This window comes from Nioella ostreopsis (assembly GCF_004000255.1).
Classification (GTDB): Bacteria; Pseudomonadota; Alphaproteobacteria; order Rhodobacterales; family Rhodobacteraceae; genus Nioella; species Nioella ostreopsis.
On the sequence record NZ_RCIQ01000012.1, the window covers coordinates 55,136 to 109,778 of the forward strand.

At 60.7% G+C, this 54,643-nt stretch carries 61 protein-coding genes (2 of these 61 cut by a window edge); 38 read left to right on the plus strand and 23 right to left on the minus strand.

Going from position 1 to position 54,643, the window contains the following annotated elements:
* The 6 genes from EP237_RS13335 to EP237_RS23520 form a co-directional block, all read left to right on the plus strand.
* A protein-coding gene (locus EP237_RS13335) for a DsbA family protein (protein ID WP_127561395.1) crosses the window boundary here: on the plus strand, positions 1-323 show its 3' portion. Its footprint begins 415 nt before the window's first position; only the last 323 of its 738 coding nucleotides appear in the window; its start codon lies beyond the left edge, outside the window; the stop codon is at positions 321-323.
* A gap of 114 nt (positions 324-437) precedes the next feature.
* A complete protein-coding gene (locus EP237_RS13340; protein WP_127561396.1) occupies positions 438-1,025 on the plus strand; it encodes a L,D-transpeptidase in 588 nt (195 codons plus the stop codon).
* A gap of 182 nt (positions 1,026-1,207) precedes the next feature.
* Complete coding sequence (locus EP237_RS23140) at positions 1,208-1,354, plus strand: hypothetical protein (RefSeq protein WP_164744707.1); 147 nt, start codon at positions 1,208-1,210, stop codon at positions 1,352-1,354.
* A 20-nt stretch (positions 1,355-1,374) separates the two neighbouring features.
* Entirely contained in the window at positions 1,375-3,129 is a 1,755-nt protein-coding gene (locus tag EP237_RS13345; RefSeq protein WP_240661632.1) for an NAD-dependent epimerase/dehydratase family protein, read from the plus strand.
* Entirely contained in the window at positions 3,036-3,548 is a 513-nt protein-coding gene (locus tag EP237_RS23515) for a vitamin K epoxide reductase family protein (protein WP_240661633.1), read from the plus strand. The genes EP237_RS13345 and EP237_RS23515 overlap by 94 nt, the downstream gene beginning before the upstream one ends.
* Before the next feature lie 84 nt (positions 3,549-3,632).
* The gene (locus EP237_RS23520) at positions 3,633-3,929 is read left to right on the plus strand and encodes an SPW repeat domain-containing protein (protein ID WP_240661634.1); all 297 of its coding nucleotides are present in this window, start codon (positions 3,633-3,635) and stop codon (positions 3,927-3,929) included.
* Positions 3,930-3,947: 18 nt separating this feature from the next.
* Here the strand turns inward: EP237_RS23520 and EP237_RS13350 are convergent, their stop codons facing one another.
* Both EP237_RS13350 and EP237_RS13355 read right to left on the minus strand, forming a co-directional pair.
* A complete protein-coding gene (locus EP237_RS13350; RefSeq protein WP_240661635.1) occupies positions 3,948-4,979 on the minus strand; it encodes a nucleotidyltransferase family protein in 1,032 nt (343 codons plus the stop codon).
* Positions 4,980-5,137: 158 nt separating this feature from the next.
* Complete coding sequence (locus EP237_RS13355; RefSeq protein WP_127561398.1) at positions 5,138-6,205, minus strand: hypothetical protein; 1,068 nt, start codon at positions 6,203-6,205, stop codon at positions 5,138-5,140.
* A gap of 226 nt (positions 6,206-6,431) precedes the next feature.
* Between EP237_RS13355 and EP237_RS13360 the strand changes: the two genes are divergently transcribed.
* A complete protein-coding gene (locus EP237_RS13360) occupies positions 6,432-7,316 on the plus strand; it encodes a recombinase family protein (protein WP_127561399.1) in 885 nt (294 codons plus the stop codon).
* A 78-nt stretch (positions 7,317-7,394) separates the two neighbouring features.
* On the opposite strand, the gene EP237_RS13365 is transcribed toward EP237_RS13360, so the two are convergent.
* The gene (locus EP237_RS13365) at positions 7,395-7,790 is read right to left on the minus strand and encodes a PIN domain-containing protein (protein ID WP_127561400.1); all 396 of its coding nucleotides are present in this window, start codon (positions 7,788-7,790) and stop codon (positions 7,395-7,397) included.
* Positions 7,780-8,007 (minus strand): AbrB/MazE/SpoVT family DNA-binding domain-containing protein, encoded by a 228-nt coding sequence (locus tag EP237_RS13370; protein ID WP_009503866.1) that lies wholly within the window; start codon positions 8,005-8,007, stop codon positions 7,780-7,782. Before EP237_RS13370 ends, EP237_RS13365 begins: the two co-directional genes overlap by 11 nt.
* A 209-nt stretch (positions 8,008-8,216) precedes the next feature.
* On the opposite strand from EP237_RS13370, the gene repA reads away from it, so the two are divergent.
* The 9 genes from repA to EP237_RS13410 all read left to right on the plus strand — a co-directional run bounded on the left by repA (position 8,217) and on the right by EP237_RS13410 (position 18,479).
* Complete coding sequence (gene repA, locus EP237_RS13375; protein ID WP_009503867.1) at positions 8,217-9,410, plus strand: plasmid partitioning protein RepA; 1,194 nt, start codon at positions 8,217-8,219, stop codon at positions 9,408-9,410.
* Positions 9,394-10,326: a plasmid partitioning protein RepB gene (repB, locus tag EP237_RS13380; RefSeq protein WP_127561401.1), complete on the plus strand. Its 933-nt coding sequence runs from the start codon at positions 9,394-9,396 to the stop codon at positions 10,324-10,326. The genes repA and repB overlap by 17 nt, the downstream gene beginning before the upstream one ends.
* Before the next feature lie 213 nt (positions 10,327-10,539).
* Positions 10,540-11,751, plus strand: coding sequence for a plasmid replication protein RepC (gene repC / locus EP237_RS13385; RefSeq protein WP_127561480.1), 1,212 nt, complete (start codon positions 10,540-10,542; stop codon positions 11,749-11,751).
* Between the two features lie 169 nt (positions 11,752-11,920).
* Entirely contained in the window at positions 11,921-14,098 is a 2,178-nt protein-coding gene (locus tag EP237_RS13390; protein WP_127561402.1) for a ParB/RepB/Spo0J family partition protein, read from the plus strand.
* A 99-nt stretch (positions 14,099-14,197) separates the two neighbouring features.
* Positions 14,198-14,671: a hypothetical protein gene (locus EP237_RS13395; protein WP_127561403.1), complete on the plus strand. Its 474-nt coding sequence runs from the start codon at positions 14,198-14,200 to the stop codon at positions 14,669-14,671.
* 387 nt (positions 14,672-15,058) lie between these two features.
* Entirely contained in the window at positions 15,059-15,223 is a 165-nt protein-coding gene (locus EP237_RS23145; RefSeq protein ID WP_007803240.1) for a hypothetical protein, read from the plus strand.
* A gap of 280 nt (positions 15,224-15,503) precedes the next feature.
* Positions 15,504-16,454, plus strand: coding sequence for an ABC-three component system protein (locus tag EP237_RS13400; protein ID WP_127561404.1), 951 nt, complete (start codon positions 15,504-15,506; stop codon positions 16,452-16,454).
* Complete coding sequence (locus EP237_RS23785; RefSeq protein WP_127561405.1) at positions 16,447-16,686, plus strand: ABC-three component system middle component 8; 240 nt, start codon at positions 16,447-16,449, stop codon at positions 16,684-16,686. The genes EP237_RS13400 and EP237_RS23785 overlap by 8 nt, the downstream gene beginning before the upstream one ends.
* A complete protein-coding gene (locus tag EP237_RS13410) occupies positions 16,683-18,479 on the plus strand; it encodes a DUF2326 domain-containing protein (RefSeq protein WP_127561406.1) in 1,797 nt (598 codons plus the stop codon). Before EP237_RS23785 ends, EP237_RS13410 begins: the two co-directional genes overlap by 4 nt.
* 121 nt (positions 18,480-18,600) lie before the next feature.
* Here EP237_RS13410 and EP237_RS13415 read toward each other — a convergent pair whose 3' ends face one another.
* A complete protein-coding gene (locus tag EP237_RS13415; protein WP_127561407.1) occupies positions 18,601-18,921 on the minus strand; it encodes an H-NS histone family protein in 321 nt (106 codons plus the stop codon).
* 426 nt (positions 18,922-19,347) lie between these two features.
* On the opposite strand from EP237_RS13415, the gene EP237_RS13420 reads away from it, so the two are divergent.
* The gene (locus EP237_RS13420) at positions 19,348-19,752 is read left to right on the plus strand and encodes a single-stranded DNA-binding protein (protein ID WP_127561408.1); all 405 of its coding nucleotides are present in this window, start codon (positions 19,348-19,350) and stop codon (positions 19,750-19,752) included.
* 114 nt (positions 19,753-19,866) lie between these two features.
* Here the strand turns inward: EP237_RS13420 and EP237_RS13425 are convergent, their stop codons facing one another.
* The 3 genes from EP237_RS13425 to EP237_RS13435 are packed head-to-tail and all read right to left on the minus strand — an operon-like array spanning position 19,867 to position 21,464.
* Positions 19,867-20,421, minus strand: coding sequence for a luciferase domain-containing protein (locus EP237_RS13425; protein WP_127561409.1), 555 nt, complete (start codon positions 20,419-20,421; stop codon positions 19,867-19,869).
* Between the two features lie 43 nt (positions 20,422-20,464).
* A complete protein-coding gene (locus EP237_RS13430) occupies positions 20,465-20,959 on the minus strand; it encodes a nuclear transport factor 2 family protein (protein ID WP_206052296.1) in 495 nt (164 codons plus the stop codon).
* A gap of 25 nt (positions 20,960-20,984) precedes the next feature.
* The gene (locus EP237_RS13435; protein WP_127561410.1) at positions 20,985-21,464 is read right to left on the minus strand and encodes an ester cyclase; all 480 of its coding nucleotides are present in this window, start codon (positions 21,462-21,464) and stop codon (positions 20,985-20,987) included.
* A 150-nt stretch (positions 21,465-21,614) separates the two neighbouring features.
* On the opposite strand from EP237_RS13435, the gene EP237_RS13440 reads away from it, so the two are divergent.
* From EP237_RS13440 to EP237_RS13450, 3 genes are all read left to right on the plus strand, one after another.
* Positions 21,615-22,478, plus strand: coding sequence for a LysR family transcriptional regulator (locus tag EP237_RS13440; protein ID WP_240661636.1), 864 nt, complete (start codon positions 21,615-21,617; stop codon positions 22,476-22,478).
* Between the two features lie 153 nt (positions 22,479-22,631).
* Positions 22,632-23,831 (plus strand): DUF932 domain-containing protein, encoded by a 1,200-nt coding sequence (locus tag EP237_RS13445; protein ID WP_127561412.1) that lies wholly within the window; start codon positions 22,632-22,634, stop codon positions 23,829-23,831.
* Between the two features lie 124 nt (positions 23,832-23,955).
* Positions 23,956-24,396, plus strand: coding sequence for a JAB domain-containing protein (locus tag EP237_RS13450; protein WP_127561413.1), 441 nt, complete (start codon positions 23,956-23,958; stop codon positions 24,394-24,396).
* Between the two features lie 8 nt (positions 24,397-24,404).
* Here the strand turns inward: EP237_RS13450 and EP237_RS13455 are convergent, their stop codons facing one another.
* A complete protein-coding gene (locus tag EP237_RS13455) occupies positions 24,405-25,358 on the minus strand; it encodes an IS481 family transposase (protein ID WP_127561414.1) in 954 nt (317 codons plus the stop codon).
* 184 nt (positions 25,359-25,542) lie between these two features.
* Between EP237_RS13455 and EP237_RS13460 the strand changes: the two genes are divergently transcribed.
* The 7 genes from EP237_RS13460 (at position 25,543) to EP237_RS13490 (ending at position 29,026) form a co-directional block, all read left to right on the plus strand.
* Positions 25,543-26,061 carry a DNA repair protein RadC gene (locus EP237_RS13460; protein WP_127561415.1) on the plus strand — a complete coding sequence of 173 codons (519 nt, stop codon included), beginning with the start codon at positions 25,543-25,545 and terminating at the stop codon, positions 26,059-26,061.
* 102 nt (positions 26,062-26,163) lie between these two features.
* The gene (locus EP237_RS13465) at positions 26,164-26,655 is read left to right on the plus strand and encodes a DUF6878 family protein (RefSeq protein WP_127561416.1); all 492 of its coding nucleotides are present in this window, start codon (positions 26,164-26,166) and stop codon (positions 26,653-26,655) included.
* Positions 26,656-26,665: 10 nt separating this feature from the next.
* Positions 26,666-27,043 carry a DUF6915 family protein gene (locus EP237_RS13470; protein WP_127561417.1) on the plus strand — a complete coding sequence of 126 codons (378 nt, stop codon included), beginning with the start codon at positions 26,666-26,668 and terminating at the stop codon, positions 27,041-27,043.
* 1 nt (position 27,044) lies between these two features.
* The gene (locus EP237_RS13475; protein ID WP_127561418.1) at positions 27,045-27,242 is read left to right on the plus strand and encodes a hypothetical protein; all 198 of its coding nucleotides are present in this window, start codon (positions 27,045-27,047) and stop codon (positions 27,240-27,242) included.
* Between the two features lie 76 nt (positions 27,243-27,318).
* A complete protein-coding gene (locus EP237_RS13480; RefSeq protein WP_127561419.1) occupies positions 27,319-27,738 on the plus strand; it encodes a hypothetical protein in 420 nt (139 codons plus the stop codon).
* Entirely contained in the window at positions 27,731-28,375 is a 645-nt protein-coding gene (locus EP237_RS13485) for an antitoxin of toxin-antitoxin stability system (protein WP_127561420.1), read from the plus strand. The genes EP237_RS13480 and EP237_RS13485 overlap by 8 nt, the downstream gene beginning before the upstream one ends.
* Positions 28,376-28,432: 57 nt before the next feature.
* Positions 28,433-29,026, plus strand: a complete 594-nt coding sequence (locus tag EP237_RS13490; protein WP_127561421.1) for a DUF6088 family protein — start codon at positions 28,433-28,435, stop codon at positions 29,024-29,026.
* Between the two features lie 116 nt (positions 29,027-29,142).
* Here the strand turns inward: EP237_RS13490 and EP237_RS13495 are convergent, their stop codons facing one another.
* The 3 genes from EP237_RS13495 to EP237_RS13505 form a co-directional block, all read right to left on the minus strand.
* The gene (locus tag EP237_RS13495) at positions 29,143-30,060 is read right to left on the minus strand and encodes a nucleotidyl transferase AbiEii/AbiGii toxin family protein (RefSeq protein ID WP_127561422.1); all 918 of its coding nucleotides are present in this window, start codon (positions 30,058-30,060) and stop codon (positions 29,143-29,145) included.
* Entirely contained in the window at positions 30,050-30,871 is an 822-nt protein-coding gene (locus EP237_RS13500; RefSeq protein ID WP_127561423.1) for a type IV toxin-antitoxin system AbiEi family antitoxin, read from the minus strand. Before EP237_RS13500 ends, EP237_RS13495 begins: the two co-directional genes overlap by 11 nt.
* Positions 30,872-31,235: 364 nt before the next feature.
* Entirely contained in the window at positions 31,236-31,532 is a 297-nt protein-coding gene (locus tag EP237_RS13505; RefSeq protein WP_111369415.1) for a hypothetical protein, read from the minus strand.
* Positions 31,533-31,708: 176 nt separating this feature from the next.
* On the opposite strand from EP237_RS13505, the gene EP237_RS13510 reads away from it, so the two are divergent.
* The 6 genes from EP237_RS13510 (at position 31,709) to EP237_RS13535 (ending at position 41,600) form a co-directional block, all read left to right on the plus strand.
* Complete coding sequence (locus EP237_RS13510; protein WP_127561424.1) at positions 31,709-36,088, plus strand: bifunctional class I SAM-dependent methyltransferase/DEAD/DEAH box helicase; 4,380 nt, start codon at positions 31,709-31,711, stop codon at positions 36,086-36,088.
* A gap of 3 nt (positions 36,089-36,091) precedes the next feature.
* The gene (locus EP237_RS13515) at positions 36,092-37,123 is read left to right on the plus strand and encodes a DUF7146 domain-containing protein (protein ID WP_127561425.1); all 1,032 of its coding nucleotides are present in this window, start codon (positions 36,092-36,094) and stop codon (positions 37,121-37,123) included.
* A gap of 368 nt (positions 37,124-37,491) precedes the next feature.
* Positions 37,492-38,424: a DUF2493 domain-containing protein gene (locus EP237_RS13520; RefSeq protein ID WP_127561426.1), complete on the plus strand. Its 933-nt coding sequence runs from the start codon at positions 37,492-37,494 to the stop codon at positions 38,422-38,424.
* Between the two features lie 84 nt (positions 38,425-38,508).
* Complete coding sequence (locus tag EP237_RS13525) at positions 38,509-38,781, plus strand: WGR domain-containing protein (RefSeq protein ID WP_127561427.1); 273 nt, start codon at positions 38,509-38,511, stop codon at positions 38,779-38,781.
* 19 nt (positions 38,782-38,800) lie between these two features.
* Positions 38,801-39,019, plus strand: coding sequence for a hypothetical protein (locus tag EP237_RS13530; protein WP_127561428.1), 219 nt, complete (start codon positions 38,801-38,803; stop codon positions 39,017-39,019).
* 220 nt (positions 39,020-39,239) lie between these two features.
* Complete coding sequence (locus EP237_RS13535) at positions 39,240-41,600, plus strand: heavy metal translocating P-type ATPase (RefSeq protein ID WP_127561429.1); 2,361 nt, start codon at positions 39,240-39,242, stop codon at positions 41,598-41,600.
* Between the two features lie 157 nt (positions 41,601-41,757).
* Here the strand turns inward: EP237_RS13535 and phnE are convergent, their stop codons facing one another.
* Genes phnE through EP237_RS13555 form a run of 4 tightly spaced genes read right to left on the minus strand, consistent with a single transcriptional unit; the run spans position 41,758 to position 46,053 of the window.
* Positions 41,758-42,519, minus strand: coding sequence for a phosphonate ABC transporter, permease protein PhnE (gene phnE / locus EP237_RS13540; protein ID WP_127561430.1), 762 nt, complete (start codon positions 42,517-42,519; stop codon positions 41,758-41,760).
* Entirely contained in the window at positions 42,516-43,298 is a 783-nt protein-coding gene (locus EP237_RS13545) for a phosphonate ABC transporter ATP-binding protein (protein ID WP_127561431.1), read from the minus strand. The genes phnE and EP237_RS13545 overlap by 4 nt, the downstream gene beginning before the upstream one ends.
* Positions 43,295-44,173 carry a phosphate/phosphite/phosphonate ABC transporter substrate-binding protein gene (locus tag EP237_RS13550; protein WP_127561432.1) on the minus strand — a complete coding sequence of 293 codons (879 nt, stop codon included), beginning with the start codon at positions 44,171-44,173 and terminating at the stop codon, positions 43,295-43,297. The genes EP237_RS13545 and EP237_RS13550 overlap by 4 nt, the downstream gene beginning before the upstream one ends.
* Positions 44,173-46,053 carry a cytochrome c peroxidase gene (locus tag EP237_RS13555; RefSeq protein WP_127561433.1) on the minus strand — a complete coding sequence of 627 codons (1,881 nt, stop codon included), beginning with the start codon at positions 46,051-46,053 and terminating at the stop codon, positions 44,173-44,175. The genes EP237_RS13550 and EP237_RS13555 overlap by 1 nt, the downstream gene beginning before the upstream one ends.
* Before the next feature lie 91 nt (positions 46,054-46,144).
* Here EP237_RS13555 and mntR point away from each other — a divergent pair, with 91 nt between their 5' ends.
* Entirely contained in the window at positions 46,145-46,606 is a 462-nt protein-coding gene (gene mntR, locus EP237_RS13560) for a manganese-binding transcriptional regulator MntR (RefSeq protein WP_127561434.1), read from the plus strand.
* Positions 46,607-47,058: 452 nt separating this feature from the next.
* Positions 47,059-47,730, plus strand: coding sequence for a L,D-transpeptidase (locus EP237_RS13565; protein ID WP_127561435.1), 672 nt, complete (start codon positions 47,059-47,061; stop codon positions 47,728-47,730).
* 552 nt (positions 47,731-48,282) lie between these two features.
* Here EP237_RS13565 and EP237_RS13575 read toward each other — a convergent pair.
* From EP237_RS13575 to EP237_RS13605, 7 genes are read right to left on the minus strand one after another with little or no spacing between them, the layout of a single operon-like run.
* Positions 48,283-48,738 carry a DUF411 domain-containing protein gene (locus tag EP237_RS13575; RefSeq protein WP_127561436.1) on the minus strand — a complete coding sequence of 152 codons (456 nt, stop codon included), beginning with the start codon at positions 48,736-48,738 and terminating at the stop codon, positions 48,283-48,285.
* Between the two features lie 3 nt (positions 48,739-48,741).
* Positions 48,742-50,121, minus strand: coding sequence for a M23 family metallopeptidase (locus tag EP237_RS13580; protein WP_127561437.1), 1,380 nt, complete (start codon positions 50,119-50,121; stop codon positions 48,742-48,744).
* Entirely contained in the window at positions 50,118-50,744 is a 627-nt protein-coding gene (locus EP237_RS13585; protein WP_127561438.1) for an SCO family protein, read from the minus strand. Before EP237_RS13585 ends, EP237_RS13580 begins: the two co-directional genes overlap by 4 nt.
* Positions 50,744-51,208, minus strand: coding sequence for a copper chaperone PCu(A)C (locus EP237_RS13590; protein WP_127561439.1), 465 nt, complete (start codon positions 51,206-51,208; stop codon positions 50,744-50,746). Before EP237_RS13590 ends, EP237_RS13585 begins: the two co-directional genes overlap by 1 nt.
* A gap of 27 nt (positions 51,209-51,235) precedes the next feature.
* Complete coding sequence (locus EP237_RS13595; RefSeq protein WP_127561440.1) at positions 51,236-51,892, minus strand: DsbA family protein; 657 nt, start codon at positions 51,890-51,892, stop codon at positions 51,236-51,238.
* A complete protein-coding gene (locus EP237_RS13600; RefSeq protein WP_476703634.1) occupies positions 51,889-52,281 on the minus strand; it encodes a disulfide bond formation protein B in 393 nt (130 codons plus the stop codon). Before EP237_RS13600 ends, EP237_RS13595 begins: the two co-directional genes overlap by 4 nt.
* 32 nt (positions 52,282-52,313) lie before the next feature.
* Positions 52,314-52,850, minus strand: coding sequence for an SCO family protein (locus tag EP237_RS13605; RefSeq protein ID WP_206052302.1), 537 nt, complete (start codon positions 52,848-52,850; stop codon positions 52,314-52,316).
* A 240-nt stretch (positions 52,851-53,090) separates the two neighbouring features.
* Between EP237_RS13605 and EP237_RS13610 the strand changes: the two genes are divergently transcribed.
* From EP237_RS13610 to EP237_RS13620, 3 genes are all read left to right on the plus strand, one after another.
* Positions 53,091-53,519, plus strand: coding sequence for a MerR family transcriptional regulator (locus tag EP237_RS13610; RefSeq protein ID WP_127561441.1), 429 nt, complete (start codon positions 53,091-53,093; stop codon positions 53,517-53,519).
* A 166-nt stretch (positions 53,520-53,685) separates the two neighbouring features.
* Entirely contained in the window at positions 53,686-54,456 is a 771-nt protein-coding gene (locus tag EP237_RS13615) for a transglutaminase-like domain-containing protein (RefSeq protein ID WP_127561442.1), read from the plus strand.
* Positions 54,446-54,643 carry the 5' portion of a cation diffusion facilitator family transporter gene (locus tag EP237_RS13620; RefSeq protein WP_127561443.1) on the plus strand. It continues 720 nt past the right edge of the window, so 198 of the gene's 918 nt are visible here — the first part of the coding sequence; its start codon is at positions 54,446-54,448; its stop codon lies beyond the right edge, outside the window. The genes EP237_RS13615 and EP237_RS13620 overlap by 11 nt, the downstream gene beginning before the upstream one ends.

The window sequence follows — 54,643 nt, forward strand, 5'->3', positions numbered from 1 at the left end:
CCGCCCGTGCCGCGCTCGCTGCACGTCAACAAGGGTTTTACGAGGAGTTCCACTGGGCCCTGATGGGTATGAATGGCCGGGCCGAGGAACGCTCGGTCCTGAGGATCGCGGAGGAGGTCGGTCTGGATATCGACCAGCTGCGCGCTGACATGGAAGCCCCCGAAGTCGCGGAGCATATCGAAACCTCGATTAGGCTCGCCGATCTTCTGGGAATTACGGGAACGCCAACATTCATTCTGGGTGACAATCTGGTTCCGGGTGCAGTGGAGCAGGAGGTTCTTCAGCGACTGGTTGACGAGGTGCGTGAGGAGCAAGCGCAATAGGCGTTGGTCGCGACGACAAGACCAGAATGGCCATGTGAAAGGAAGAGAAGCGAAACGGGGGTTGTTTTTGCAGTTGGCGTTGATGTCGCAACAATTGATGGAAAGGAAAGCATTATGACTTCAGATATGGCCCGCCGGGCCTTCATCGCTGGCATCGGCACAACCGCGGTCCTCGGCGCATCCGGCAGCTTGGCGCATCCCGTCATTTTGCCTGAACGCTTCCTGCCGCAACTCGTCAATACCTATCGGGCCGATTGGCTGGCTGGCGATATTCACGTCACGCCGGACGATTTTTACCTCTATTTCATGTTGGATCGCGGATTGGCCATCCGCTACGGTGTAGGCGTCGGACGCGCAAACCTTTACGAGCCGGGCACTTTTACGGTTGCACGCAAGGCGGAATGGCCGTGGTGGCGGCCGACGGATGCCATGATCCGGCGCAATCCCGAACGCTATGCCCAGTTTGCAGGCGGCGTCCCTGGTGGGCCCAACAACCCGCTCGGTGCGCGGGCGCTTTATCTCTACGATGCTGATGGACGCGACACTTACCTGCGGATCCATGGTACCAATGCGCCTGACACCATAGGCAGCGCCGTATCGAACGGCTGTGCCCGCCTAACCAATGAGCATGTCATAGACCTCTATCCCCGTGTAGACATCGGCGCGCAGGTCCACCTCCATCCCAAGGTGAATACCGCCTGATCCGGCGACCTTCTTAATGCGCGGTCGTTGGCCAACGGCGAAGACGTGATCCAGACCGTCAAGACGTAGCAGTACTGCTCATCGAAGGAGGTCCGTGGCGATCGGTTTGAATCCCAAACGCGGCTTCCGCCCGTCCGGCGCTCGAAATCGGAACCAGATGCCAACGCAATAGTTGAGAACCCATGGAAATCGAACAAGGGACGGGATTCATGGTTGATGGTGTAATGATGACTGGCGGCATGATGCTCGGCGTGGGAGTCGTCTGGCTATTGATCATAGTGGCTCTGGTTCTCGCGATCGCGGCGCTGGTGAAATGCCTGCGCACATAGCCTGAAGCCGGAGCAGCACCATGTCGGATGACAACAAACCTGTCGTCATTGTCACAGGGTCGAGCGGGTATCTCGGGTCCGCCGTAGTGCGACGGTTGCACGGAACCTACCGCGTCGTCGGACTTGACCGGTATGCGCCGCCGCATCCGCCGCACCAGGCAGAATGCGTCTGTTTCGATATCACCGATCAGGCAAGCGTCGATACCGCGCTTGATCGCGTTCGGCTGGCCTATGGCGACAGGATCGCCGCCTGCATTCACCTCGCGGGCTATTTCGATCTCAGCGGCGAGGATAATCCGGCCTATGATGCCGTCACGGTCGAGGGCTCACGACGGCTGCTGAAGGGGCTTCAGGCGTTCGAGCTGGAACAATTCGTCTTCGCCTCCACCATGCTGGCCCATGCGCCGACCGAGCCGGGGGAACCGATAGACGAGGATCATCCTCTCGAACCCAAGTTTCCCTACCGCGCATCGAAGGTGCGCACGGAAAAGGTGCTGCGCGAGGAACGGGGCGAGGAGAAACTTGTGCTGATGCGCCCCGCCGGTATCTATGACGTCACCGGAAAATCGGCGTTCCTGGCCCACCAGATCGCCCGCATTCATGAACGACGCTTCAACGGCAAGGTCTATCCGGGCGATCTGTCGCGCGGCCAGGCGTTTCTGCCTCTGGATGATTTCCTCGACGCGGTGGCCCGCATCGTTGACCGGCGCGCCAAACTGCCGGACGTCTTTCCCGTGCTTCTGGGTGAAACCGACCCGATCCCGTTCGGAGACTTGCAGCGGCTGATTGGGCGCGAGCTGCATGGCGAGGACTGGATCACCTGGAACGTGCCGCCGCAACTGGCCAAGCTCGGTGCCTGGACGGAAAATGAGGTCTTCGGCAAGGATGCCTTCATCCAGGCCTGGATGGTCGATATCTCCAGCGACCACTATGAGCTCGCCCTGTCGGCGGCGAAAAAGCACCTGAACTGGACGCCCGAACACAGCCTGCGCGACGACATGCCGGGCATCCTTCAGAGCCTGAAGGACGATCCCTACGGATGGTATGAGGCGAACGGATTGAACGCGGCGCGGGTCTCGGCGGCCAAGGTCGAGACCGCCGCGGCGGAAGAGGCTGCCGAGGAGGCGCCGACCGAGGCAGAAGCGGACACCGCCAGGCGCGAGCATGATCAACACATGCGGCAGATGCATTTCTCTATGCTCTGGGTGCATTGGCTGGTCATGGCGCTCGGCCTGTGGCTGGCCACCGCACCATCGGTTTTCGGCACTTTCGACCAGACCGAATTCAGCGCGGCGGTCCTTCGCGTGACGGAGGTTCGCGGGCTCTGGACCGCAGCGACCCGCAGCTGGCTGACCGCGTGGAACGATGTCTTCACCGGGCTTGCCATCATGGTCTTTGCCGCCCTGTCGCTGCGCCCCGGCAATGGTTGGGCGCAATGGGCAAATGCCGCGCTTGGCGTCTGGCTGATGGCCGCGCCTCTGGTGTTCTGGACGCCGGATGCGGCCGTCTATGCCAATGACACGCTGATCGGCGCGCTGGTGGTCGCCCTGACGATCCTGATCCCGATGATGCCGGGCATGTCACGCGAGGGGATGATGGACGATAGCGACATCCCGCCCGGCTGGACATATTGCCCCTCCACCTATGTCCAGCGCCTGCCGATCATCATGCGCTCGGTGTCGTGGGCTTCATCCTGTCGCGCATCCTGTCGGCCTATCAGCTCGGCCATGTCGATGCCGTGTGGGAGTCGCTCTTTTCCTCACCCTCGGCGCTGAACGGCACCGAATACATCATCACCTCGGAGGTCTCGAAAGCCTGGCCCATTGCCGATGGCGGCCTGGGTGCCATGAGCTACATGTTCGAGATATTGATGGGCGTGATGGGCAGCCGCCTGCGCTGGCGCACGATGCCCTGGATGGTGGCGCTGTTCGGGATCGTGGTCGGGCCGCTCGGCGTGGTCAGCATCTACTTCGTTATCATCCAGCCGATCACCATCGGCACCTATTGCACGATCTGCCTGCTGGCGGCGCTGGCCATGCTGATCATGATCCCGTTCTCGCTCGATGAGATTGTCGCGATGGTGCAGTTCATGGTCTGGAACACGCGCCGGGGCAGACCGTTCTGGCGCGCGTTCTTCCGCGGCGATGCGCTGCCCGGTGGCACGACGGGGGGCGAGATGAGCTTCGACGCGTGACCGATACAGGTCTTCCGGCAGAGCATACGCGGCGTCACCGTTCCATGGACGCTCGGGCTGAGCGCCGGGATCGGTGCCTTCCTGATGCTGTCGCGCGCGATCTTCGGCAACGAAGCGGCAATGGCCAACAGCGATCACCTGCTCGGTGCCCTGGTCCTGACCACAGCGGTCATCGCCTGGGCAGAGGTCGCGCGGCCCCTGCGGTTCCTCAACATCCTCTTCGGCCTCTGGCTCATCGTCGCGCCCTGGGTCCTGGACGGCGGCACGGTCGCGGGCAGCCTTGTCTGCATCCTCGCCGGGATCGCTCTCATCGCGCTCAGCCTGCCGCGCGGCAAGCGCAGCAAGGAACATTATAGAAGTTGGGACAGGTTCATTGTTTGATCCGATGCGCAGGAGCGGTCATCGCCCTGACGACGACGCGCCCAGGCTCTCGAGAATGGTCCTGGTCTCCGGCAGGCGCTTCAGCGAATGGTCCATGTGCTCGCGCCAGCGCGGTCCGACCTCCCGCGCGGTGGTATAGGCCCGGGCCAGATCGTCGGGGCGGTCCTCGGCCATCGCCTCGATCAGGAAACCCGCCTGCTCCCGGTCCTTCGCGGATTTGAAGCTGCCTGCCCCGTCACGCCGCCGATCGGCGATGATCAGCTTGTGAATCGCATAGCGCTCGGGGCGCGGGATCTGGACGAGAATCCCGGCGCGGTAGAGGGCTGCCGCATAGATCGGCTCGGCAATCAGGAAGTTGAGGTAGTTGAGCGCCTGCGCGCCGACGCCAAGCGCGGGCAGGTTGCGGATCGTCTCCTCGCCGAAGGCCGGTGTCAGGAACTCGACCAACTGGCCACTGCCGCCCTGCGCCCATCGCCAGGTCCGGCCCTTGTCGAGTCCGGGGACCGGATCGAATTTCAGCGCCGAGAAGGTCTCGGCCAGACCCGGATCGACCTGATCCTGCAAGGCAAGGCTGAGCTTCTCGAACTGTGCGATGTCGATATCGCCGGTATTGGCCATGCCGCCCAGGGGCAGGCGGATGCCAAGCTCGCCCTCGTAGAGCCGGAACGCATTCGTCCCCACAATGGTGCCGCCCAGGCGGAAGGTGCCGGCCGTGGCCATCGCAGAGAGGATGGAGCCGGTCGCCCGGTCGGTGGGCGTCATGCCTTCCGCGCGCAAGAGCCGGACCAGCCGCGACCGCTCGGCCTGCCGGTCCTTGGCGGTCGCGCGCAGCTCCTCGATGCGCTCGATGCGCGCGCGGGTCTCCTCGCTGTCTTCGCCGATATAGATGAATCGCATCTCGGTGCCGACACGCCGCGCCGCGTACCAGTAGCCCTTGTCCCCCCGCTCTTTCAGTGTCGGTTTACCCTCCACACCGGACAAGGCGTCATCCTTCAGAAGCCGCACCAGATCAGTATAGGCGCTCATGGCGATGCTGCTGAGAGGGGTCATGCCTATCATTTCCATCTTTTGCTTGGCACCTATATACCTATCAAAAAATAAAATTGCTAGGCAAGCTGGAATTCACGTAATACGGGGGCATGAGACCCGCGCCACAAGAACACTCGGAAACCGGGCAACAGGAACCGAACTGCGCTGATTACAGAGGTCTAATCCCTGATCCGCCACATTCGGAATCGTCCGTTCCCTGTCACCTCGCGGATCAGACACTGTTGCTCCATCCAGGCCAGGTTCCTCTGAACGGCCGCGCGACTGACGCCGGTCAAGGTTTCCGCCATTGGGGTCGACAGCAAAGGCCACTCCGTCAACACCGAACGGAGAGCGGCCGGAGTGCGACCAGAGAGCTGGGACATTGCGCCTTCTGCCCGGACGCCCCATGCCTCGATGTTATCCAGATGACGCATCGCCGTCAGAATTGCGCTGTTCATCCCATCCAACCAGCGGGCCAAGCGTTCGGGTGGCAAGCCCGAGGCACGCAGCCCCCCTGCCCCACCCATAGCGAGCGGTGCAAAGATGGCACCGCTTCCATCGCTGGCCGCGATCCTGGCAGCTGTGACGGCGGCTTCGATCTGGTCGCCGTGTTGTCCGAGGCCCGCCATGTTCCAGAGATGATAGCCCATGCAAGCCCGCGTGATAGGATGGAGATCGGTCGCCTCTGCCATTACGTCCAGCCATCCGCCCGCGCGATCCTCGAAACGCTCGGCACTCTCCTCAATGTTCTCGGGATCGCGGCGATCCAGGAAGGCGGCTAAGTCGACCTCTGGGCCTGGACCGCCGGTCAAGCGCCGAACAGCCCATCCAATCCGGGCCAGGGCATTTGGGTCATCCTGTGCACCTGACAATCGCATGGACATCCAGAGTGCCAGACGATCAGAGCTCACCCGCTCACCCGCAAACCAGCTAAGGTCTGCCGCCTCTATCAAAGACAGTCTGTGCCGCCAGCCCTGCGGGCCGCGTAGCAACCGGTCATCCAGCGCACCCAAGCGTCCGGCCACCTTTGCTAGCCGCGCAGCGTGATCCCCCTCTGCCTTTGCCCAACCGTGGATGACAGACGTTTCGGGCGGTTCCGCACGTGGCCCGGGAGGCAGGTCATCCGGTTCTTCCTCGAGCGGCCCAGGCAGAAACCAGAGGTCTTCTTCGTGAGCCTCCTCATCCCCCTCGATAGTGATGAGGGGGTCATCGAAATCATCATCAAAATGAGATGCTTTCTGCTTCATGTGTGCAAAATACAAATATTATGCACATTACCCAAGCGCTTTTTTGGCCATGACCCATGCTCTTTATTTAGGAGGCGCGCGCGACTTCAGCCGGAACCTCTCACATCGCGCTCAGCGCAAGGAAACCAAGGGAATTCACACGAACAGGGCCACAGAGATCGCCCTTGCATCTGTTTACAAACGGTCGTTTATTAGCGATGTATGAAACTGCAAAAAGACTGTTTTGATGCCCCTGATCGGTTATGCCCGCGTATCGACCGAAGATCAGACCCCCCTGCCCCAGTCGCAGGCCCTGAAATCCGCGGGTTGCGCCGAGATCCATGAAGAACAGGCCTCGGGCGGCAATCGTGCGCGACCGGTGCTTGCGCGGGTGTTGGAACGCATCGGCAAAGGCGACACGCTGGTCGTCGTGCGGATCGACCGCCTCGCGCGATCCCTCTCGCATCTCCTGGAGGTGATCGAGCGGCTGGAGGCGAAGGGAGCCTTCTTCCGCTCGCTGACCGATCCGATCGATACGTCCTCGCCTCAGGGCAAGTTCACCCTGCAGGTCCTCGGCGCCGCGGCCGAGTTCGAGCGCGCCCTGATCCGCGAACGCACCAAGGCCGGCCTGGCCAGCGCACGGACCAAAGGCCGGGTTGGCGGCAATCCGGGCCTGCGCGCGCGGGATCCGGCGGCGCTGCGCAAGGTGAGGCTAGCCCGGCAGGACGGCTACATGGAACGGCTGAACGAGACAGCGCAGGACTGGGTTCCCCATGTCCGCCGCCTGCGCCCCGACTTGGCTTGGGAAGACGTAGTCCGAGTCGTCAACGGCCCCCTGCCCCGCGAGCGCCAGTGGACGCAAAGCCGTCTTCTGCGCGCGGTCAACGCCTATGTCCGCGACGGCTTTCTGCCCGAGACTGTGCTCGCCCGGGCTGGCCGCCGCGAGACCGACGACCGCCTGCCCGCCATCGTCGCCGCCATCAAGGGCGCGGACCCCGACATCACGCTTCAGGCGATTTGCACCCGGCTGGAGGCGATGCGCGAGCGCACGCCCCGTGGGCGGACAAGCTGGCAACCCTCCTCGGTGAAGATGCTGCTGGAACGGGCTGAGAGACTGGGGCTGCTTGAGTAGTCGAGCTACCTTGCAAATCCTCCACGACATGGAAGGATTACAAGGTTGTGGTCAGTTCCACGCTCAGTAGCTGTCCGGTCATGTAAAGGGGTTGACGATGCAAAGCTGGCCTTCGACTAGCAGGCCATCTTGCATGTCCTCGCTCCACAGCGTGGTACACCCCGCAACCAAAGCGCTGGCCACGATCATCGCGTCGTAGATCGAGAAGCCGTAGCGTTCAGCCAAAGCGCGGCCGACGTCATGGGTCTGAAGGGTCAGGTCTTCGACGGGACACAAGGCGCGCATGCCTTCGAGAAAGGTCGCTGCTTCCTCCCAACTGAGGCCAGCTTTGCGGCGGCAGTTCACCAGTGACTCGTTTAGAACCTGAACGCTGATCCGGGGCCCCTGCCCCAGGATGACCTCGGCGCGATCGGCCTTCGGGCCGTCGTCGAGCAGGTAAAGAACGACATTCGTGTCCGCGAACTCAGCGCTCATGCGCGTCGTCGCGGCTCAGACGTTCTGCTGCGGACAACTTGCCCCGGAAGCGGCGCAGGCCGGTCAGCACCTCATCCGCACGAGCAAGGCGACGGACTCTGACCCGACCGTCGTCCTTGACCAGGTCGATCTGATCACCCTCCTTGAGACCAAGCTCTCGGACGAGCTCCGCGGGCAAACGGACGGCCAGCGAGTTACCCCATTTTGCGACCTGCATCTTGAACTCCCATGTGGATATACGTCTTGTAATGTATATCCGAAAGGTTCCTAAGACAAGCCTGCCCCCGAACCCGAGCTACTCTTGTGTATGACGCACCGAATGACACCAAATCTAGAAAGAGCTTGCACGAATCTGATAGCTCGGGCAATAGTCTCGATAAATAACGAGCGATCACATAAAAAACGCGCCCACGAATCGAGGCAGAGATGAGCGAAGCTGAGCAGGACCTGGACATTGCCATCGGGCACTACGCAGAGCTTCTTGCGTCCAATCTTCATGCGCAACGTGCTGCCCACTTCCCTCCCGACGCCAAAAAAGTCATGCGCAGCCTGACCAGCGGCGAGGCGGCCGAGTTGCTTGGCGTCGATCATACCTACCTTCGCAAGCTTCATCGAGAAGGAAAGATCGCTGACGTCGAAACCACTGCGGGCAGCCACCGGCGATATACCCTCGATGATATCTGGGAGATTCGTCACGCCCTTGAGGCAAACGCGAAGAAGCCTGGAACCTACGTTCCGGGGCGTCGGGCCGGTGACGAGCTTCAGATTGTCTCTGTTGTGAATTTCAAAGGCGGCAGCGGGAAAACGACAACATCCGCTCACCTTGCACAGCGCTTGGCTCTCAAGGGATATCGTGTCCTTGCGATCGATCTGGATCCCCAGGCATCCCTTTCCGCGCTTCATGGCATCCAGCCTGAGCTGGACCTGATGGAGGGTGGCACGCTGTACGATGCGGTTCGCTACGATGAACCGGTCCCGATCTCGGACGTGATCCGCAAGACCTACATCCGTGGTCTTGACCTGATTCCCGGGAACCTCGAGCTCATGGAATTCGAACATGAGACGCCGGCAGCCATCCAGCGCGGCGGTGCCCGGGCGTTCTTTGCCCGTGTGCGTGACGCGCTGGACAGTGTCGAAGCGGACTATGACGTTGTCGTCATCGACTGTCCGCCGCAGCTTGGCTTCTTGACCATGTCCGCCCTTTCAGCATCTTCTGGGGTGCTTGTTACCGTTCACCCGCAAATGCTCGATCTGATGTCCATGTCGCAGTTTCTGCGAATGACCGCTGATCTGCTTGGCGTCATCCGGGATGCTGGCGCAAACCTTCGCTTCGACTGGCTGCGCTTTCTGCCGACCCGCTATAAGGTGGGTGATGCCCCGCAAACCGAGGTCATTGCCTTCATCCGGGGTCTGTTCGGCAGGTCAGTGCTGACCAACCACATGGTTGAGTCGACTGCGATCTCTGATGCAGGGCTGACGAAGCAGACGCTCTACGAGGCCGACAAGAAGGACTTCACGCGTCAGACTTTCGATCGTGCAATCGAATCCATGAACGCCGTCAACGACGAGATCGCGGCGATCATCCAGAACACGTGGGGACGCAATGGCAAGAAAGCCTAAACTGGGACTGCCACTGCAGACCCTGCGCAACGCGCCCGACGCTCTTGAGGGGCGCAGGCTGCGTGGCGGCGTTTTCGAAATCGAGCCTGACCAAATCGAAACCACAGGTCGGCTCGATGACCGGCTGCAGATCGAGACTGAAGGCCTCAAGGCGTCAATTTCCAAGAACGGACAGCGAGTACCAATCCTCGTCCGGCCGCTTGAGGGTGATCGCTACAGCCTGATCTATGGCCGTCGTCGACTGGAAGCTTGTAGAGAACTTGGGATCAAGGTCCGCGCCATTGTCACAGAGATGGAGGGCGATCAGGCACTTCGTGATCAGCTGTTGGAGAACCAGGAGCGGCGGGATCTAAGCTTCATCGAACGAGCGCTTGTTGCCGCAGCCTTGCTCGACGGTGACCATCTGAGCGCATCCGAACGCACCAACAAGGGTGTCGCCGAGGTTCTCAATCTGACCGAGGCAGGAGTGTCGCAGCTGTTAAGCGTGGTCCGCACCGTTGGGGAGGACCTGGTCCTCGCCATCGGTGCCGCTCCGGGCATTGGTCGGCCCAGGTGGGAAGAGCTCAAGAAGTTGCTGGGGGCTACGGATGCCGATCGCGAACTGCTTGCAGCTTTGGCGGGTGAGGCCAAGACATCCTACCAAGGCGGTATTGACGAGAAATCCGATCATGCATTTTTGGCCGTCCTCTCTGCTGCAGGGAAGCCCGAACAGACCACATCCTCGTCTCGCCCTCGCGGGCGGCCCAGCACGGTGATTCCGGGGGTCGGTGCCGCCACTGTCACGACCGGACGTCGTGGAAAGCAACTCAAGCTCGAGTTGAAGGCCGAGGAGAGCGATTTTGTCAGCTGGCTCGAGGGCAACGCCCCGCAGCTGATCGCCGAGCTTCACGAGCGCTGGAAGCGTTCGGAAGACTGAGGAAGAGCAACAACCAAAAAGGAGGCACGAGACAGGCAGAAAAGAAAAAGGCCCCGAGAAGCAAGCTTCACGAGACCTTTCTTAGGTTTCGCACGGGACCAGCCCGCTACAAAACTTCAGTTTTCGCACCTCTGAATGTAGCGATCTGGCCCCTTTCCCGCAAGCGCAAAGCGATTCGCGGGCCAGGGAAATTTTGCCTTCGTGAATGACATCATGGATTACACACCGATTTCGCCGTTTATGCGGCCGATATCGTACGCCCATCTGCGCGTCGTCGAGCGTCCTGAGGCGTCTGTTCCCGGCAAGCCCGTCAACAAGTGGGAGCTCCTCCGCGAGCTGTCCAAGGCACAGGCCGCCTTTCGGGTTTCCGAGCGCGATCTGACCGTTCTTCAGGGGCTTCTCAGCTTCTTTCCGGATGATGCGCTTGGCGGGAACACCGAAATGGTCGTCTTCCCATCCAACAAGGCGATCTGCGAGCGGCTGAACGGGATGCCTTGCTCGACGATGCGTCGTCACCTCGCCCGGTTGGTAGAGGCAGGCTTGCTCATGCGGCGCGATAGCCCAAATGGGAAGCGGTATGTGCGCAAGCGTGGTGAAGATCGCGTGGCCTTCGGCTTTGACCTCTCCCCGCTCTATTGCCGGGCAGAGGAGATTGCACGGGCCGCAGAGGCCGTGCGTGAGGCCGAGGACCGTGTGCGGCGACTGAGGGAGGTGGTGAGCCTCATGCGTCGCGACCTGGCCGCTCTGGCGGAGTTCGGCGAGGACATCCAGCCCGGGCTTGGCCTATGGGACCAGCTCCGCTACACGGCCGCTCTCACGGCCCGCGCTCTTCGCCGCAAGCTTTCGCTTGAGGATCTGTCGGCATTCCGGACTGAACTGGAGACCCTTCTTGATCATGCACGCAACGTCATTGATGGTCCTGAAACGGAAGAAATGAACACCAATGATGCCCATTTTGAGCGTCACCATCATAATTCAAATGAAGAATCTATAGATCTTGAACCTGCCTTAGAAAAAGGCGGGGCGGCGGGCGGCGCGCCTGATGATGATACGGGTGAGCCCGTGGCTAACGGTGAAGAGCATGACACGAGGCGGGTGCCGAAAATTCCACTCCACCTGGTAATCGCCGGCTGTCCCTCGCTCAAGACTTTCTATCAGGGCGACATTCGACACTGGCACCAACTTTTCGACGCGGCTTGTCATGTACGGCCGGCCATGGGGATCAGTGTTTCCGCTTGGGAAGAAGCGCAACGCTGCATGGGACCAGAACAAGCCTCGATCGTCGTCGTGGCCATGCTGGAACGTTTTTCCGAAATCAGGTCTCCGGGTGGATACTTGCGGGCGCTGACGTCCAAGGCCGCGGCGGGCGAATTCTCTTGCGGTCCGATGGTCATGGCTTTGATCGGTCGGCGAAGTGCGGCTTAACAGCTGTTAAGTTTCAACGTCATCGGAGTTCAGTTGGCCTGACTTAACAGCTGTTAAGTTGCCTCTTGGCAACCATACGATCGTCGAGAGGGAAAGGAGTGTTGGTTTGAGGGTGACGGGAAGTGAGATCGGGAGAGTGGCTTCCGACGCCCGTCGTGGAGAAGATCTGATGACCAAAGCTGTCCAGAAAATCACCCTGTCCCCTTCACGGGATATCCCTTTTGACAAGCTGGTGCTGAGCCAGTCCAATGTGCGGCGCATCAAGGCTGGCGTATCCGTCGAGGAACTGGCCGAAGATATCGCTCGCCGCGGTCTCTTGCAAAGCCTGAGCGTGCGGCCAGTCTTGGCTGACGATGGGACCCAGACCGGCAAGTTCGAGATCCCGGCCGGTGGCCGCCGGTTCCAAGCATTGTCCCTGCTGGTGAAGCAGAAGCGTTTGACAAAGACCACGCCCATTCCCTGCATCGTCCGCGATGCCGCGTCCAGCATCCTGGCCGAGGACGATTCCCTTGCAGAAAACTTGCAGCGCGTCGCCCTGCACCCGCTCGACCAGTTCCGTGCGTTTGTGGCGCTGCGGGATAAGGGCCAGAGCGATGCAGAGATTGCTGCGGCCTTCTTCGTGACGCCGCAGGTCGTGAAGCAGCGCTTGAAACTCGGTTCCGTCGCCCCTGCCCTGCTTGAGATCTATGCCGAGGACGGCATGACGCTGGAGCAGCTCATGGCCTTCACCGTGAATCCTGATCACGCGCGTCAGGTTCAGGTCTGGGATGTGATCGATTCATCCTGGAACAAGGAGCCATTCCAAATCCGGCGGATGCTGACCGAGACCTCGGTCCGGGCGTCTGACCGACGCGCGGTCTTTGTGGGTGTTGAGGCCTATGAAGCGGCGGGCGGCACGATGTTGCTTGACCTGTTCCAGGGCGATGACGGTGGCTGGCTCGAAGACCCAGCCCTGCTCGATCGGCTGGTGGCGGACAAACTCCAGGCCGAGGCTGAGAAGGTTGCCGTTGAGGGCTGGAAGTGGATCGAGGTCGCGCTTGACCTGCCCTACGGCTACAACCACGGGCTGCGGTCCCTGTCCGGTAATCCGGCACCAATGACGGATGAGGAAGGTGCGGCCCATGCCAAGCTGCTCGCCGAGTATCGGGCGTTGGAAGACGAATACGCGGGTCAGGATGAATTCCCCGACGAGATCGACACACGTCTTGGCGAGTTGGAGGTCGCCATGGAAAAACTCGAGGCCAGGCCATTGATCTTCGACGCGGAGGAGATCGGGCGGGCAGGGGCGTTCGTCACGCTCGACCGCTACGGCGCGCTGGCCGTCTATCGCGGCTATGTGCGGTCAGAGGATGAGCCTGTTGAGGAGGCCGCGGTCCAGGATGGTACTGATCCTGCGGTAGCGGGGCAGGGGGACGATCGTGGTCTCGCCGATGGCCATGGCAGTGCCGCTCATGGCGGAACCGTCATCATGTCGGGTGGCCAGCCGATCGGAGCTGACTTGCCGGAGGATGAGGACGACGGGGCGCTGAAGCCGCTGCCAGAGCGGTTGGTCATGGAGTTGACGGCCCACCGGACGCTGGCGCTGCGTGAAGCGATCGGTCGCTCGCCGGATGTCGCGCTGACACTTTTGCTTCTGAAGCTCGTCACTGACACCTTCCGTACCTCCGGGGCGTCAGGCAGCTGCCTCGAGGCATCTGTGCGTCAGGTCTATATGTCAGCGCAAGCGAGCGATCTGAAGGACAGCGTGGTGGCCAAGCTGGTCGACGAACGTCATGCGGAATGGGAAGCCGATCTGCCGCTTGGCGATGATGCAGCGCTCTGGGACTATCTGGAGGTCCTCGACCAGGGCAGCCGTCTGGCCTTGCTGGCGCATTGCCTCAGCTTCGGCGTCAACGCGCTGCATGAGAAGGTGAACCCTTACGGGGCAGGCATCTCCGCAGGCGGTCTGACCCGTCGTATGGCGCATGCCGATCTCGTGGCGCGTGCCGTCGATCTCGATATGGTCGAGGCGGGTTGGGAGCCGACGGTCGACACCTATCTCAACCGTGTGCCCAAGGCCCGCATCCTCGATGCCGTGCGTGAGGCCAAGGGGGAGGGGACAGCCCAGCTCCTCGATCACCTGAAGAAAGGCGAGATGGCCAGTGAGGCCGAGCGCTTGCTGAAGGGCAGCGGCTGGTTGCCCGAGGTCCTGCGCCGGAACGATCTCGTGGCGCTGGACGGTGAGGACTGTGCCGAAGGGCAGGGGACGGATGTCGAAGTGGCTGACAGCGTCAGTGAAGCTGACCTTCCTGCATTCCTGATGGATGACCTGCCTGCTCAAGGCGCGTCGATGCTGGCCGCCGAATAGCGTGATCCAGCGGGGGGCGGAGATTCCGCCCCCAATCACCCAATAGCATAACAATATCAATACGATGAGTGCGATTACTCGCATTCAGAATGAGGAATCATGTCTGCAACAACCATCATCGACACCGGGCCCCTTGGGGCGCTCATTCGCTGCACCGACGGCAGCCCCAAGCCGCCGGCACGCTTCACGAAGAAGCTGGCGACCTGGGAGCGTTCGAACGGTGTCGGCCGCCTTGTGAAAAAGGAGCCACCCCGGCCTTACGCGACCTGGACTGCTCCCGCGTCGTTCACGCTGCATGAGGGTAACTTCTCCTCGGACGGGGTGATCCTCGTCACCATCATGCGCAGCCATTCCGCTGACAGTGCCCTCGTCTTCCAGGTGGCCGAGGAGCCGAAGCCCGGGCAGGTGCGTGTGCTCCTCGACTTCGGCGGCAACACGGAGCTGCTGCATTTGGCGGAATCCATCACCGCGGCCGAGCTTTGGATCGCCAAGGAAGGATACCGCAACGCGCGGCTTGAGATCGTCGGCGATGAACAGGGCGAAAGGGCAGGGGGCGCGGACCTGGCCGCCTGAGCCCAACTGAAACCGAGGAGCCCGCCCAAGCGCGGGCCTCTCATCCATTACAACCTTGTCCTTTGAGTTCGCGGGGCGCCAAAGGAACCATCCCCAACGAAGGACGTCTTCAACCAAGAGCCTGCCCGGGAGGCTGGCGGCGTTAGAAGCATCAGCGGGACAACCGGCTCCAGTCGTCAGGGCACCATCCCTCGCTCGCCATTCCCTTCCTTGCCCCGAATCCTGTCTTCGAGATCAACCCGCGAGGGGTCGGACTACGGGCAAGCCCGTGCCGCCGGGTGGATTCGGACGAGCCGAACGCACCCGGTGATGTCAGCCAGTATTCGGGCCTTCGAGGTCCTGTCGCGCGGGGGATGGTCCCCCGCCTCCAAGACAGGAGCCAAACAGATGTCCCGCAAAGATGCTCACGCCTTCGCCGCCTCCCTCGCCGCCACGCTCATGGTCTCGATCGTCGTCTTCCAGGCTGGGGATGGAACCTTCGGCGCCGTCCCCGCCGATGAAATCGACGGAGACGAGGTCGTGATAGTCTCGGAGTACGATCCCTTCGGGTGAGGCTTCGGCCTCACTTCTCGAGGGCCGGGGCGCGGCGCAGTCGCGCCGCCAGGTCTATCTCCGGCCGCGTGATCGGCGGTGCCGATCTGAGAAACGCCTGTAGCCCATCAGGGCAGATCGTAGTGCCCACAGGGCGGGGAGCGGACGCTGGAAAAACTTCAGCGCGCACACCTTTGGGCGGAAAAACAGTCACTCGCTGCTTGTTGGAGGTGCGTTCACCCCGCCGTTGCATTGGCGATGTTCGACTGGCACAAGGTGCTAACGGGAGGCGGCGAAGCACTTGCTAAATTATCACGATCTATCTGATGACCAATTTGAGCAAGTTGTCGTTGCATTGGGCCAGCGCCTTTTCGGTGCGGGATTTAGTGGCTTTACAAAGGGGAAAGACGGCGGGAAGGATGGGAAGTTTCGCGGCATCGCTCAAGCATACCCTTCCACGGCGTCACCATGGAAAGGCGGTACGATCGTTCAAGCCAAGCATACCATGGGCCTCAATGCGTCCTTCAGCGATAAGACTTTCTTCAATCCTGATACGGAAACGGGCGTGCTACCGGACGAACTCCCGCGGATCGTCGAAATGATCCGGGCAGGAGAACTTGATAACTATCTTGTTGTTTCGAACAGAAAATTGACCGGGATCGCCCAAGGTAAACTGGAGACGTACCTACACGGAAAAACGGGTTTGCCCAAGGAACAACTGGGGTTCCTTGGCACCAGCCAGCTTGATGACCTGCTTGCGTTGTATCCCGATGTCCGAAGCCGCTTGAACTTTCGGCCGCTTGATCGCCCTCTTATTGTTCGGCCGGACGAGTTGGCGGAGACAATTGAGGCGTTCCGAGACGCGCTTGCAGAGTTGGACGTCCCGGTATCGAAAGACTTGCCGACCGCGCGCACTCCGTTTGAAGAGAAGAACCGCCTCAACAATATGAGTGAAGATTACGCCAAGAAATTGCGCAGTTTATATCTAGCAGTTACGAAGCAGATTGACGTCTTTCTTAGCGACCCCAAGAACGAGGCCTTCCAAGCAGCATACCATGACGCTACTGAAGAATTCTCGCTCAAGATAATAGAATTCCAGAAAGAAGGAGACACATTCGACAGTATTTTCAACTATCTTCTAGACATGTTGATAGACCGCTCGTCTACTTTGAGAAGCAACCAACGCCTTACCCGGGCCATGTTGTTCTACATGTACTGGACTTGCGACATCGGGACGAACGCCGATGCTTAGGCCCACGAAGCATGCCCATCCGGACCTTACCGTTATGAACATGGCCTACCTACTGCTCACACGGCTTCGGAAGTCCCGAAGCGAGAGCTATTCGGACCTTCTGCGATACGCGACATTATCGAGTTCGAGTGGTGAAAAACTCTTTCTCCCCTCCCTGAATTTTCTCTTTTTGCTTGGATTGGTGCGTTACCACCCCAAGGGCGACCGATTTGAATACATAGGTGCCAAGTGAAACTCGTGCGCCTCTACTCCAACCTTGATCACTATTTCACACCCGTCGATTTCAACGCGGGCTTCAATGCTGTAGTCGCGGAAATACGGCATCCTGAGAACCGAAGCAAAAGCTCCCACAACCTGGGCAAGTCGACACTCGCTCGCGTGATCGATTTTTGCCTATTGGGAAAAATTGATAAAGACCACTTTTTCAAGAAGCGGGGTGATCTATTCTCAGAATTCGTTTTTTTTCTTGAACTCCAACTTCTCGACGGAAGCCATTTGACAATCCGGAGGTCCGTCCAATCACCAACAAGAATCTCTTTTAAGAAATCAGAGGCTTCTGAACCTGACCTGTCATCATTGGGTGATGACGGTTGGACACACTCAAACCTAGCCTTTGAAAAGGCGCAGGCTCTTCTTGATGGCTATCTCGACTTCACAGACATCAGCCCATGGAAGTACCGGGAGGCTCTGGGGTATTTTCTCCGCCGCCAATCAGACTATGACGATGTCTTTAAACTTCAACGCCACATGGGGGCTGACATCCATTGGAAGCCGCTTCTAGCTCGCGTTTTAGGATTGGATGCCTCGTTGTTCAAAGAGCGTTACTCGATGAAGAACGACATCGATCAGAAGCAAGTGGAGCTCCAAGCATTTGAGAATCAAAGCGGCGCCACTGAAGAGCAACTGGAAAATGCTGACGCACTGTTGCAGCTTCGCGAGGCCGATGTCGAACGTATGCAGTCAGAACTTGACCAATTTGACTTTGAGGAAGCTGACGCAGCTGCGACTGATCGTTTGGTAGGGAATATCGATCAGGAGATCGCAGCATTAAACGATCGACGTTACGCATTGACTTATAATGAGCGTGAAATTAGTGATGCCCTGAAAGATGAAAAAATTTCTTTTGACCCCCAGAAGGCGAAGTCTTTGTTTGATGAGGTGGGGATCCTTTTCCCTGATCAGATCGTCGCTGATTTCGAGCAGCTCATCGCTTTTAATCGCGCGATCACTCAAGAACGACAGCAGTACCTTCGAGAAGAGCTGGCCGCAACTCGTACTGAGTTGACCGAGATTGGTCGAAAACTGGCACAATTGAACAGCGAGCGAAAATCGGCTCTCGCCTTTTTGCGGTCGGAAGACGTATTCACAAAGTATAAAGAAGTCTCAGCGCGGATTTCAAGAATCAATGCTGAGGTCACTATACTGCGAAAGCAGCAAGAATTCAGGACCAACATCCAAGAAAAACGTGAAGAGCTTCGCTCTCTTAGAGCCACATACTCTATGCAACAAGGTTTAGCCGAACGTCAGGTCAGGTCAGTCAGTCAAGATCCTGAAAGCCTGTTGGCACAAACTCGTAAACACTTCAGCTCGATCATCGAACGTGTCCTCGGGCGGAAAGCACTCTTAAATGTGCGAGTAAACTCCGAGGGGAACCTCGACTTCCGGGCGGATTTTGTTGATGATAACGAGCTTGCGACTAGTGAAGGTGACGGCACCTCCTACCGGAAGCTTCAATGTGTGGCCTTCGATTTGGCTGTTCTTCGCGCCCACGTGGATGGAAAGTTTCCGCGCTTCGTCTATCACGATGGCGTTTTCGAGGCATTGGACCCACGCCCAAAACAGAACCTTTTGGATGTGATACGAGAGTACAGTGATCTTGGGATTCAAACGGTGATTACGCTAATTGGTTCAGATGCACCGCCGCCTGAGGCTGGCGCCGGCGACGTGTTTGGACCGGACGAAGTGGTCGTGAAGCTACACGATGATGGGAAGGAAGGGCGCTTGTTCAAGTTCGAGAGCTGGTAACTGCCTATACGCTCAAGACGAAGATCTCATCTGGATTGGATGACCGCTATTATTGGGCGATCCGCAGCTTAGGAGCACCTGAGCCAGCGACCGCTCTGGGTCGATCGCGTAGGTCAAGCCTTTAACTGATGGCAAGGTCGCTCGCGGTCTTTCCCGCTTCCAGGGCTTCTACGAACCACTGCGGTTTCCGCCCTCGGCCGGACCAGGTGAGCGCCGGGTTCTCAGGGTGCCGGTATTTCGCCGCGGCAGGCGCACGGGAGGATTTCGTTTCGGTGCCGACAAGTTCGGACAGGGAGTAGCCCAGATCCCGGGCGAGAGCTTCCACCTTGGCGCGGGCTTCCGCCTTATGCCGATCCTCAAATGTGGTAATCGCCTTGGCGACGTCCTTCTGCATTTTCTTCAGCTCGCTGAGCGACAGTGCCTCGAGATCGTAATCAGCCATTGATGCGGTCCGTGTCCTGAATGTCCCGGTATCGATAGCCTGTCGATGCAAGGTGCCGCAACGCCCGGCAGGCAAGGGCAGGGGTGGCAGATGCTGGTGATCGCAGTTCTCGTCGCCAGTGAGGTGCTGAACTGGGGATCAGGCAGTCCCGATTGGCAGGATGACAGGGTCTGGCATGGGCTCCCCGCGCCTCTCTGCCTTCCGGGGCCATCCCTTCGACTGACAATCCCCTAATCCCGTTCGGTCTCCTGCGCGCAACCCCGCGTCAGTCCGGGCCGTGTTGCCCCGTTGGGGCTGCCCGCTCCACCCCGGTCCTCTGGGGGTTTCCGGCGTCCGTGCCGTCCACCGTGCACGCGTCATCCGACGGGCTTTTTCCGGGTCTTGTCGAAGGGACGGTCCCGAAGACAGGACACACAGGAGCTTATCATGCAAAACATCGTCATCCTCGCCGGCAACATCGGCCAAAAACCCGAAGCCCGCACCACCCAAGGCGGCACCAACATCACCAACTTCAGCCTCGCCACCTCGCGCCCCCGCCTCTCGGAAGGTCGCGTCCTTCGCGACGAGAACGGCTACCGTGTCATGGACAACGAATGGCACCGCATCACCTGCTTCAACGGTCTCGGCAAGACCGTCGCCGAGCATTGCGAAAAGGGCATGAAGGTCCTCGTCCACGGCCGCATCCACTACAGCAAGTGGATCGACAGCATGGGGAACGACCGCTACGGCTGCGAGATCATCGCCGAGAAGGTCGACTTCCTAAGCCGGCCGAAGTCGGCCGAGAACGAAAACCCCGAACTGGTCGACCGCGACGACGAGATCCCGTTCTGAAAAGAACGGGGTCTCCCCCTCGGGCCCGGCGGGGTAACCCGCCGGGTTCGCGGCATGACCCAAAAGCAACCTTGAGCCCACAATGACCAATGTCGCGGGGCATGCGAATGGCTGCTATCGCTGCGTTTCGGGCAACGGCTCGCCAGTGATGTAGGTATACGACCCACGGACCAGTTGCAGCACCACGTCCAGTTCGGCTTCGGTAATTGGCGTATAGATCATCACGAACCCCTCCCAACCCGCGCGCTGATCGGCCCAAGGATGTGCCACGGCCCAACCGGCGTCTATCGCGGCACGGGCAGTATCGGGGTGCAGCGCGGCATGCAGACTGCCATCAGGGTGAAGATGGGCGAACTCGCGTCCGCCGACGATGGCCTGCGGTTGTGCCATCGGGGCGTCGCTTGTCAGCTGAAACCCAACCGCACCGGGGAGCGATACGCGGGTCGCCCCAAGAACGACCCAGGGAAGTGCAGCGACTTGACGCAGCATTTCTTCTGACAACTCAGGGACCGGCGATACGCCGATCTGCACGTGCGGCACGCCGTTCGTCGTCTCCGGACGCGCGCCATCGCGCATCGGGAAAGTGACGTTCTGGGCGGACGCGGGCACCGCCGCAGTGAGCAGCGATACTGCGGCCGGGATCAGAAGCAGGTTTGAAAGTCTTGGCATCTCGATATCCTTTTGGTCCCGGCCGCAGCGTTGATTGTCTGGCTCAAGTCGCATGAAACGCCCGGCTCACGGCAAAGCTGTCCTCGAACCAGTTCCATAGGACGATCTGTCCGTCGCGGACCTTGGCGCGCAGGGCAAAGGTGAACGCGTCGGTTTCCGCGCCAGAGGCCGTCAGCCGCAATCTCATCCGGCCGAAGACGGCCACGGTGTCACCGGAGGCGAAAGCGTCCTGGTTTTCCCAGTGGGTGACCTGAACATTCTGCGAGAACGTGCCAAGAAAGCTGAAGATCGTCTCCTTGCCTTCCCACGTGCCGATCCATGGCAAGGCGGGATCACCTTCGTTTTGCCAGACCATGTCGTCGGCCATAAGCGCACCCATGGCATCCATGTCACCGCCGCCCATGGCCCCCATGAAGGCCATGACTGTATCGAACGAGGCTTGGGTTGCGTCGTCGGTGGTCTGCGCGGTCGCTGGCGCTGCAAGGGCAATCCCGGTCGCGGCGGCTGCGGATGCGGCAAGAAGCTGTCGTCTGTGCATGTTGATACTCCTGTTGGGGGGCAGATCACCGGCCGGAAAGCTGCTGCAACGCGCTTGCCCAATCTTCTACATGGTAGGTCCGAACGATGACGCCATCGTCCAACTCGTGGATGTCGATGGTCAGGATGTCGAAGCTGCGCCCTTCACCATCCACGCCGAAAAACGGGCCTGTCGGCGTTCCCGTCGTACGGCTGCGCACGGTGACGAAATCACCGTCCTGATGCATCGCCTGCACGGACCAGTCGAGATCAGGAATGAGTTGGCTGAAGAACCCCATCTGTCCGACGAACCCGTCGCGGCCCTCGTTCTCGCCGGAGTAGTCGCCTACACTTTCCCAACTCTCGGACGTCGCGCCAAGGAACGCCGCAACATGGGTCTCGGACCCGGGATTGCTAAGCAAGTCGTAGAAGGTTTGCACGGTCGCCATGTCGTCGGCGGCGGCACTGGTTGCAATGGCTGTCAGCCCAAGCGTGGCTGCTGCAAGCGTTGTCCGGAATGCGTTCATAGATGTGTCTCCTGGTTGGTCAAAAACAGTGCCGCGCGGGGGTGCGGGCCTCCTGCCACCAAGATGGACAAATCCAGATACTGGCATAAGATAGGATAGATAGATTTAACTGTTCGGAAATCTTACTTTATGATCGACCGATTGCGCCAGATGGCGATCTTTGCCAAGACGATTGACCACGGCTCCTTCCGCGGGGCTGCCCGGGAACTACGGCTGTCGCCTTCGGTGGTCAGTCACCACATCTCGCAGCTTGAAGACAGCCTTGGCGTCGCGCTGATCTATCGCTCGACCCGAAAGTTGACGCTGACGCGCGAAGGTCACAGGCTGCTGGCTGCAGCGCAGAAGATGCTGGAGGCTGTCGAGGGCGAGTTGGCGGAACTGTCGATGTCCGCAAATGCGCCAAGCGGTGAGCTTCGCATGACCATTCCATCCGTCCTGTCTCAATCGCATTTCACAGAGCAAATCGCGGCCTTTTCCAAGGCCCACCCGAGGATCAGACTGTCTCTGGATTTTTCGGACATCCGACGCGACCTGATCGATGACGGCTTTGATATCGCGATCCGAATGGGCCCCAAGGCGAAAACCACCGCCACCTCCCGCAAACTGTTTTCGGTCGAGCGCAGATTGGTCGCCTCCACCGACTACCTCGCATCGCGCTTGGCTCCGGATCATCCCGATGACATTGCCGACTGGGATTGGCTGGCCCTCATTCCGGTTCAGAACGCCCCTGTGTCGTTCACCAAGGCGGGGGGCACGCAAGCAACGGTCAAGCCCGAAGCGCGTGTCTTTGCCAACGATGCTCAGGCGCTCTATCGCCTGGCGCGTGCGGGTGCAGGGCTCGCCATCGTTCCGGATTTCCTAGCTCGCGAGGACGTGCAAGTGGGAACAATGGGATACGTTCTGCCCAAATGGAAGTTGCGTGTGATTGATGTCTTCGCAGCTTGGCCTGCCAACGCTCCAAAGCACGGCCTTATCCATCTGGCATTGGACGCTTTAAGTCAGAACAGGCCCTGAAGCTGCCGACGACCCAGTCGCAGCGAAAGCACTGTTTTCCCGCATTGCTGCCGATCAAGCCAAGGTTTCGAGAGTCAGAGAAGGGCTGGTTGCTTTCGCGACGGGTTTAGGGCTGGGAGAGCGGCTCCCGGCGCCTGTCACGGAGGAATGCCGATGGGTGTTGTGGAAGTTCTGGATCCAGGTCAGCCGGCTCGGGCTGGTGGCTGGAAAGTGGATGTGAGCAGGGGTGAGCGGAACGGGCGGGTATCGTCCGAATGGTTCAACCGGCCCGATGACGAGCGGTATCTCTCGCTCGACGATCTCTGGGCCAATGTGAAAGGCCGGTCGGAGCGCAGCCGCAGCCGCGTGGTACAGACGGCGGATATCCGGGTCGAGGCTGCGCGCGACAACCCCGAGCGGTTGCACTTGATGCTGCCGAAGGCACAAGAACCGGTCGCGCCGACGCATTGGGCGTTTGGCCAGCTTGCCAGCATCGTCGGCGCCCCGGCCTCCTACCTGCGGCAGTTGCCGGCGCCGCTGGCGGGCATCAACCTGCAATATGGTCTGACCAACCACCGCGCCGAGCAGGTGAAGACCTTCGAGACCGAAGATGGCCGCACGGAGTTGCGCGCCGTGACCGGCCCGGACTATGGCCGCATCCATGACCACGAGTTGGTCGAGGCGGTGCAGCGCATCGCGGGCAATGGCACGGGCGACACGCGCTGGAAGGTGCCGGGCGTGCTCGACTGGTCGACCGGGGTCTACAACCCTGATGTCGAGATCAGCCGCGACACGACCACGCTTTATGCCTCGGACCGCGATGTCTTCCTGTTCCTGGTCGATGATCGCAACCCGATCGAGGCGGGCAAGTTGCCGGACGGCTCCCCCGATCTCTACTTCCGGGGTTTCTACTGCTGGAACTCCGAAGTGGGGGCAAAGACCCTCGGCATGGCGAGCTTCTACCTGCGAGCCGTGTGCCAGAACAGGAATCTCTGGGGGGTCGAGGATTTTCAGGAGATCCGGATCCGGCATTCGAAATACGCAGCCTCCCGCTTTGCCCATGAGGCGGCACCGGCGCTGACGCGGTTTGCCAATTCCTCGCCGCAGGGCTTCGTGAACGGCATCAAGGCGGCGCGGCAGCAGATCGTGGCGCGCAGCGATGAGGACCGTGCGAATTTCCTGAGGAAGCGCGGCTTCTCGAAGCCCGAATCTGGCAAGATCATCGAGAAGGTGCTGATGGAAGAGGGCCGCCCGCCCGAAAGCATCTTCGACTTCGTGCAGGGTATCACGCGACTTGCGCGCGACAAAACCCAGCAGGATGCGCGGCTCGACATGGAAGGGCGCGCCAAGAAGCTCCTCGACCGGGTCGGCTGACACCGGCCCGCCACTGCGACCGCCTGCATGCGCGGCGGTCGCACTTTCCCCTTCGACAAGCGCCCGAATGGACCTGCCCAGAAGTGGCCGGGGGCCTCGACGCGTGCAGTTCTGCGAGATCCCCATGACCCCCCAAGAAGAAACCATCGTCCTCGAGGCCCGTGACATCCTCGGCCGCTACCTCAGCCAGAACCCGGTCATCAGCAGCTGGCAGGCGCTCATGGACTATTGCGCGCTTACCGTCCGCGGACCGGTCGAGCGCTTCCACGTCCTCTATCTCGACCGCAAGAACCGCATCATCTCCGATGAGCTTCTCTCGACGGGCACGGTTGATCACGTCCCGGTTTATCCGCGCGAGGTGATCAAGCGGGCGCTGATGCTGAACGCCAGCGCCCTGATCCTGATCCACAACCACCCGTCCGGCGATCCGACGCCGTCGGAGGCCGATGTCAGCATGACCAAGGAGATCCAGAAGGGCTGCAAGTATCTCGGCCTCACGCTGCACGATCACATCATCGTCGGTGCCGGGACGGAGCTGAGCCTGCGGGCGCTCGGCAAGCTCTGACGCTGTGGCTAGTTGTGGAACGTCAACAGGTTGTTCCGATCCAATCCTAATCGGCTGATTGGTGGTTTAGACTTTAGCGCCGAGTGCGGACGGTGCCAATTGTAGAGATGCGTCCATACGGGCAGCTCCGCCGCGCGGTCTTCTGAGGTCTGGTAGGCGCGGGCATAGGCCCATTCGCGCAAAGCGGTTTGGATGAACCTTTCAGCTTTGCCATTGGTCTTCGGCGTGTAGGGTTTGGTCCTGATGTGCCGGATGCCGAGCCAGGCGCAGGCTGCCTTGAAGGCATTGGATTTGTAGCAACTGCCGTTGTCCGTCATGACCCGCGCCACCTTCACGCCCATGGACGCATACCACGCCACCGCCGCCTTCAGATGTGCGACTGCGCTGACTGCCTTCTCGTCCGGATGGATTTGAGTGGAGGACAGCCGTGACGCATCATCGATGCAGACATGCACATACTCCCAACCGATCCCGCGACTGTTGGACTGGCCTGTCCTGTCGCCGGTGATGCGATGGCCGGTGCGCTCGAACTTGCCGAGGCGTTTGATATCGAGGTGGATCATGTCGCCGGGATGCTCACGTTCATAGCGCCGCACCGGCTCGGCAGGCTCCAGATCGCGCAGGCGGCTGAGGCCCGCCCGGCGCAGCACCCGGCTCACCGTGGCAGGCGAAACGCCGGTCTTGGCAGCAACATGCGCCCCCGTCAGGCGTTCACGGCGCAAGGAAATGATCCGCTCCGCGACATCCTCAGGCGTCGGATTGCGCAGAGAATGCGGCCGCGACCGGCGGTCCCGCAAACCGCTTCGGCCCTCCTGTTCATATCGTCGCCACCACTTCGCAGCGGTCTTGGCAGAACAGCCGCAAACGGCCCCGGCTTGCGAAAAGGCCATCCCGGCTGCGATCATCCCAACAAGCCGCTCTCGACCCAAAGGCGTCAGTCTGGCATTCTGATGCACGTTCATTCGATCCCTCCGAACAGTGTTGAAGCTTGGTAACTCCAACCAACTCGGTCAGGATCGAATGGACAACCTGTTGAAAGCTCACAGCTAGGTCATCACCGTCGCCCCTTCTAGGAAGAGGGCGGCGGTTTGATCTTTGACGAATGAGGCGGGGAGAGTGGCTTCCCGCGCCGTCGGAGACATTGCCATGTTTGACCTTCCCCTGCCGATCCAACCGAGCCCGCGACCGTTGGGCCCCGTTCCAAATTGCCCGACTGTCGCTCCTGATCCCAACCTACCTTTCGCGCTGACGCGGATGCACCGGACACCTGCAGCCCTGATGTCGGGCACCGCTGCCCCCGTAGTCGTTGAGCGTTTTGCGACGCTGGCCGATGCCATGCAGGGCGCGTGTGAACTTGCGGAGGACTACGGCCTCGATCCAGCGCCGCAGCTTCTGGCCATCCTTGATTGCGACCAGCGCCTGGTTCTTGCCGGGGCCGCCAGTCATGGCGCTGTGGCTTGGTGCCACCCTGTCGCCAATGCCCTTGAGGCGCGGGCCGTCGTGACCGAGGCGGTTCAACTTCGCGCCCAGGCTGGCCGTGCCATTGATTGGCACGAGCCTGAATTGGCGCAGCGGCTGCGTCACCGTGCTGATCTGCTGGATGCGCGTCTGGTCGACCCGCTCTGGCGCGCCTTTGCCGCTCGCGCGCTGCAGATCGCGGCGTGACGCCCGAGAGACAGAGGAGGGATGGGAGGGGTTTGAGCCTCGGGGGCCAGAAGAGTGCGCCACCTGGGGGGTCTGACCTGTCCTCACCGAACGGAGTTATCCATGACCCAGACTGAACCCACTCTGGCCGCCCCGCTGCGGCCTTCCACCGTCGATTTCAGGGTGATCCTTGCCGCGCATGCCGAACGCACCGCCCGGACCCTCGCTCTGCGCCCGGGCAACAAAGACCGGCTCTTCGATGGTCTCATTGCCGCCGGCATCACCCATGTCACTGTGACCTTCGACGGTGCCGGGGACAGCGGCCAGATCGAAAGCATCGGCGCATGGTCCGGCGAGACCGCCGTCGAGTTCCCGGCGACCGAGATCGCCTATGCGGCACTGACCTGGGACGACCCCGAGGTCGAGATGCGGCAGCTCTCGCTGGAAGATGTCGTCGAGCAGCTGGCCTACGACTTCCTCTCCGACGCCTATGGCAGTTGGGAAAACAACGACGGCGCTTACGGCGAGTTCTGCTTCGACGCATCCGCACGCTGTATCCATCTGGAGTTCAACGAGCGCTTCACCTCGTCCGAACTCTACACGCACGATTTCTGAGGGGGCGGCGATGGCACATCCCTACCACCACGCGCTGTCCTCGGTGAAGAAATGGGGCGGCACGGTCGACAATTTTATGGCGGTGCATGCCTGGTTCGACCAGAGCAAGGAGATCACCGCCGACTTCCGGCACCGGGCCCTGCGGCACCATGCCGAGGGCATATTCATGGCCGAGACGATCTTCGGCCAGACCCTCACGCTCTCGACCGGGCGCATCATCCCGACCCGATGGGTTGGCGAACAACATGTGAAAGAGGATCTCGGCTTCATCCCGAGCTTTGCCGATTGGGTGAAGGCCATCCGGCCCGAACCCTGGATGGGCCGGTCCGAGCGGATCGAGGCGCTGGTCGATCCGCATCACGCCTCGCCCGTGGTCGAGGTCAGCTGACATGACTGATCCCGCATACTTGCGCCTCGGTCTGCCGCCGACGGCATCGCCTCAGACAGTTCTGCGCGCGGCGGTCCGGGCGCTTCACCCCGACACGCGCGCCGTGCGCAGCTTCCGGACGGCGCGCAAGCGCTTCTACCTGCAGATGCTTTGTGCGCATGCCGCGCAACAGGCGGCGGGTGACAATCCTACCGGCTGATCGCTTCCAACCAACCCTTCATCCCAATCCAGCGCCCGGCCCCAAGGCCCTGGTTTCTCAATCTCAGGAGGTCCCCATGGCGGATTACTTCAACCATTTCTCATGCCTGATCGACGTCGGCAGCCCCGAAAAGGCCGCCCGCGTACTCGCGCTGTTTCATGACCTGCGCGCTGCGGATCAGGACGCCGACGACCCGGAGGTGGCGGGTTTCACCCTCGTGCATCAGGACGCGCCCGAGGGCAGCACCCTCTGGATCCATGATGATGAGCACGGCGATGTCGAGGCGGTCATCCGCTTCGTGCTGCGCCTGGCAGAAGACCTCGACCTCACCGGTCTCTGGGGGTTTCAGTACGGTCTGACCTGTTCCCGCCCGCGCCTCGACGCCTTCGGCGGCGGCGCGCATGTCATCGATCTCGGCGCGTGCAAGTCCATCGGCTGGACCAGCAGCCAGGAATGGCTCGCCGCCGCGCTGAACGGAGAGGACGCCGATGCCTGAGGTGATCTGCACCACCGTCTACCAGTTCCCCGAGCTTTCGGAAGCGGCCAAGGAAAAGGCGCGCAGCTGGTATCGCGAGATCGGGCCCCACGACGATTGGTGGGACGCGGTCTATGAGGATTTCGAGCGGGTCTGCGAAATCCTCGGCATCCGCCTGAAGACCACGCCCTTCCGCCTGATGGGCGGCGGCACGCGGGCAAAGCCCTGCATTTGGTTCTCCGGGTTCTGGAGCCAGGGCGACGGGGCCTGCTTCGAGGGCTACCTTAGCCATGCCAAGGGTGCGGCCGCGCGCATCCGCGACTACGCGCCCCAAGACGCGGCGTTGCACGGCATCGCCGACCGGCTGCAGGCCATCCAGCGGCGTAACTTCTACCATCTCGCTGCCGAGGTCAGCCACCGCGGCCGCTACTACCACGAATACACCATGGCCGTTGACGTCACGCGGCACAGCCCGACCTGGCAGCCACCGACCGAGGACGCCGAGGAGATCGTGACCGAGGCGCTGCGTGATCTGGCCCGCTGGCTCTACCGCCAACTTGAGGCTGAATACGACCACCTCACTTCGGACGAGGCCATCGAGGAAGGGATCATCGTCAACGAGTACACCTTCACCGAAGGAGGGCGCCACTTCGGGTGAGGCGGCACGGTTGAAAACTGTCAGAAAATTGCGCATTTTTCTGACAAAGGAGCGATCATGGAGCGCAGGGCCGAGAGCATTATGAAGGTCGCGATGACGTTGCCGGAGGGGGTGCCCTTGGCAGCGAAGGGGCTCCTGCACCTCGGCTCGCGCGCGGCGGTCGATCAGACGCTGTCGCGTCTGGCCGCGCGCGGCGAGCTGATCCGTGCGGGACGCGGCATCTACATGCGCCCGGTCCAGACACGCTTTGGCCCGCGCAGTCCGTCCGCTGAACAGGCGATTGAAGCACTCGCTGTGCAGCGGGGCGAGACGATCGTCCCGAGCGGTGCTGCCGCGGCAAACGTTTTGGGCCTCGCGACACAGGTGCCGGTCAAGTCGGTTTACCTCACCTCGGGGCGAAGCCGCGTACTGAACCTTGGCCGGCAAGCGGTCGAACTTCGTCATGCGCCGCGTTGGCAGTTGGCCCTTGGGAGCAAGACCTCCGGCCAGGTTGTCCGGGCTCTTGCCTGGCTCGGACCGGATGAGGCTCCCAAGGCCCTGCAAATCCTGCGATCCAAGCTCACGGAGACGGCAAAGACTGAACTGATGTCCGCCGCGCCGCAGTTCCCGACTTGGCTGGCACGATTGGTTGGAGAGATAGTCCATGGCTGAGGCATCAGTGCACCTGAGCGCTTTGCCTGGTGCCCATCCCGAGGCGGGAGGCAAATTCAAGACAGTCGACGCAGGGGGCCAATGCTCACCCGCCTCGCGACGGTGCGGTGCACGGTTCAGCCCAGAAGCTTCAGCAGGGCGTCGCGCTGCGCAGTGTGCTTTATGGGGTTGTCGCGCTTCAGCTTACTCAGGTTGAGGAGTTTCCACTGCACGGCTGGCAGGTGTACCGCCTGCAACCGGTCGATGGCCGCAAAGTCCGGCTCACCGTCTTGAAGTGTCAGAAGGAACTGCCTCGCATTGGCATCGAGTCGCGATTGCACATCGGCGATCATTTTCAGCCGCGTCGCCAGAAGTATGTCTAGGGGGACCGGTGTTCTGGTCATGCCCTCGAATTCCCGCGCGTAGGGTTGCCCGAGATCGATCAGGTTCGGATCGAGCAGCTCATGCGCCGGGCGCGGCGAACTGGCGACATAGATCAGGAAGGTCTGGAAGAGGTCCTGCGTCAGGCCCTCGTTCTCGTAAAGGAGCGTGACGTCGTAGAGATCCCGGGGATGCTGCCTGTCGAGGGCAGCGTGCAGTTTACCAGCGAACAGGTCTTCGAACGAGACGATCTGCATTTCAGCATAGCCATAAGCATCTTCCACAGCAGCCGAGACAGTCCGGATTTCCGGGTCGTGGACAACGCCTCGGGTCACGGGCGAGGTTTCGATCTTGATCTCGGCATTGCCGAGGCGCGCCAGAAGCCGCGTGGCTCCACCGCCGCCTCCTTGGATGCGTTGAGATTTCGCGCCGCGGATACCGGTCTCGATGGATGCGGCGATCCGATCCATCGCGGCGTTGATCTCGTTCAGGCTCTCTGCGCGATCCTTGATTGGCAGGTAGGTCAGGTCGATATCGACCGACAACCGCGGCAGGTCGCGATAGAACAGGTTGATGGCCGTCCCGCCCTTGAGCGCGAAGACGTTTTCGCTCGCGACATGGGGCAGGACGCGCACCAGGAGCGCAACTTGGGCTTCATAGGTCTCACGCGCCATTGCCGGCCTCCGGTTTTACGAAATCTTCCGGCACCATGATCCGATAGCGCGGGTGGATTTTGCCACCTCGGACCAAGGCTCGGTCGCCGCTGCCGAGGTCGAATGCCTGCGGGTCGACCCGTTTGCGCCAGGGATGATCGTGGCGGTCGGCAAAGACGAAGAACAGGCGCTTGACCTTGATCTTGCGGCACGCCTGGAGGAGGTCGGCAAGCAGTTTCGGGCGAAGGGTCGTCAGGCTCTCGAAGACCATATCGAGCGTGTGGAAGCTTTCATGGTCAGGCAACTCGTCCATGGCCTCAAGGATCGCGCGCTCCGGCGTCGACATCGTCAGACCCCAGTCCCATGGCTGGCCGGTCGTTTTGCCATCAATCAAGCCCAGTTTCGGATCGGTAAACAAGGATCGGGGGCGGGTTCTGATCGTGGCATCCATCGGCAGTTTCGCCAGCCAGTTGGGGATACTTTCCCCATAGACCCAGACCGGACCGCTTTCGCCGAGGCGCAGATAGTGGGCATGCCCCTGTTCGCCGAGCGCCGTGGTGCCGCCCACATGCAGGTCGTGGCCCATAATATGCTGCGTGGAGAGGATGCAGGTCTTCCAGTCGATGCCGTTCGATGTCGGGGTGGCTGCGGTGCTGGGGAGTGGGCGGCGGAATACGCCTCGGGTGATGCGGTCGAGCCAGCCGCGCTTCACATAGTCACGGAAGCTCTCATAGGCGATGCCTTGGGAGACCAGCCACGCGGCATCGACCAGATACCCGGCGGGCACTGCATCGAGCAGTTTCTTCAGATTCTGTGACCTTGCGGCGTCCATGATACCCAAATAGACATATTTTCAAAGAGACATCTACAGATTTCTTTGATGAGGATGCTTTTCTGGCGTTATGGACGCTCCAACATCACCATTTCCAAAGAACTGAGGGGCTAGCCCCAAGTGGAGGAAGATCTGAAGACGCTGGGTCGAGAGACGACTACGACTTGCGGTGGTTGCCGAAGGCCGATGTGGGCACCTCCCGGCGTCCCGCCAGGCCCAGGTCTTGGTCCTTCGGACAGGAGTTTGACCGAGGCTGATGTCCCGAAGGGCTAATCTGCTGACCTATAGGTTGGCAAATACGCTCGGTTTGCCAAGCCACGGTATGGCAGAAGCTCCGGAAGGCCGGAGCCAGCCGGTGCCGCGCTCACTTGTTCCCGTCGATCCACTTCGACATCAGCCCCTTGTCGCGGAAACACTCATCCGGGACGGCGCGGCGTTTGATCCGGGCGAGGCGCTCGGCAAAGGCGACCTGTTTGGACGAGGGCAGGCTGTCCAGCGCTGTCGCGGGTGTGAGCTTGGCCTGTGCGTCGATCCAGGCGCTCAGGGACCGCCGATCTTGCTGAACCTCCCACGGCAAAAGTGTCTGATTGCGCAGGGCCAGAGCGCGCGCATAGGCGATCTGCTTGGGCGTCGCGGGCAGGGCGTAAGTGGTGCTTTCCATCGGGGATCTCCCTTCTTGGCGTGGCTCTTAAAATAGAACATAGCAAGAACAAAAGCAAGCTACCTGCGAAAATCATGGGGTTTGAGAGGAAGAGGAGGGCCGGGGAAGGTCAGGCCTGAGGGTGCCCGAAAGAGGGTGTCCGGGCCTGATCCTGTTCCTCATTCCGGAGTTTCCCGATGACCCATCTCGCCCCCTTTGCGACCGAGCGCGCCCTTGCGCCTCTTGTCCCCATCCCGTCCCTCGATACGGCCGCTGCGATCTTGAGCGTGGCCGAAGCGCTGCAGACTGACCTGGCGCAAGGTTTCCAGATCGACGCGCTGCGCCTGCGCGTTGAGATGGAGCGCGTCTTTGGCGGCTCTGATGCGACCGGCGCTTGGGACTGGAAGCTGGCCTATGAGGCGGGCGAGGCAGCGCAGGTCTTGTTCCTGCGGAAGTTTGGCCGCGCGCTGTTGGCGCGGGCTGGATCACCCGCCGCGCTGCTGCCGATCCTTGCCAAGGTGTCCGGCCTCTTGCCCACGCATACCCGACGTTCGGAGGAGATGGAGCAGTTCCAGCAGTTCTCGACGCCGCTGCCCATGGGGCTGGCGGCAATGGCTGCAGCACAGATCACCGCGCGCGATTTGGTGCTGGAGCCATCGGCTGGGACGGGCCTTCTGGCGATCCTCGCCGAGATCGCGGATGGCAGACTCGCGTTGAACGAACTCGCCGAGACCCGCGCCGACCTTCTGCGTCACCTCTTTCCGGGCCGACCCGTCACGGGCTTTGACGCAGCACAGATCGACGATCATCTGGACGCAGGCCTTCGCCCGAGCGTCATCCTGATGAACCCGCCGTTTTCGGCGGTGGCCAATGTCGACGCTCGCACCACCGAGGCGACAGCCCGGCATCTGCGCTCGGCGCTTGCGCGTCTGGCCCCCGGCGGACGGTTGGTCGCCATCACCGGTGCGGGCTTCGCGCCCGATGCGCCCGCCTGGGCGGAAACCTTCGCCCGCCTGACCGAGACCGCGCATCTGGTCTTTACGGGCGCCGTGTCAGGTGCTGCCTTCGCCAAGCACGGCACCAGCTTTGAGACGCGGATTTCGGTCTTCGACAAATGCCGCGGTTGCGAGCCGGGCGGCATCACAACCGATCTGACGCGCCCGATATCGCCTGATGTCGCCAGCCTGCTGTCGCTGATCACTGCCCACGTTCCCCCGCGCCTTGCGCTGGACGCCCGAAGCCCTAGCGCGCACGTCCCCACTTCCACCTTCCCGGGAAATCTTGCCCGCACCACGCGCGCAGCCATCAGCACATCGCGCGCCACGCCAGCAACACCCGCCACCAACACCGCTCCACAGATCAAGGCCGCAGACCTCGCCTATACCCTGCGCGATGCAACCGCGGACGGGGCCAGCACGCGCCTGTCGGATGCCATTTATGAGACCTTCCGCCTGCAGGCGATCGACATACCCGGAGCGGCACCGCACCCGACCAAGCTGGTGCAATCTGCCGCCATGGCCTCAGTCGCGCCCCCGAAACCGACCTATCGCCCTAAGCTGCCCGCCGCCATCAAGTGCTGTGGCCTGCTGTCCGACGCGCAGCTCGAGACCGTGATCTACGCGGGCGAGGCGCATGGCGCGTATCTCGCGGGGTCTTGGACTGTCGATGAAACCGGCGACATGGTCTCGGCTGCGCCCGACGATGCCACGGACGCCGTCCGCTTCCGTCGTGGCTTCTTCCTTGGCGATGGCACTGGCGCGGGCAAGGGCCGCCAATCCGCCGGTATCCTGCTCGACAACTGGTGCCAAGGTCGGCGCAAGGCGCTCTGGATCTCGAAGAGCGACAAGCTTCTCGAGGACGCTCAGCGCGACTGGTCTGCCCTTGGCCAGGAACGGCTGCTGGTCACGCCGCTGTCGCGTTTTGCCCAAGGCCGCGACATCCCGCTCTCCGAGGGCATTCTGTTCACCACCTATGCGACGCTGCGCTCCGAAGAGCGGGGGGCAAAAAAGTCCCGGGTCGACCAGATCGTCGACTGGCTTGGGGCGGATTTCGACGGGGTGATTCTCTTCGACGAAAGCCATGCCATGGCGAATGCCGCCGGATCGAAGGGCGAACGTGGCGATACCGAAGCGTCGCAGCAGGGCAGGGCTGGCCTGCGCCTGCAGCATAAACTGCCCAGTGCCCGCATCGTCTATGTCTCAGCCACCGGGGCGACTTCAGTTCACAACCTCGCCTATGCGCAGCGCCTCGGGCTCTGGGGTGGCGAGGACTTTCCGTTTTCGACGCGGGCGGAATTTGTGCAAGCTATCGAAGCTGGCGGCGTTGCCGCGATGGAGGTGCTGGCCCGCGATCTGCGGTCGCTTGGCCTCTACACGGCGCGCTCGCTGTCCTATGACGGCGTCGAATACGAGATGCTGGTTCATGCGCTCAGTCCCGAGCAGCGCGGCATCTACGATGCCTATGCCGGGGCCTTCGCCATCATCCACAACAACCTGGCCGCCGCGTTGGAAGCTGCAAACATCACTGGAGATTCTGGCACACTGAACCGTCAGGCCAAGTCCGCCGCCCGCTCGGCGTTCGAGTCTGCCAAGCAGCGCTTCTTCGGGCATCTGCTCACCAGCATGAAAACCCCCACCCTGATTTCAAGCATCGACGCCGATCTTGCCGCAGGCCACGCGGCCGTCATCCAGATCGTCTCGACTGGCGAGGCGCTGATGGAACGCCGCCTGTCAGACATCCCTACGGATGAATGGAACGATGTGCGGGTGGATATCACGCCAAGAGAGGCTTGCCTGGACTACCTCGCGCATTCCTTCCCCGTGCAGCTCTACGAGCCTTTCACAGACAGCGAGGGCAACCTGTCCTCGCGGCCTGTCACGCGAGACGGCCAGCCGGTGGAATGCCGCGAAGCCGTGCGCCGCCGCGATGCGCTCATCGAGCATCTGGCCTCGCTGCCGCCCGTGCCCGGCGCGCTTGACCAGATTGTTCAGCGCTTCGGCACCGATCTCGTGGCCGAGGTCACGGGCCGCTCGCGCCGTATCGTGCGCAAGGGCGAAGGTCCTGCCGCCCGCCTTGTCGTCGAAAGCCGGGCCGGCTCGGCCAATCTCGCGGAAACCGCCGCCTTCATGGATGACCAGAAGCGCATCCTGATCTTCTCGGATGCCGGCGGCACGGGGCGCAGCTATCACGCTGATCTCAGGGCAAAGAACCAGCGCCTGCGGGTCCATTACCTTCTGGAACCCGGCTGGAAGGCAGACGCCGCCATCCAGGGATTGGGCCGCACCAACCGGACCAATCAGGCGCAGCCGCCGCTGTTTCGCCCGGTCGCCACCGATGTGAAAGCGGAGAAGAGGTTCCTCTCGACCATTGCGCGCCGTCTCGACACGCTTGGCGCCATCACGCGCGGTCAACGCCAGACCGGCGGGCAAGGGTTGTTCCGTCCCGAGGACAACCTCGAGAGCCCTTATGCCCGCGATGCCCTGCGCCAGCTTTACCGCCGCATCTATCGCGGCGATCTGGCCGGATGCTCGCTCGGGGCCTTCGAGGATGCGACTGGTCTCAGCCTGACCGACGACAACGGGCTGAAGGACGACCTGCCCCCGATCACCACCTTCCTCAATCGCCTGCTGGCGCTGACGATCGACATGCAGGCCGTGCTGTTCTCGGTCTTCGAGGAACTCCTCGACCAGCGAATCGAGGGCGCTATCGCCGCTGGGGTCTACGACCTCGGGCTCGAGACGCTGCGCGCCGAGAGCTTTCAGGTGACGGACGCACGGGTGATCTACACCCATCCCGGCTCCGGCGCGGAAACCCAGCTGCTGAGCATCGCGCAAAAGCAGCGCAATACACCGCTGTCACTGGCGGATGCGCTCGACTGGCTCGACGACCTAAAGGCACGCCTGCTGGTCAACAGCCGCTCGGGCCGGGCTGCCGTGCAGGTGCCCGCGACCAGCCTGATGCTGGACGATGGCACCATCGAACCCCGCCTGCGGCTGATCCGCCCGACTGACGCCAGAACCGTGCCTGCCAAGATCATGGAAGACACCCATTGGCTGGAAGCCGACCGCACGGCCTTCGCCGCCGCATGGACTGCGGAACTGGCCGAGGTGCCGGAGTTCTCGGAAACCACGCTACACATCGTGGCGGGCCTCTTGCTGCCGATCTGGAAGCAGCTCCCCCAGGACGAAACCTGCGTCTACCGCTTGCAGACCGGCGATGGCCAGCGCATCATCGGCCGCCGCGTCTCGCCCGCCTGGGTCGTGACCACGCTGGCGGCTGACGCGCCGGAACTGATGGCGACGCAGATCCATGCCCTCGTACTTGAGGGCAAGACGGTCGTGCGGTTGGCTGAAGGGATGGAGTTGCTCCGTTCACGCGTCATGGGCGTGAACCGGATCGAGCTCTCCGGCTTCACTGAGGCCGCCAAAGAACGGCTGAAGGCCGATGGCTTCTTCTCGGAGATCATCAGCTGGAAGCTGCGGCTCTTCTGCCCAGCAGACCCGAGCGGAATCGCAGTGCTTGATCGTCTGCTTGCACGTTGTCCTGTGACGGGACTACATGCACGAGGAGGTTGCTAAGTCATGTATTCCGAGACCGAAGATGTGATCCGCGCTCTGGCGGAAAACGCAGAAGGCGTTTGTCGCGCCTACCTTCCCGCCGGGCGGCGGGAAGGGTCCTACTGGATCGTGGGCGATCTGCAGAACAACCCCGGCCGGTCGCTCTTCGTGCGGCTGACTGGACCCACATCAGGACCGGGAGCCCGTGGCAAATGGCAGGACGCGGCTGTCGGACTGCATGGCGATCTCCTCGACATCATCCGCGAGCGAACCGGGATCTCGCGCTTTCCCGATCTTCTGGCCGAGGCCCGGGCGCATCTTGGCCGACCCCAGCCGGTCCTCCCGAATACGCCAGTGCCGAAGAAGGCCAAAGCCCCCGGTGGCACGCCAGCGGCGGCGGCGCGATTGTTTGCAGCCTCGGTGCCGGTCGCAGGCACGCTTGCCGACACCTACCTCCGCTCCCGAGGCATCACCCAAGGCGGCACGATGAGCGCGCTGCGCTTCCACCTGAAGTGCTGGCATCGGGATGAGGGTCAGACCCGAAGCATCCCCAGACCGGCGCTGATCGCGGCTGTCACCGATGGGGCAGGGGCCTTGCAGGGTGTGCATCGCACTTGGTTGGCACCTGACGGACAGGGGAAGGCGGAGGTCGAGACGCATCGGCGGGCCATGGGTCACCTCCTCGGTAATGCCGTCAGGCTGACCCCGCAGCACAACATCCTCGTGGTCGGCGAAGGCATCGAGACCATGCTGTCCCTGTCCGAGGCGGCCTCCGGCCTTCCCGTCTGGGCGGCTCTCTCGTCGGGTCACCTCGGGGCGGTCCAGTTGCCGGAGGGGCTGCAGCGCCTTTACATCGCCATCGACCGCGATCCTGCCGGGCAACGCGCGGCGGAGAGGTTGAGCGCCAGAGCCCTTGATGCCGGGATTGCCGTCCGGGTGCTGGAACCGCTTCTCGGAGATTTCAACGATGATCTCCGAGCGAACGGCAAGGAGGCGCTGCGTCAGCATCTGGCTGGGCAGATCGGGCGAGAGGATCTGCAGCGCCTCTTGGGTTGAGCTGCATGGCGCAGAGGGTGGTCAGGGGCTGAGGGGGTAGGGGTCCTGCAGTCCTGTCGTGGGTGTGGATCATCACATTTGCCTCTTCCCGGATAAATCTCATCCACCCGACACCCGAGCGGCCTTCAAGAGATGGGCAGGCGGCCGTCAAAGGGGACGCCCCTTCAAGGACGGGGAGCGACTGATTTCCGCCGACGGGGACAAGCCCCGCCTTTGCATCGCGAAGCAAATCAGCCGCCCTCCGTCCTCCTCCACATGCCTTTCGGCCCCGAAAGGGGGTGAAGGGGCGGCCCCCGTGACGGCTTCCGCAGCCCATGAAGGCCGCGCGGGTTGACGCGCGGACGAGACTAGCCCGGAGGCAAGAACCGATGACGATCCACATCCACGACGACGCGCATGAACCCGCCCACACCGCATCCCAGACCGCCCATGCGCTCGACGAGCTGCAGCTCTATGGCTACCGCCCCTTTGACGAGCCCGATCCGCGCCCGATGCCCGATGGGCAGCGCCTCGCGGTCGCCGTCGCCGACATCTTCGACGCCCTCGTCGCGACCCTCGAAGACACCCGCATGGAACCCGACCTCGAAGAAGTGCTCTGGGGCCAGGTCAACCTCTTCCACCGCGCGACGGCCCGGATCGAGCGGTCACTCGATGAGAACGAACAGGCGCAGCGGCGCCTCCAGCGCGAGCAGGATGGCTCCGAGGTGAAATCCACCGAACTCGAGCGGCTGACGGCCGAAGGCCTCACCCTGATCGAACGTCGGAACTGCATGGACATGATGCGGGATCACGCCGCCACCGAGTTTGTCCATCACACGGGCTCTGCCTGGCGCCCCCGCACCGGCTCGATGGTGAACCGCCAGCACATGACCGCAGCGCTCATCGACAGCCGCGACTTCCTGGCCGCCAAGCGCCGCGCGGAAACCGAGGTGATGCTCCCCACAGGCCCCAAGGTCGCCCTCACCGGCGGGACCGACTTCAACGATCACCGCCTGATCTGGGGCAGGCTCGATCAGGTCCGGACCAAGTATCCCGACATGGTGCTCCTGCACGGTGGCAGCCCCAAGGGCGCAGAGCTCATCGCCGCCAAATGGGCCGAGGCCCGGGGCGTGACGCAGGTCGCCTTCAAGCCCGACTGGACCAAGCACGCCAAGGCCGCGCCCTTCAAGCGCAACGACGCGATGCTCGATGTGCTGCCCGTGGGTGTTCTCGTCTTCCCGGGCACCGGCATCCAGGAAAACCTCGCCGACAAGGCTTCGAGGCTCGGCATCCCGGTCATGAAGTTCGAGAAGGGGGCGTGAGCCCCCTCTTTCTTTTCGGGATAGAACATTGTGGAAACACGGCCATGCACTTGATATTGTGGTCTGGAGAGAGGCGCCAACAACATGTTCGACATATCGCAGCAAATGGAAGTGTTCCCGACCACGGTCGATCTCAAGCGGATCGACCCCTCCGTCAACATGCGGCGCTTCTATCGGATGACGATTCAGCCGGACTTGTTCGGTGGCGCATGCCTCGTGCGGGAATGGGGCCGTATCGGGTACCGAGGTCAGATGCTGATCGAACAGCACTCGGACGAAGGGCGCGCCGTCAATGCGCTCATGAAGCTTGCGGTGACGAAGAAGCGTCGGGGGTATCAGTTATTGTTTGAATCGTAAGAACGGCCCAGACCAGACCTTGACGACAAGTACCATCGCCGCAGCGCGGCTTCACCAGACCAGCCGTTCGTGCATCGCGCAGCATTTCAATATGCTGAAGGAGCAGTGTGCGGACAAAGCTGACGTTTGGAATGGAGTATTGAACAGCGGCTTTTCGAATCTGCTTTCGGGATTCGATCATAGCAAAGCCATGGACCAGCGAGATTTCGATGCGCGTCATGATGAGTTAAGTCGTTGATATTGTTGGTGCGGTTTCCAACTGTGCTAGGTCTGTGCTAGATTTGGGCATGGACACGCGGACCACGGGTTTTTTGACCATGGAGCTGCGGAAACCGGCGCAGTTTTCCTGGTTTGACCACTCAACACACGAAGTTTGATCAACTACGAGATAGGGCCTTGAAGCTCTAGTTGCTGTAGGTGCTATCCATTCGGGAGCTGAGCGAATCCGAGGTCCAACAATGGCATCCGAAAACCAAAATCATCACCATGACCACTCACATGATGGGGCACGCTCTGACACTGAAAGCTCGTGTTGTGGCGGCGAAGCGAGTTGCGGTGATATCGCTCCTGCGGCACCGGGTTCTGTCGAAGGACGAAGCTTTCAGGTCAGTGGGTTGGATTGTGCCGAAGAAGTTTCGATCCTGACAAAGGTTGTCGGTCCACAGGTTGGCGGGTCGGACCATTTGGCCTTCGATGTCATCAACGGACGGATGACCGTCCTTAGGTCAGCCAAAAGCACCACGGATGATCAGGTGATCAAACTGGTTGCCAGTACCGGAATGAGCGCGCGTCCGTGGGACGCGAATAGCGCCTCCACAGATCAGGCCGCTCATCTTGCCAGGCAAAGGCGATTTACCGCACTAAGTGGAGCGTTCTGGGCGGCCGGATTTCTGTGGCATTTGGTCGAAACCGGTTTGGGCGGCGCGCTTGGATTGTTTTCTGGGCACGGCGAAGCTCCAATGCCTTTGCCAGAAGTTGGGCTTTTTGCGCTGGCGATCCTGTTCGGCGTGTGGCTCGTTGCGCCAAAAGCGTGGTCATCAGCCCGGCGGTTGTCGCCGGACATGAACCTCTTGATGGTAGTAGCGGTCGCCGGTGCCATTGGGCTCGGCGAGTTCTTCGAGGCGGCGACCGTCGCCTTCTTCTTTTCACTTTCGCTCTATCTCGAAAGCTGGAGCGTCGGACGGGCGCGCAATGCTGTCGCGGCGCTCCTGGACCTTGCACCGCCAACAGCACGCGTGATCAGATCCGACGGCAGCGAAGCGACCATCCCGGCAGAACAGGTCGCCATTGGCGATCTTTTTGTCGTGCGTGGTGGCGACCGTATCCCACTTGATGGAGAGGTGACGGAGGGAGTTGGAGCGGTCGACCAAGCTCCGATCACTGGCGAGAGTGCGCTTGTCCCCAAAGGGCTCGGCGACGATGTGTTTGCGGGCACTATCAACGGTGAAGGCACACTGACCATTCGGGTAACGAAGGTGGTGGCCGATACCGTTTTGTCCAAGATTATCCGTATGGTCGGTGATGCGCATTCCCGGCGCGCTGAGGTGGAACAATGGGTCACCAAATTCGCCCGCATCTACACCCCTGCGGTTATGGCCCTTGCCATCGCCATCGCATTGCTACCACCGCTGCTGGCCGGTGGCACCTGGGGCTTCTGGTTCTACAATGCACTGGTTCTTCTGGTCATCGCCTGCCCCTGCGCGCTGGTGATTTCGACACCGGTTTCCATTGTCGCTGCGCTTGCCTCGTCTGCGCGGTCCGGCGTTTTGATCAAGGGCGGAGCCTATGTCGAAGCTCCAGGCCGGACAACTGCGCTGGCAATGGACAAGACTGGAACCTTGACAATGGGAGAACCCGAGGTTTCCGCGGTTTATCCGCTTGGTGGCAGCAGCGAGCGTGACCTGCTGAGCATTGCTGCCTCGCTCGAGGCACGCTCATCGCACCCACTGGCACGCGCCATTCTTAAACGGGCCGAACGCGACGGTGCTCTGATCACCGCCGCCGATGACACCAGAACGATTCCGGGACGCGGACTGGAAGGTCGTTCCGCCGGTAAAACGATTTGGCTCGGGTCTGATAGATTTGCCGAGGAGTTGGGTTTCGGCGTCGAAATCCCCGCCAATATCCGCGACCGGATCGAGGGAGCGGGCAGCACATTGGTTGCCGTGGGCGACGAAAATGGCGTGACTGGCATTCTAGAGCTGCGCGATCAGATCAGGCCCGACGCCAGAAGCATCGTGGCGAGATTGCATGGCCTTGGTGTCGGCACAGTCGTGATGTTGACCGGAGACAATGAACGCACCGCACGGGCGGTTGCAGCCGAGGTCGGAATCGACGAAGTGCGCGCCGAACTTCTGCCCGAAGACAAGGTCACCGCCATCGAGGAGTTGGTCACCAGCCACGACATGGTGGCGATGATTGGCGACGGTGTGAACGACGCACCTGCCATGGCGCTCGCGCATTATGGCATTGCCATGGGAGCGGTAGGGTCGGACGCAGCCATCGAAACTGCCGACGTCGCATTGATGACCGATGATATCGGCAAGGTGCCATGGCTCATTGCTCACTCTCGACGGACAATGGTGATCATTCGCCAGAATATCGGCATTTCACTGGCAACGAAGGCATTGTTTGTTGGCCTGACCGCGTTTGGCATGGCCTCGATGTGGGGCGCGATTGCTGCTGATGTCGGCGTGTCTCTGATTGTGGTGATGAACACACTACGGTTGCTGAACACCAAACACGATCAAGGGACACCGCACGGGGGCCTGGGAACGGGAGAACAGAGGGCCGCCGGTGCTCTTGCGCACGGGCACTGAAGATTTGCGTAGGATACGCTTTCCAGAATGAATTGGAACGAAGCGACAGGCTGCAGCGGGCCAGCTTTCGAAAACAGCCGTCGAAACAACAGATCGAGTGATGGGACGATGAGCCCTGCTGCGGAGATATCCGCCGCAGATTGGTTAGATACACGCGTCAGGTGAAGCGCCGCCTAAGCGCGACATTCACGGCCTCGATCGCGATAACCATGATGATCACTGCTATCGTTACGCTCGCCGCTTTATCGTACTGGAACGAGCGCACGTATGTCTGAATGTAGAACCCAATTCCGCCGGCCCCGACGATGCCTAGGACGAGTGACTCCCGCAAGTTCAACTCGAACCGGAAAATGGTGTCGCGGGCGATGACCGGCGCCATCTGCGGCCAGATTGCGTGGCGAAGACGAAGAATCGGACCGGCTCCGGCGCTTTCCAACGCAGCGATTGGCGCGCGCTCGACATTGTCGATCGCCTCTGAATAGAACTTTGCCAGCATGCCCGTGGCATGAAACGCAACCGCGATGATGCCAGGCAATGGTCCTAGCCCCACCGCCCCAACCATTAGCATTGCGACAAGTATCAGGGGAATGGCACGAATGAGCGCGAGCAGCGTACGAACCAGTCGATAAACGGCAGGCGGAGCCATCGTGTCGGAGGCAAGAATACCGAGCGGTACGGACAGGATGACGGCGCCGAGCGTCCCGACGATGGCGATGCGCAGTGTTTCTGCGCTGCCGCGCACAATCTCGGACATCACCGTCGGATCCGGGGGGAACATCCGTCCAAGAAAATCAGCAATGCGTGGCGCTGCGGACAGCAACCGGGACAGTTCAACATCGGTTGTCACTAAAGACCAGAGCACGGCACCTGCGATAAGCGCGCTGGCCGCAAAACCGCCGACATTCCGCGCGCGCTTCACTGAACCACCTGCAAAAGAGGGGAAAGCGGATTCTCGGCGTCCTGGTAAAGCTGAACAGTCGCGTCTTCGCTCAAATCTTCAGTGGCCATGTCGAAGACGATCCGCCCATTCCGCATACCGATCACCCTTTCAGCAAACCGGCGCGCCAGTTCGGGCTGATGTGAAGAGAAAACCGTGGTTGCACCGCGTTTTCTTGCAGCCCGGGTGAGAAGCGACAGAATCTCCGCAGCGCGGACGGGGTCAAGATTGCTAACGGGTTCGTCGGCCAGGATCAGCCTTGGTTCCTGTGCCAGACAGCGCGCAATCGCGACCCTTTGGCGTTGACCGCCGCTTAGGCTATCGACGCGCCTTTCGGCGAGATCCGCGATGCCGCAATCCTCCAACGCTGTCCGGGCGATGGTCACGTCATTCGGCGACGGGCGCGCCAGGAGGGCGCGGAAGAACTCCATCCGGGCTAGCCGGCCGTTCAGAACATTTCTCAGAACAGTGGAGCGTTCAACGAGCGCGAATTCCTGAAAGATAAAGCCCGTATCGGCGCGCCGGGCAAGAGGTGGAGCGCGATCGGGATCGAGAGCCGACCCGAGCACCGTTGCGCGGCCATGCCAGCCTCGCAGCCGCCCATCGAGCAGCGTCAACAGCGTAGTCTTCCCCGCGCCAGAGGGGCCAAGCAGCGCGATAGCCGCTCCTTCCGGCGTTAAAAGTGCGACCTCTGCCAATGCGGGCAAGCCCGAGCCAAGATGAGAGAATGCAAGGTCCTCAGTTTGAATTGCGGGTGTCATCGCAGCAACCCATATCGACTGGCCATGGCACGAACGCCTTCAAACGCTGTTGGATCGGCAGTAACATACCCATCGGGACCGTAGAGATAGCGCAGCATCTCGCTGTTTTCATCTTCGTTGAGCCTCAGCATCGCCGCAACAAAACTTGCCTGCACCTCAGCGTCGAGACCCGGGCGGGCGATCACAACATGGCTTGGGATAGTCTCGCTCTCTGCGATCCATGTCACTTGAGACTGCTGGTCAGGTGAAAGGAGCAAATCTGCAAACTGGCTGGCCCCTGCCGCATCGACGAGCCCTTCGGCCATCGCCTGCATCGCCTGCTGATAGCCCCCTGCGAAAAACATTCTGCCAAAAAACGTGTCGGCATCAGCCAAGCTTGCAATCAACCCTGCACGCTCGAACTCGGCCAATGGGTAGAGGTAGCCCGATTCCGAAACAGGATCGGCAAAGGCGATGTCGCGACCACGAAGATCGGCCAGGGTTTCGATGCCACTATCCCTGCGGACGAATACGCGGCCCGTATAGCTCGGCGAACCGCGGTAAATCTCGGACAGGAGCGGCACCGCCCCGATCTCGGCTTCGGCCAGAACGAAGGGCAGTGCCCCCATAAATGAAATGTCAGCGTCGCCATTGCGCAGTGCCTCGACAGCGGCGGCATGGTCGATGGTCACGAAGCCCTCCACCTCCACGCCGATTTCGGCGGACAACCAGCCGGTGATGGCCTCGATATCTCCAAGGAGTTTTTGCGGATTCTCCTGCGGGATGAAAGCAAGGCGAAGCGTTTCAGTTTGTGCCATGGCTGGCACTGCCAGCAAGGCGCACGCTCCCGCAGCGGATTGGGCCAGAAGATGACGGCGGGTCAGCAGTAGGTTCATCAGAACGCCCTTTCTTCGATGGCTTGCGCTTCGCCCTGAAAGGCCGCCCAGCTTGCCTCTGCAGCAGGCCAGTCACCAGCGCGAACAGCTGTGCCAACTTCAGCAAGGTGCGCCGCCAATGAATAGACTTCGGGGCGCGCGGACAGATTGGCCATCGTCCCGGCATCCGCCGCAAGATCCGAAGCGACGCTATCGGTCAGAAGCAGGATGTGGTGGATGTCTCGCCGCAGCAGAAGCGTGTCGAGTGTCGATGCAAAGGTGGTCAACTCAGCGAAAGCCAGCCGGAAGGGGGTGTTTTCGTCATCAAACTGCTCGTAAGGCTCATCCGCGGCACCGACGGCTTCGAGATAGGCGGTCAGATCATCTCTCTCAGCGCCGGACAGTCCAAGCGCATTTGTATCGTCGAACCAGTCCACAACGGCTGCGAGCGTTGGCAACGAGCCGTCGTGAAAATAGGGCGCGGTGTAAACCGTTCCCAACAAGGTCGGCGTGTCAAGCGCCCCTGCGCGCGCGTCCTGATAGGCTGGTGCAACCGATCCGATATCATGCGCCTGCCGGTCGAGGAAATTCCCGTCCGGGACGTGACAACTTGCGCAGGACCTGCCCCCGAGTCCATCGAAAGGCCGGTTGAAAATCTCTTCACCCTGCCGCGCAGCTTCGGAGGCAGCGGCAGTCAATTGCCCATCTCCGGTCAGCAGAGAATTTGGCAGAAAGTCAAACTCCGTCATGTAGGCGACGATGGCATCCAGCATGAAAGGTGTCGGCTCTGCACCCGCGAACTCATTGACGATCACATTGCGTGTGAAGTCGCGGAGGCTGGCGAAGCGACCGTCGCGACCATAGGGGCCAGTGAAGCGAAGACCGCGCAAGCTGGGAATGTCGATCGGGTCATCGCGCCGGTCATTGAACATCGGATTGAAGAAAGCGCCGTCCACATCCACCGCGCCGGGCTGATGGCTGGCACCGGGGATGAAAAAGCGCTGATTGATGTCCGAGCGGTTGTGGCAGGACGAGCAAGCAATCCCAAGCTCGCGTGCTGGTCCGCTGAAAATCTCGGGGCTATCAAACAGCATGTCGCCATATGCAATCAGCGGCAAATCGGTTTCATCGATTCCCTGCTCTTCAAAGCCCAGAACCAGACGTGGCAAGGGATCCTGATCGAATATGTCAGAGCCGGGTGGCAGCGTTACAGGGATGGCAACGGCGTGGCCTCCAAGGGCGACGGTTTCGGGCACAGCGCTCAGCGTGTCACGCGGCGCGAAGGAGTGAATGAGATAGTTAGCAGCAAGGTAGTCTGAAATGACCGCGCGCGAGGCTTGCATGGCGTCGCGGTCCGGCTGAACGACAGCGACACCAAGTACGCCGGCGGAGCCTGTTGCGCTTGCCATTTCCAGCCAGGCAAGGCCGATCTCCCGCGCGGCGTCTGGGTCGGCGGCGGCAATGTGGTCGGCAAATGCCCGGTAGAGTTCCTGTGCCGCGCCGACGGCTTGTTGGGCCGCTGCAGGAGTTTCGGCCGCGAGTGCTTCGTCCAATTCCTCGTTGATGCGTACGGCAATCAGTCGTGTCGCCTCCGAAAAAACGGCCTGGCGATCCTCGCTTGCAATCGCGGCTATCAGTTGATCAGTCTCCACATCGCTTTCAGCCTCAAGCCACTGAAAAGCGCCCTGCGCGAACTGGGACTGGTGATAAGGTTCGAACCACGCCCGCTCCAACTCATCCCACGGGACCGGGGTTAGATTGCCCAGAAACAAGGTCAACCGGTAGGCAGCCGCTTCGGGAATCCAGGGGGCTTCCTGGACCGGAGTTGCCGATGTAGGGCCACTAGCAAGACCAGCGCCAAGCGCTACACCAATCACAAGAGTGGAAAACTTGTGGAACACACGTAATCTCCGATCCAAAGTTAGATGAGGCTAACATATCTACCCGAGGCGAATAGTTGTCAATCAATTGTTGTTCCGGCATTGTCCCCCCATGACGAACCAACCTTCAAATTTTCGTGACGACACTGCCGCTTATGCGCGGGATCCCGAGGAACAAGCCGATGGGTTCGCAACCGTGCGAAAGGCGCATGAGAGCGAAATGGCTGAGGACTACGTTGAGTTGATTGCCGAACTTATTGAAGTTCAGGGGGAAGCACGTCCGGTCGATATTGCCGAGCGTTTTGGGGTGAAACCGCCAACTGTCACCAAGAATATCTCGCGCTTGAAAGCAGCAGGCCTAGTTCGCCGCGAGCGATATCGTTCGATTTTTCTGACTGACGAGGGGCAAGCGCTTGCCGATGCGTGCAGGCGGCGACACAGAATCGTGGTCGCATTCCTAATCAATCTCGGAATTGACCAGGAAACAGCCGAGCGCGATGCGGAGGGGATCGAGCATCATGTGAGCGAGGCGACTCTAGCAGCCTTCCAGCGTGCCATTGATGCATCATCCTGAGCATGGATGATTGGGGAGTACCGTGAAAAGTTAACCGAAAAGCCTTGCTAAAAGGAATACTGCAAAAACGGCCAGCAGGCCGAAGGCTATGGCCGAGACAGCTGCATACTGCGCGATATCGAGCCTGTTACCACCGCGCTTTTTTGCCAACAAGCCTCCCCAGACTGCGCCACCGACAACGCTTAAGACTACGAGCATTAGCTTTCCTCCGGATGCGATCGCCGCTTACCGCCAGCAAGCCAGGCGAACGAAACTCGCGCTCGTCCCGCCAGCCCTTTGATCGTGGATGAGGTAATGCGTTTTCCCCTGCTTGATGTCGAGGGGGCAAGGACATTTCTTCACATCTCGCGCGGAGTTGACTGGACTTTGGTTTTTGCAACCGCTCTTGTTTACTGGAATTTAGTCAGCACATCTGTGCTCTGGAATACCAAATCTTGGAGGGAAGCAGGCTCATGCTGACCAGGCGCCATTTTATCGTGACAGCTGCGGCGATGTTTTCGCCAGCGATTGCCGTCCCAGCACTTGCAACCACATGGCCAACCGAAACGCAACGGGCTGACTGGGATGCACAAGTTACGCCGCCGAACTACGATCCGGCCACAACGAACCCCTGGGGTTTGCACCCACGGTTGCTGCCGCAGCGGGTCGAAGCGCGAGCCGATCTTTCGCCTGGCGACATCCACGTCGATGCAGTGGCTCGGTATCTCTATCACATTGAAGAGGGCGGAACCGCCATGCGATATGGCGTGGCTATCGGTCGATCAGGTCTTTACGAGCCGGGCACCTACACAATCCGTCGCAAGGTTGAATGGCCGCATTGGATGCCGACAGCGGCTATGATCCAACGCGAACCCGAGTTCTATTCTCAATATGAGAACGGAATGGAGCCTGGCCCGCAGAATGCCTTGGGGTCGCGTGCTCTCTATCTCTATGTTGGCGACAGGGATACATATCTTCGCATCCACGGCACTCCCTATCCTCGTTCGATAGGATCTCGCGCAAGTTCGGGCTGTGTGCGCATGGTCATGCCCCATATTAATGACCTCTACGAACAGGTTCAGGTCGGAGTTACCGCCCATCTCTATCCAGCTAATGGAGACGGCCGCGCATCGGCGCATAGTTGATCGGTTCGGATTTACCGGCGTTTCGGAGCCGTGCGGTGGCAAGGCTCGCGAGGGATGTTGGCATTCCGGCAACACGTGAGGTGTCAATCATAGGCCTGACGTTCCGGAAGAAATTGCAGACGAATTTGTCCGCTAATTGGCCGCGGGAAGGTCAGCCTCACGCCTTGTACAAATCGAGCGTCCAGAGGCGGTTAACAGCGGCAGCATTGTCGTCTCGACGGGTCCAACATGTTGGTACCAGTAGCACCCGTCGTCGGGCCGCAGTCGTACGGCCTGAAGATTTTGATAGGATGCGGCAATTGCGACGACCTGCTCCGGCAATTCCTCCATGTAGTTCTGTTGAGTGGCGGACGTGTCGGTAACTGGCACAGCACAGGCCCCGAGCGAAAGGAATACGGCAGCAGACAAGGTCCCCTTGCAGAATGCAGATATCCACCCGCCAACCATTGGGTTTTCCAGACGCCCGCCCGCACAATTCCCAGCCTCTTCTATTAGAGTTCCGTGAATGTTTGTCACTGATATGCCGCCTGATTGTGTGCTGCTCTGCATAGATCAAATTCCTTGATAGCTTGCGAAAATCTCGGTCGATCCGTCCCGGTTTATGAGGAAGACATCGTATGCATCTGCGCGCCGACTCTGATCCATACCTGGCGATCCGAGCGGCATGCCCGGCACAGCCAGTCCTATGGCGTCTGGGCGTTCCTCCAGCAAACGGCGAATTTCTGTAGCGGGAACATGGCCTTCAATAACGTATCCGTCCACAAGCCCCGTGTGGCACGAAATCATGCGCTGTGGCACGCCGTTCTCCAGCTTGAACCGAACCAGAAGCCCCGCGAACATGTCTTGCCCGGTTGGAGCGAAGTCGTTCTCTTCCAAGTGCTCCATCCAGGCAAGGCAACAGCCGCATCCATTGGTCTTGTAGACTTCGATTGGCATCGCCTGTGCAAGGGCTTCCGCCGTTGGGAAAAGGGTTAGGGCAAACGCGAGTGCCGCAAGGGGTCGCTTCATGGATTAAATCCTTTCGATGTCGCTTGAGAAGCCCATGCCGGCGAGTTGCTCGTCGAGCATGGCGCGCGCTTCGTTAAGACGCGAGAGCGCGGCAGCATCCAGCGCTTCACTTTCCACGCCCGTTATGAGGCGTTCGTCGGAGAGAGGATCGGTGGGGCGGCCATCCACACGTACTTCGTAGTGCAGATTCGGTCCCGTTGCAGTGCCGGATTCACCAACGCGGCCAATCGTGTCCCCCGCAGCCACGGACTGGCCGACGGCGAGGCCCTCGGGGACGGCGCTCAGATGGGCATATCGGGTCATGGTCTCGGACCCGTGAGCAATCTCGACGACGCGACCATAGCCACCGCGAAGCCCGATGAAGCTGACTTGGCCAGGGGCAGTTGCAAAAACCGGTGTTCCGTGGGGAGCGGCGAAATCGACGCCTGTATGCATGCGCGTACTACCGTAGATCGGATGCGTCCGGCGCCCAAAGACCGAGCTGAGACGCGCGCCCGCAACGGGTTGGGCGAAGACCCGAATTATTTCTCCGTCACGATAGATAGTTGCGCGACCTGACTCATCCCCGGGCCAAACAATCTCGAAGACTGTGTCACCGAGGTCAAGCGCCACGAAGGTCAGACTCGGCTGGCCAATGATCTCGTTTCCAACCCGTGCCTCCTGCCACATCAGCCGCAAGGTTTCACCGCCCCTCAGATCACGCCGGAAGTCAAATGTTCCACCCAGCATCTGTGCGAGATCGACCGCGAAGCGTGCTGGCATTCCGGCCTCGTCGAGTGCTGCAAAGACAGAACTTTCGATACGCGCCTCTCCCGCGCGGATCACCAGTTCGGGCTGAGGAACAAGGACGCGTGTCTCAACTTCGGTGCCAAAAACCGCTTCAATACGGACGCCGCCATCCAATTCCAGAAGGACGCTGTGCAGACGGGATTCCGGACGGGTCGTCACGACGGTGAGACCATGTCCCGGACGCAGGCGCCGCAGATCGTATTCTGCCCCAAGCGCCAGCGCGACCTCGGCCCTGTCTGTGGCCCCGAGTTCGGCATCTGCCAGCACCCCATCGAGCGTTTCACCCGGAGCGAAATCACGCGACCAGGATAGGAGTGGCGGCTCTATGACAGGGAGCGACTCCTCGACACTCGCGGCGACGGGAAGCGGCGGCGGGGGTGTAAGTTCGGGCCGCGTTTGCACTTGGGAAACACTCAAGTCGACAATCGGCGCCTCAGAAAGCTCAGGAGAAGTGACGGTTTCCGGAACCCACCGAATGGCGGCTGCGAGCGAGGGCGGGACGGGTTCAACTTGCCGGACGCTCCAAATTGCAAAGGCAATGGCTGAAACGACACCCGCTGATGCAACCCCGGAAACCAGATACCATTGTTTCATGTTTCACCTACAGCGTCTGCTTCCATTGCTCTGCGGATCTTCGGCACCGCGAATTCCCTCGGCTCGTGATAGTCGATGGAGCCGGCGAAGCGTCCTTCCGGGTCGAACAAGAACACGCTCGCCGTGTGGTTCATCGTATAGTCGCCACTCTCAGTGGGCACCCGTTCATAGATTGCGCGAAAATCGGCCGCAGCACGCGCGATCTGTGGTTCAGGGCCTGTCCAACCGCGTATTGCGGGATGAAAATAGCCTACATATTCCGCCATCGCGTCAACGGTGTCACGCTCGGGGTCAACTGTGATTAAGATCACGTTCAACCGTTCTGCATCATCTTCCAGGTCGTCCAGCCAGCCGGAAATGTCGGAAAGCGTTGTGGGGCAGATATCCGGGCAAAAGGTGAACCCGAAGAAAACCAACGACGCGCGCCCGATCAACATGTCGGGTCCAACCGGTTGTCTTTCATGGTCTTGCAGACGGAAATCCATTTCCGAGAAGGGCAGCGGGCGCTGCTCCGCCGGATCAGGCGCGACAGGACCGTCTACGCGCCACCAGCCGACAAGAAGTGTCAGCCCGAGTGCGCCGAAACCCGTCGCACCATAGCCGAGAAGCGCCCGCCGCCGCATCAGCCCTCGGGTCCGCGCGCGGCGATGCCGAGGATCGGCACGTCGACCGTGACGTCACCGCCATCCGAGAATGTCAGCGTCAACGGGAAGGAGTCACCCTCGGTCATCGGAGATTGCAGACCCATCAGCATCGCATGCAGGCCGCCGGGTTCCAGCGCCACGGTTTCACCGGCTTGAATCGTGATCTCGCCTGCCGGTGCCATGGAACTGATGCCCTCGGCAGTTACTGTTGTCTCGTGGATTTCAGGCATCATTGCCAATGGCGTTGCGAGCCCAGTGAGGGTCACTGCGACGTCGCCTGTGTTGCGAACTGTTAGGTACGCAGCGCCAGGCCGGCTGGTGGAAATTGAGGCGCGCGCCCAGGCGTTTTCAATCTCCACGTCCTCTGATCCGGCTAACGCCGCGACGGGTGCAGCGAGGACTGTAACGAGGGCCAACGGCATGACAAGAGTCACTCTTTTCATCTCGGTTTCCACTTCAAGTTTGGGTGCTCACGACTCGCTGGCGACTTCTTCAGCCACAAGCGCGCGCAATTCCGCCTCGCCAAATGGGTCGACAGGCCGGCCGTTCACGAAGAATGTGGGCGTCTGGCGCACACCGACGGTTTCGATATCTGTGCGCTCTTGGTTCAAAAGCCCGGTGGTTTGCGGCGCCAGCATCTGAGCCTGCGCGGCCTCGGGGTCGAGACCCGCCGAAACGGCAACCTGCAGGATTAGGTCGGGGCGCATGTCTCCATGGGCCGCCCACCGGGGTTGTTCCTCCATGAGCGCTTCGAGGACCGCTTCGAAGTTCCCTTGCATTCGGGCGGCTTCGAGGACGCGAATGGCGATTTCGGAACCTTCGCCGTGGAACGGCGTGTATCTTAGAACGACCCGGACACTTTCACCATGTTCAGCCATGATGTCCTCTACGATCGGGTAGAAGGCACGGCAGGCTTCACAGGCCGGATCGAAGAACTCGACGATGGTGACAGGCGCTTCCTCAGGTCCCAGGATGGGTGAATAAGGCCGAATGAGCGCCAGTTGCAGTTCGGTCGGAACCTCTGCGCTTTCAGTCGCGGGGGTGGATCGCGTCGTGTACCACACCGCTGTTGCAAACAGTGCAAAGCCGAGAGCGAGAACTCCCAGGACAATAGATCGGCGGATCATAGCTGATTTTCCTTCAGAGACAGGGCCGACAGGCTCGCGGTGAGCGTAAAGGCCAGAAGCGACAGTGCCGGAATCGGAAGTCCGAAGATTTTTTGATTGTCATCGGTACAAGACGGACCTGTCGCGGTGCAGGGTTGGATGGGCTCTGGGATGACACCGACATAAAGACCAGAATGCCAAAGCGCGATAGCCATGCCACCTAGACTGAGCGCGACACCGTAGCGTCCAACGCCAGTGTCCTTCCACCAGAGGCCAAGGCCCAGAATGATTGGCAGCGGGAACATGAACGCGCGCTGATACCAGCAGAGCAGGCAGGGCATTTGGCCCAATACTTCGCCGATGAACAGAACCGACAGCGTTGAGAAAAGCGCAACGATCCATGCGGCCATGAGCGCCGCCTCGCCTCTCAGGCTTGATGTCATCATTCCATATATTCCCTCAATTCCACCAGAATCTCTTCCGCCGGAGTGCCATATTGCCAGGACGTGGTGTATCCCGCGTCAGGGTTGAACAAGAACAATTGCGAAGAGTGGCCCATTGTGTAGCCGTCAGGTGCCGACGCTTCTTCGATACGTTCGAAAAAGATGTGGAAGGTGTCCGACGTAAGGGCAATTTGAGCTGGTGTTCCGGTTAGACCGATTATCCCAGCGTCGAACCGCGGAACGAAATCCGCAAGCACCTCGGGCGTGTCGCGCTCCGGATCGATGGAGATGAAAAGCGGCTGGACTTGTTCCGCATCGTTGCCAAGCAAGTCCATTACTGCGGCGACCTCGGAAAGCGTTGTTGGACAGACGTCCGGACAGTTTGCAAAGCCAAAAAACACGAGCATCCATCGACCTGCGAAGTCCGCCTGCGTCCGTACAATCCCCTGATGGTCCGTAAGCTCGAAAGCAGCGCGGAAGACCTGCGGCTCGTCTGACCCCTGTTCGGAACGGTAACTATCCCAAAGCAGAAGCATAGCAAATGAAAGCGCCGCGACACCGACCAGCACCCAAAGGATCTTTCGTAGAAGCGCCAGATTCACTGCAAGTCGCCCGCCCATATTCGCCAATTTGTCGGGCTGTACATCCTCTAGCAGCTAGAGGTTCAAGTTGTTTCTTCAGCTTCAGCAGTACCATCACGAGGTCGTGACTGAGGTGTTGCAATTCTATCCCCAGCCCTCCAAACCTACAAAGACTATAGCTAGAAGGAGAGGGGAATGCTGACAATAGGTGGCTTGGGAAAGAAAACCGGCACCAAGGTTCAAACGATCCGGTACTATGAACAGATCGGTTTGATGCCAGAACCGGACCGGACCGAAGGCGGGCAGCGCCGTTACAGTCTTGCTGCGCTGGACCGGCTTTCCTTCATTCGGCACGCGCGTCAGTTGGGGTTCTCGCTCGATGCAATCCGAGAACTCCTCGACCTAGGCGACCACCCTGATCGGCCTTGCGAGGAGGCGGACCAGATTGCACGTCGGCAACTAAAGCAGGTTGAGCAGAGGTTGCAGCGTCTGGAAGCGCTTCGGCAAGAACTAAAGCGAATGGTTCACGAATGCAGTGGTGGGAGAACTGCCGACTGCCGCGTTTTGGAAGTGTTGCGCGATCATTCGGAATGCCTGACCGACCACAACGAGATCGGAGCCTAGCTTCAAAATGCAATTTTCCCTTAGCTAGCAGGCGACGTATCGTCATTCGAATTCAAAGGTGCCAGAACAAGCAATACCTTGAGGATTGAGGACACTCAGAAACAACTTGAATCTACAGTCACTGTAGCACCTACATATCTCCTTGAACGATTCGAGGAGACCTTTCATGCCCGACCAAGATCCGCTTCTAGAGCCTACCAGGCTCGTGGATTTCCAATCCCCGTCAATTGCCAAACTGATCCAGGATCACGGATGGGCCGATCTCGACGAACACGAGCGGATCGGAGCAGTCTACGACTTCGTGCGTAATGAAATCGCGTTCGGCTATAATCGAGAAGACGACATTCCCGCTAGTGAAGTCCTTGAGGATGGATATGGCCAATGCAACACCAAGGGAACGCTGCTGATGGCGCTATTGCGGGGCGTGGACATCAGATGCAGATTCCACGGGTTCGCAATTCACAAGGAACTACAGCGTGGTGTTGTTCCAGAACTTGTTTACCCTGTTGCTCCGAAAGAGATCCTGCATTCCTGGGTTGAGGTCGAAACTGAGCGCGGTTGGGTGAATTTGGAAGGGTTCATCCTAGATCAAAGCTTTCTGAAGGTTCTGCAAAGTAGCTTTTCGAGCTCGGACAGCTTGTGCGGATATGGCGCGGGAACAGAAAGTCTGTCGACCCCCCCGGTAACATGGACAGGGGACGATACCTACATTCAGAAGACCGGGATTGCTCGGGACTACGGAACATTTGACACTCCCGATGCGTTTTTTGGTCAGCACCGGCAGGCATTGGGTGTTGTACGAGAATTCCTGTACCGACATGTCATTCGTCATTGGATGAACGCTCGAGTCCGCTCCATCCGCGCTGGCCATGTCCCGGCGATTCCCGGATTTGCCAAACCCAACCATCGCCACCAGGACACCAGCCATGCCGCATGATCACGGGCACAATCACCTTGATCCGCAATCTGGCGATCGCCGCGTTGCCGTTGCGATCTGGGCCAATGCACTTCTTACGATTGCACAAATTGCCGGCGGCATCGTGTCGGGCAGTTTGGCGCTGATTGCTGATGCTCTTCACAATTTCTCGGATATGGCCGCTCTGGTGATCGCTTTCGCAGCCCGA

What these genes read in the sequence shown, in the direction of transcription:
- EP237_RS13340 (WP_127561396.1), top strand. Translation starts at nt 438, where the DNA reads ATGACTTCAGATATGGCCCGCCGGGCCTTCATCGCTGGCATCGGCACA.
- EP237_RS23140 (WP_164744707.1), top strand. Translation starts at nt 1,208, where the DNA reads ATGGAAATCGAACAAGGGACGGGATTCATGGTTGATGGTGTAATGATG.
- EP237_RS13345 (WP_240661632.1), top strand. Translation starts at nt 1,375, where the DNA reads ATGTCGGATGACAACAAACCTGTCGTCATTGTCACAGGGTCGAGCGGG.
- EP237_RS23520 (WP_240661634.1), top strand. Translation starts at nt 3,633, where the DNA reads ATGCTGTCGCGCGCGATCTTCGGCAACGAAGCGGCAATGGCCAACAGC.
- EP237_RS13350 (WP_240661635.1), bottom strand. Translation starts at nt 4,979, where the DNA reads ATGACCCCTCTCAGCAGCATCGCCATGAGCGCCTATACTGATCTGGTG.
- EP237_RS13355 (WP_127561398.1), bottom strand. Translation starts at nt 6,205, where the DNA reads ATGAAGCAGAAAGCATCTCATTTTGATGATGATTTCGATGACCCCCTC.
- EP237_RS13360 (WP_127561399.1), top strand. Translation starts at nt 6,432, where the DNA reads ATGCCCCTGATCGGTTATGCCCGCGTATCGACCGAAGATCAGACCCCC.
- EP237_RS13365 (WP_127561400.1), bottom strand. Translation starts at nt 7,790, where the DNA reads ATGAGCGCTGAGTTCGCGGACACGAATGTCGTTCTTTACCTGCTCGAC.
- EP237_RS13370 (WP_009503866.1), bottom strand. Translation starts at nt 8,007, where the DNA reads ATGCAGGTCGCAAAATGGGGTAACTCGCTGGCCGTCCGTTTGCCCGCG.
- repA (WP_009503867.1), top strand. Translation starts at nt 8,217, where the DNA reads ATGAGCGAAGCTGAGCAGGACCTGGACATTGCCATCGGGCACTACGCA.
- repB (WP_127561401.1), top strand. Translation starts at nt 9,394, where the DNA reads ATGGCAAGAAAGCCTAAACTGGGACTGCCACTGCAGACCCTGCGCAAC.
- repC (WP_127561480.1), top strand. Translation starts at nt 10,540, where the DNA reads ATGGATTACACACCGATTTCGCCGTTTATGCGGCCGATATCGTACGCC.
- EP237_RS13390 (WP_127561402.1), top strand. Translation starts at nt 11,921, where the DNA reads ATGACCAAAGCTGTCCAGAAAATCACCCTGTCCCCTTCACGGGATATC.
- EP237_RS13395 (WP_127561403.1), top strand. Translation starts at nt 14,198, where the DNA reads ATGTCTGCAACAACCATCATCGACACCGGGCCCCTTGGGGCGCTCATT.
- EP237_RS23145 (WP_007803240.1), top strand. Translation starts at nt 15,059, where the DNA reads ATGTCCCGCAAAGATGCTCACGCCTTCGCCGCCTCCCTCGCCGCCACG.
- EP237_RS23785 (WP_127561405.1), top strand. Translation starts at nt 16,447, where the DNA reads ATGCTTAGGCCCACGAAGCATGCCCATCCGGACCTTACCGTTATGAAC.
- EP237_RS13415 (WP_127561407.1), bottom strand. Translation starts at nt 18,921, where the DNA reads ATGGCTGATTACGATCTCGAGGCACTGTCGCTCAGCGAGCTGAAGAAA.
- EP237_RS13420 (WP_127561408.1), top strand. Translation starts at nt 19,348, where the DNA reads ATGCAAAACATCGTCATCCTCGCCGGCAACATCGGCCAAAAACCCGAA.
- EP237_RS13425 (WP_127561409.1), bottom strand. Translation starts at nt 20,421, where the DNA reads ATGCCAAGACTTTCAAACCTGCTTCTGATCCCGGCCGCAGTATCGCTG.
- EP237_RS13430 (WP_206052296.1), bottom strand. Translation starts at nt 20,959, where the DNA reads ATGCACAGACGACAGCTTCTTGCCGCATCCGCAGCCGCCGCGACCGGG.
- EP237_RS13435 (WP_127561410.1), bottom strand. Translation starts at nt 21,464, where the DNA reads ATGAACGCATTCCGGACAACGCTTGCAGCAGCCACGCTTGGGCTGACA.
- EP237_RS13440 (WP_240661636.1), top strand. Translation starts at nt 21,615, where the DNA reads ATGGCGATCTTTGCCAAGACGATTGACCACGGCTCCTTCCGCGGGGCT.
- EP237_RS13445 (WP_127561412.1), top strand. Translation starts at nt 22,632, where the DNA reads ATGGGTGTTGTGGAAGTTCTGGATCCAGGTCAGCCGGCTCGGGCTGGT.
- EP237_RS13450 (WP_127561413.1), top strand. Translation starts at nt 23,956, where the DNA reads ATGACCCCCCAAGAAGAAACCATCGTCCTCGAGGCCCGTGACATCCTC.
- EP237_RS13455 (WP_127561414.1), bottom strand. Translation starts at nt 25,358, where the DNA reads ATGAACGTGCATCAGAATGCCAGACTGACGCCTTTGGGTCGAGAGCGG.
- EP237_RS13460 (WP_127561415.1), top strand. Translation starts at nt 25,543, where the DNA reads ATGTTTGACCTTCCCCTGCCGATCCAACCGAGCCCGCGACCGTTGGGC.
- EP237_RS13465 (WP_127561416.1), top strand. Translation starts at nt 26,164, where the DNA reads ATGACCCAGACTGAACCCACTCTGGCCGCCCCGCTGCGGCCTTCCACC.
- EP237_RS13470 (WP_127561417.1), top strand. Translation starts at nt 26,666, where the DNA reads ATGGCACATCCCTACCACCACGCGCTGTCCTCGGTGAAGAAATGGGGC.
- EP237_RS13475 (WP_127561418.1), top strand. Translation starts at nt 27,045, where the DNA reads ATGACTGATCCCGCATACTTGCGCCTCGGTCTGCCGCCGACGGCATCG.
- EP237_RS13480 (WP_127561419.1), top strand. Translation starts at nt 27,319, where the DNA reads ATGGCGGATTACTTCAACCATTTCTCATGCCTGATCGACGTCGGCAGC.
- EP237_RS13485 (WP_127561420.1), top strand. Translation starts at nt 27,731, where the DNA reads ATGCCTGAGGTGATCTGCACCACCGTCTACCAGTTCCCCGAGCTTTCG.
- EP237_RS13490 (WP_127561421.1), top strand. Translation starts at nt 28,433, where the DNA reads ATGGAGCGCAGGGCCGAGAGCATTATGAAGGTCGCGATGACGTTGCCG.
- EP237_RS13495 (WP_127561422.1), bottom strand. Translation starts at nt 30,060, where the DNA reads ATGGCGCGTGAGACCTATGAAGCCCAAGTTGCGCTCCTGGTGCGCGTC.
- EP237_RS13500 (WP_127561423.1), bottom strand. Translation starts at nt 30,871, where the DNA reads ATGGACGCCGCAAGGTCACAGAATCTGAAGAAACTGCTCGATGCAGTG.
- EP237_RS13505 (WP_111369415.1), bottom strand. Translation starts at nt 31,532, where the DNA reads ATGGAAAGCACCACTTACGCCCTGCCCGCGACGCCCAAGCAGATCGCC.
- EP237_RS13510 (WP_127561424.1), top strand. Translation starts at nt 31,709, where the DNA reads ATGACCCATCTCGCCCCCTTTGCGACCGAGCGCGCCCTTGCGCCTCTT.
- EP237_RS13515 (WP_127561425.1), top strand. Translation starts at nt 36,092, where the DNA reads ATGTATTCCGAGACCGAAGATGTGATCCGCGCTCTGGCGGAAAACGCA.
- EP237_RS13520 (WP_127561426.1), top strand. Translation starts at nt 37,492, where the DNA reads ATGACGATCCACATCCACGACGACGCGCATGAACCCGCCCACACCGCA.
- EP237_RS13525 (WP_127561427.1), top strand. Translation starts at nt 38,509, where the DNA reads ATGTTCGACATATCGCAGCAAATGGAAGTGTTCCCGACCACGGTCGAT.
- EP237_RS13535 (WP_127561429.1), top strand. Translation starts at nt 39,240, where the DNA reads ATGGCATCCGAAAACCAAAATCATCACCATGACCACTCACATGATGGG.
- EP237_RS13545 (WP_127561431.1), bottom strand. Translation starts at nt 43,298, where the DNA reads ATGACACCCGCAATTCAAACTGAGGACCTTGCATTCTCTCATCTTGGC.
- EP237_RS13550 (WP_127561432.1), bottom strand. Translation starts at nt 44,173, where the DNA reads ATGAACCTACTGCTGACCCGCCGTCATCTTCTGGCCCAATCCGCTGCG.
- mntR (WP_127561434.1), top strand. Translation starts at nt 46,145, where the DNA reads ATGACGAACCAACCTTCAAATTTTCGTGACGACACTGCCGCTTATGCG.
- EP237_RS13565 (WP_127561435.1), top strand. Translation starts at nt 47,059, where the DNA reads ATGCTGACCAGGCGCCATTTTATCGTGACAGCTGCGGCGATGTTTTCG.
- EP237_RS13575 (WP_127561436.1), bottom strand. Translation starts at nt 48,738, where the DNA reads ATGAAGCGACCCCTTGCGGCACTCGCGTTTGCCCTAACCCTTTTCCCA.
- EP237_RS13580 (WP_127561437.1), bottom strand. Translation starts at nt 50,121, where the DNA reads ATGAAACAATGGTATCTGGTTTCCGGGGTTGCATCAGCGGGTGTCGTT.
- EP237_RS13585 (WP_127561438.1), bottom strand. Translation starts at nt 50,744, where the DNA reads ATGCGGCGGCGGGCGCTTCTCGGCTATGGTGCGACGGGTTTCGGCGCA.
- EP237_RS13590 (WP_127561439.1), bottom strand. Translation starts at nt 51,208, where the DNA reads ATGAAAAGAGTGACTCTTGTCATGCCGTTGGCCCTCGTTACAGTCCTC.
- EP237_RS13595 (WP_127561440.1), bottom strand. Translation starts at nt 51,892, where the DNA reads ATGATCCGCCGATCTATTGTCCTGGGAGTTCTCGCTCTCGGCTTTGCA.
- EP237_RS13600 (WP_476703634.1), bottom strand. Translation starts at nt 52,281, where the DNA reads ATGGCCGCATGGATCGTTGCGCTTTTCTCAACGCTGTCGGTTCTGTTC.
- EP237_RS13605 (WP_206052302.1), bottom strand. Translation starts at nt 52,850, where the DNA reads ATGCTTCTGCTTTGGGATAGTTACCGTTCCGAACAGGGGTCAGACGAG.
- EP237_RS13610 (WP_127561441.1), top strand. Translation starts at nt 53,091, where the DNA reads ATGCTGACAATAGGTGGCTTGGGAAAGAAAACCGGCACCAAGGTTCAA.
- EP237_RS13615 (WP_127561442.1), top strand. Translation starts at nt 53,686, where the DNA reads ATGCCCGACCAAGATCCGCTTCTAGAGCCTACCAGGCTCGTGGATTTC.